51 protein-coding genes (1 of these 51 running past the window's edge) are annotated in these 57671 nt (G+C 42.6%); 39 read left to right on the forward strand and 12 right to left on the reverse strand.

The window, feature by feature from the left end; translation table 11 throughout:
* The 8 genes from HDC92_RS08120 to HDC92_RS08155 all read left to right on the forward strand — a co-directional run.
* Positions 1 to 3471, forward strand: a 3471-nt coding sequence (locus HDC92_RS08120) for a SusC/RagA family TonB-linked outer membrane protein (protein ID WP_221270936.1), incomplete at its 5' end; no start/stop codon positions are given.
* Positions 3472 to 3473: 2 nt separating this feature from the next.
* Positions 3474 to 5003 (forward strand): RagB/SusD family nutrient uptake outer membrane protein, encoded by a 1530-nt coding sequence (locus HDC92_RS08125; protein WP_183873667.1) that lies wholly within the window; start codon positions 3474 to 3476, stop codon positions 5001 to 5003.
* 26 nt (positions 5004 to 5029) lie between these two features.
* Positions 5030 to 6826 (forward strand): thioredoxin family protein, encoded by a 1797-nt coding sequence (locus HDC92_RS08130; RefSeq protein ID WP_183873669.1) that lies wholly within the window; start codon positions 5030 to 5032, stop codon positions 6824 to 6826.
* 28 nt (positions 6827 to 6854) lie between these two features.
* A complete protein-coding gene (locus tag HDC92_RS08135; RefSeq protein ID WP_183873671.1) occupies positions 6855 to 9761 on the forward strand; it encodes an alpha/beta hydrolase family protein in 2907 nt (968 codons plus the stop codon).
* On the forward strand, positions 9754 to 10482 hold the full coding sequence (locus tag HDC92_RS08140) for a DUF4397 domain-containing protein (protein ID WP_183873673.1): 729 nt from the start codon (positions 9754 to 9756) through the stop codon (positions 10480 to 10482). Before HDC92_RS08135 ends, HDC92_RS08140 begins: the two co-directional genes overlap by 8 nt.
* Position 10483: 1 nt before the next feature.
* Positions 10484 to 11323: an alpha/beta hydrolase gene (locus HDC92_RS08145; protein WP_183873675.1), complete on the forward strand. Its 840-nt coding sequence runs from the start codon at positions 10484 to 10486 to the stop codon at positions 11321 to 11323.
* A gap of 8 nt (positions 11324 to 11331) precedes the next feature.
* Positions 11332 to 11739 (forward strand): helix-turn-helix domain-containing protein, encoded by a 408-nt coding sequence (locus tag HDC92_RS08150; RefSeq protein ID WP_183873677.1) that lies wholly within the window; start codon positions 11332 to 11334, stop codon positions 11737 to 11739.
* 187 nt (positions 11740 to 11926) lie between these two features.
* The gene (locus HDC92_RS08155; RefSeq protein ID WP_183873679.1) at positions 11927 to 13696 is read left to right on the forward strand and encodes an ATP-dependent nuclease; all 1770 of its coding nucleotides are present in this window, start codon (positions 11927 to 11929) and stop codon (positions 13694 to 13696) included.
* Here the strand turns inward: HDC92_RS08155 and HDC92_RS08160 are convergent, their stop codons facing one another.
* Entirely contained in the window at positions 13697 to 14170 is a 474-nt protein-coding gene (locus tag HDC92_RS08160) for a type II toxin-antitoxin system HigA family antitoxin (protein WP_183873681.1), read from the reverse strand. It lies immediately after the preceding gene.
* A gap of 272 nt (positions 14171 to 14442) precedes the next feature.
* Here HDC92_RS08160 and HDC92_RS08165 point away from each other — a divergent pair, with 272 nt between their 5' ends.
* The 15 genes from HDC92_RS08165 to HDC92_RS08235 all read left to right on the forward strand — a co-directional run bounded on the left by HDC92_RS08165 (position 14443) and on the right by HDC92_RS08235 (position 24820).
* The gene (locus tag HDC92_RS08165; RefSeq protein ID WP_183873683.1) at positions 14443 to 16845 is read left to right on the forward strand and encodes a glycoside hydrolase family 2 protein; all 2403 of its coding nucleotides are present in this window, start codon (positions 14443 to 14445) and stop codon (positions 16843 to 16845) included.
* Positions 16846 to 16916: 71 nt separating this feature from the next.
* Positions 16917 to 17231, forward strand: coding sequence for a helix-turn-helix domain-containing protein (locus HDC92_RS08170; protein WP_015807641.1), 315 nt, complete (start codon positions 16917 to 16919; stop codon positions 17229 to 17231).
* 143 nt (positions 17232 to 17374) lie between these two features.
* Positions 17375 to 17677 carry a hypothetical protein gene (locus tag HDC92_RS08175; protein WP_183873685.1) on the forward strand — a complete coding sequence of 101 codons (303 nt, stop codon included), beginning with the start codon at positions 17375 to 17377 and terminating at the stop codon, positions 17675 to 17677.
* Positions 17678 to 18100, forward strand: coding sequence for a hypothetical protein (locus HDC92_RS08180; protein ID WP_183873687.1), 423 nt, complete (start codon positions 17678 to 17680; stop codon positions 18098 to 18100).
* A gap of 270 nt (positions 18101 to 18370) precedes the next feature.
* Positions 18371 to 19138, forward strand: a complete 768-nt coding sequence (locus tag HDC92_RS08185; RefSeq protein ID WP_183873689.1) for a TetR/AcrR family transcriptional regulator — start codon at positions 18371 to 18373, stop codon at positions 19136 to 19138.
* Between the two features lie 79 nt (positions 19139 to 19217).
* Positions 19218 to 19853, forward strand: coding sequence for a Crp/Fnr family transcriptional regulator (locus HDC92_RS08190; protein ID WP_183873691.1), 636 nt, complete (start codon positions 19218 to 19220; stop codon positions 19851 to 19853).
* A gap of 73 nt (positions 19854 to 19926) precedes the next feature.
* Positions 19927 to 20271, forward strand: a complete 345-nt coding sequence (locus tag HDC92_RS08195; protein ID WP_183873693.1) for a hypothetical protein — start codon at positions 19927 to 19929, stop codon at positions 20269 to 20271.
* A gap of 2 nt (positions 20272 to 20273) precedes the next feature.
* Entirely contained in the window at positions 20274 to 20708 is a 435-nt protein-coding gene (locus tag HDC92_RS08200) for a MauE/DoxX family redox-associated membrane protein (protein WP_183873695.1), read from the forward strand.
* 83 nt (positions 20709 to 20791) lie between these two features.
* The gene (locus tag HDC92_RS08205) at positions 20792 to 21052 is read left to right on the forward strand and encodes a hypothetical protein (protein WP_015807649.1); all 261 of its coding nucleotides are present in this window, start codon (positions 20792 to 20794) and stop codon (positions 21050 to 21052) included.
* A 69-nt stretch (positions 21053 to 21121) separates the two neighbouring features.
* Positions 21122 to 22168: a hypothetical protein gene (locus tag HDC92_RS08210; RefSeq protein WP_183873697.1), complete on the forward strand. Its 1047-nt coding sequence runs from the start codon at positions 21122 to 21124 to the stop codon at positions 22166 to 22168.
* Positions 22169 to 22249: 81 nt separating this feature from the next.
* Entirely contained in the window at positions 22250 to 22600 is a 351-nt protein-coding gene (locus HDC92_RS08215; RefSeq protein ID WP_143715721.1) for a hypothetical protein, read from the forward strand.
* Positions 22601 to 22681: 81 nt separating this feature from the next.
* Entirely contained in the window at positions 22682 to 23326 is a 645-nt protein-coding gene (locus tag HDC92_RS08220; RefSeq protein WP_183873699.1) for a DUF6266 family protein, read from the forward strand.
* Positions 23327 to 23375: 49 nt separating this feature from the next.
* On the forward strand, positions 23376 to 23741 hold the full coding sequence (locus tag HDC92_RS08225) for a hypothetical protein (RefSeq protein WP_183873701.1): 366 nt from the start codon (positions 23376 to 23378) through the stop codon (positions 23739 to 23741).
* Entirely contained in the window at positions 23660 to 24175 is a 516-nt protein-coding gene (locus tag HDC92_RS08230) for a CHAP domain-containing protein (RefSeq protein ID WP_255484486.1), read from the forward strand. The genes HDC92_RS08225 and HDC92_RS08230 overlap by 82 nt, the downstream gene beginning before the upstream one ends.
* A gap of 6 nt (positions 24176 to 24181) precedes the next feature.
* Positions 24182 to 24820: a DUF6266 family protein gene (locus tag HDC92_RS08235; RefSeq protein WP_183873703.1), complete on the forward strand. Its 639-nt coding sequence runs from the start codon at positions 24182 to 24184 to the stop codon at positions 24818 to 24820.
* A 69-nt stretch (positions 24821 to 24889) separates the two neighbouring features.
* On the opposite strand, the gene HDC92_RS08240 is transcribed toward HDC92_RS08235, so the two are convergent.
* The 3 genes from HDC92_RS08240 to msrA all read right to left on the reverse strand — a co-directional run bounded on the left by HDC92_RS08240 (position 24890) and on the right by msrA (position 28781).
* A complete protein-coding gene (locus tag HDC92_RS08240; RefSeq protein ID WP_183873705.1) occupies positions 24890 to 27469 on the reverse strand; it encodes a TonB-dependent receptor in 2580 nt (859 codons plus the stop codon).
* Positions 27470 to 27812: 343 nt separating this feature from the next.
* Complete coding sequence (locus HDC92_RS08245) at positions 27813 to 28079, reverse strand: 4a-hydroxytetrahydrobiopterin dehydratase (protein WP_012780652.1); 267 nt, start codon at positions 28077 to 28079, stop codon at positions 27813 to 27815.
* 102 nt (positions 28080 to 28181) lie between these two features.
* On the reverse strand, positions 28182 to 28781 hold the full coding sequence (msrA, locus tag HDC92_RS08250) for a peptide-methionine (S)-S-oxide reductase MsrA (protein ID WP_255484487.1): 600 nt from the start codon (positions 28779 to 28781) through the stop codon (positions 28182 to 28184).
* A gap of 249 nt (positions 28782 to 29030) precedes the next feature.
* On the opposite strand from msrA, the gene HDC92_RS08255 reads away from it, so the two are divergent.
* Entirely contained in the window at positions 29031 to 29993 is a 963-nt protein-coding gene (locus HDC92_RS08255) for an isopenicillin N synthase family dioxygenase (RefSeq protein WP_183873709.1), read from the forward strand.
* Positions 29994 to 29996: 3 nt separating this feature from the next.
* Entirely contained in the window at positions 29997 to 31832 is a 1836-nt protein-coding gene (locus tag HDC92_RS08260) for an ABC transporter ATP-binding protein (RefSeq protein WP_183873712.1), read from the forward strand.
* A 9-nt stretch (positions 31833 to 31841) separates the two neighbouring features.
* On the opposite strand, the gene HDC92_RS08265 is transcribed toward HDC92_RS08260, so the two are convergent.
* Together HDC92_RS08265 and HDC92_RS08270 are read right to left on the reverse strand one after the other, a co-directional pair.
* A complete protein-coding gene (locus HDC92_RS08265) occupies positions 31842 to 33653 on the reverse strand; it encodes a serine hydrolase domain-containing protein (protein WP_183873714.1) in 1812 nt (603 codons plus the stop codon).
* Positions 33640 to 35274 carry an amidohydrolase gene (locus tag HDC92_RS08270; protein ID WP_183873716.1) on the reverse strand — a complete coding sequence of 545 codons (1635 nt, stop codon included), beginning with the start codon at positions 35272 to 35274 and terminating at the stop codon, positions 33640 to 33642. The genes HDC92_RS08265 and HDC92_RS08270 overlap by 14 nt, the downstream gene beginning before the upstream one ends.
* Positions 35275 to 35427: 153 nt before the next feature.
* On the opposite strand from HDC92_RS08270, the gene mutL reads away from it, so the two are divergent.
* From mutL to HDC92_RS08305, 7 genes are all read left to right on the forward strand, one after another.
* On the forward strand, positions 35428 to 37299 hold the full coding sequence (mutL, locus tag HDC92_RS08275) for a DNA mismatch repair endonuclease MutL (protein WP_012780658.1): 1872 nt from the start codon (positions 35428 to 35430) through the stop codon (positions 37297 to 37299).
* 6 nt (positions 37300 to 37305) lie between these two features.
* Positions 37306 to 38031, forward strand: a complete 726-nt coding sequence (locus tag HDC92_RS08280; protein WP_012780659.1) for a rhomboid family intramembrane serine protease — start codon at positions 37306 to 37308, stop codon at positions 38029 to 38031.
* On the forward strand, positions 38024 to 38884 hold the full coding sequence (locus HDC92_RS08285; protein WP_183873718.1) for a rhomboid family intramembrane serine protease: 861 nt from the start codon (positions 38024 to 38026) through the stop codon (positions 38882 to 38884). The genes HDC92_RS08280 and HDC92_RS08285 overlap by 8 nt, the downstream gene beginning before the upstream one ends.
* Entirely contained in the window at positions 38884 to 39996 is a 1113-nt protein-coding gene (locus HDC92_RS08290) for an endonuclease/exonuclease/phosphatase family protein (RefSeq protein WP_012780661.1), read from the forward strand. The genes HDC92_RS08285 and HDC92_RS08290 overlap by 1 nt, the downstream gene beginning before the upstream one ends.
* A gap of 18 nt (positions 39997 to 40014) precedes the next feature.
* The gene (gene cysS / locus HDC92_RS08295; protein ID WP_012780662.1) at positions 40015 to 41475 is read left to right on the forward strand and encodes a cysteine--tRNA ligase; all 1461 of its coding nucleotides are present in this window, start codon (positions 40015 to 40017) and stop codon (positions 41473 to 41475) included.
* 76 nt (positions 41476 to 41551) lie between these two features.
* Entirely contained in the window at positions 41552 to 42412 is an 861-nt protein-coding gene (locus HDC92_RS08300; RefSeq protein ID WP_183873720.1) for a YybH family protein, read from the forward strand.
* Between the two features lie 101 nt (positions 42413 to 42513).
* A complete protein-coding gene (locus HDC92_RS08305; protein ID WP_183873722.1) occupies positions 42514 to 43395 on the forward strand; it encodes a glycerophosphodiester phosphodiesterase family protein in 882 nt (293 codons plus the stop codon).
* A gap of 8 nt (positions 43396 to 43403) precedes the next feature.
* Here the strand turns inward: HDC92_RS08305 and HDC92_RS08310 are convergent, their stop codons facing one another.
* The 3 genes from HDC92_RS08310 to HDC92_RS08320 form a co-directional block, all read right to left on the reverse strand.
* Positions 43404 to 44366, reverse strand: a complete 963-nt coding sequence (locus HDC92_RS08310) for an AAA family ATPase (RefSeq protein ID WP_012780665.1) — start codon at positions 44364 to 44366, stop codon at positions 43404 to 43406.
* A gap of 6 nt (positions 44367 to 44372) precedes the next feature.
* Positions 44373 to 45740 (reverse strand): peptidylprolyl isomerase, encoded by a 1368-nt coding sequence (locus tag HDC92_RS08315; protein ID WP_183873724.1) that lies wholly within the window; start codon positions 45738 to 45740, stop codon positions 44373 to 44375.
* 64 nt (positions 45741 to 45804) lie between these two features.
* Complete coding sequence (locus HDC92_RS08320) at positions 45805 to 46398, reverse strand: hypothetical protein (RefSeq protein ID WP_183873726.1); 594 nt, start codon at positions 46396 to 46398, stop codon at positions 45805 to 45807.
* A 105-nt stretch (positions 46399 to 46503) separates the two neighbouring features.
* Here HDC92_RS08320 and HDC92_RS08325 point away from each other — a divergent pair, with 105 nt between their 5' ends.
* Both HDC92_RS08325 and rdgB read left to right on the forward strand, forming a co-directional pair.
* A complete protein-coding gene (locus HDC92_RS08325) occupies positions 46504 to 47010 on the forward strand; it encodes a hypothetical protein (protein ID WP_183873728.1) in 507 nt (168 codons plus the stop codon).
* Positions 47010 to 47588, forward strand: coding sequence for an RdgB/HAM1 family non-canonical purine NTP pyrophosphatase (gene rdgB / locus HDC92_RS08330; protein WP_183873730.1), 579 nt, complete (start codon positions 47010 to 47012; stop codon positions 47586 to 47588). Before HDC92_RS08325 ends, rdgB begins: the two co-directional genes overlap by 1 nt.
* Here the strand turns inward: rdgB and HDC92_RS08335 are convergent.
* On the reverse strand, positions 47563 to 49866 hold the full coding sequence (locus HDC92_RS08335; RefSeq protein ID WP_183873732.1) for an OstA-like protein: 2304 nt from the start codon (positions 49864 to 49866) through the stop codon (positions 47563 to 47565). The two genes, rdgB and HDC92_RS08335, sit on opposite strands and share 26 nt — an antisense overlap.
* Positions 49867 to 49931: 65 nt before the next feature.
* Here HDC92_RS08335 and tilS point away from each other — a divergent pair, with 65 nt between their 5' ends.
* The 3 genes from tilS to bshA all read left to right on the forward strand — a co-directional run bounded on the left by tilS (position 49932) and on the right by bshA (position 53099).
* Entirely contained in the window at positions 49932 to 51329 is a 1398-nt protein-coding gene (gene tilS, locus HDC92_RS08340; protein WP_183873734.1) for a tRNA lysidine(34) synthetase TilS, read from the forward strand.
* A 29-nt stretch (positions 51330 to 51358) separates the two neighbouring features.
* Positions 51359 to 51841 carry a hypothetical protein gene (locus tag HDC92_RS08345; protein ID WP_183873736.1) on the forward strand — a complete coding sequence of 161 codons (483 nt, stop codon included), beginning with the start codon at positions 51359 to 51361 and terminating at the stop codon, positions 51839 to 51841.
* Positions 51842 to 51953: 112 nt separating this feature from the next.
* The gene (gene bshA, locus HDC92_RS08350; protein WP_183874082.1) at positions 51954 to 53099 is read left to right on the forward strand and encodes an N-acetyl-alpha-D-glucosaminyl L-malate synthase BshA; all 1146 of its coding nucleotides are present in this window, start codon (positions 51954 to 51956) and stop codon (positions 53097 to 53099) included.
* A 9-nt stretch (positions 53100 to 53108) separates the two neighbouring features.
* On the opposite strand, the gene HDC92_RS08355 is transcribed toward bshA, so the two are convergent.
* Both HDC92_RS08355 and HDC92_RS08360 read right to left on the reverse strand, forming a co-directional pair.
* Positions 53109 to 54227 (reverse strand): lactonase family protein, encoded by a 1119-nt coding sequence (locus HDC92_RS08355; protein ID WP_183873738.1) that lies wholly within the window; start codon positions 54225 to 54227, stop codon positions 53109 to 53111.
* 6 nt (positions 54228 to 54233) lie between these two features.
* Positions 54234 to 55652 (reverse strand): pseudouridine synthase, encoded by a 1419-nt coding sequence (locus HDC92_RS08360; RefSeq protein ID WP_183873740.1) that lies wholly within the window; start codon positions 55650 to 55652, stop codon positions 54234 to 54236.
* 570 nt (positions 55653 to 56222) lie between these two features.
* On the opposite strand from HDC92_RS08360, the gene HDC92_RS08365 reads away from it, so the two are divergent.
* Both HDC92_RS08365 and HDC92_RS08370 read left to right on the forward strand, forming a co-directional pair.
* Entirely contained in the window at positions 56223 to 57017 is a 795-nt protein-coding gene (locus HDC92_RS08365) for a lytic transglycosylase domain-containing protein (RefSeq protein ID WP_183873742.1), read from the forward strand.
* 155 nt (positions 57018 to 57172) lie between these two features.
* A protein-coding gene (locus HDC92_RS08370) for a sialidase (RefSeq protein WP_012780677.1) crosses the window boundary here: on the forward strand, positions 57173 to 57671 show its 5' portion. Its footprint extends 755 nt past the window's final position; the window shows 499 of its 1254 coding nt (coding positions 1-499); the start codon lies at positions 57173 to 57175; the stop codon falls past the right edge of the window.

A 57671-nucleotide genomic window follows, 5' to 3' on the forward strand; every position in this document is an offset into this window, starting at 1 on the left:
GGCGACCTAACTTGGACGAGCCGTGATAATGCGAGAGTATTACGTCCGGTTCTGGGAGGGACCGAGGGTGCAAATCCCTCGAGTCTACTCGGCAAAATATACGTTTCTAACCTCGGTGTGCCACGCTTGTGGATACCGCCAAAGATATTGATGATTATGAAATTGATTGTCATCATGATGACCACCTGCTTATTGCAGGTAAGCGCAGCAAGTTTTGCGCAAAAAATGACTATGGTACGCAAGAACACCACACTTGCCCAGGTGCTGAAAGAAATTACTTTACAGACTGGATACGAAATACTATATTCTGATCAAAAAATTGATATCGACAAAAAGATTGATGTAAATTTTAGCAATACAGAACTTAAGTATGTATTGGAAACCTGTCTTAAAGATCAGAATCTCAGTTTTGCCATTGAAGATAAGGTAATTGTGATTAAACCTAAAGCCCCTACCTTTCTGGAGCGCCTGGCTGACCGCTGGGCTGCTATTGACATTACTGGTAGGGTTGTGGATGAAAATGGTAACCCGTTACCTGGAGCGACGGTAAAGGTGAAAGATGGAAAAGGGGCCACGATGACTGATGCACAGGGTAGGTTTTTGATAGAGAAGGTGGATGAAGGGGCTACGATTGTGGTTTCTTATACCGGATATCAGAGTAAAGAAGTTATTGCCAAACAAAACATGGGCACTATTACGCTAAAACTCTCGGATAACCCCCTAGACCAGGTACAGATCATTGCTTATGGTACCACTTCGAGGAGGTTAAGTGTTTCCAACACGGTAACGGTAAGTGCAAAGGAAATTGAACAGCAGCCTGTTAACAATCCGCTTTTAGCGCTACAGGGTAGGGTACCAGGGATGACGATAATTCCAGCAAGTGGAGTACCTGGTGCAGGTATTACAGTTCGTATACAAGGCAGGAATAATCTTGACAATACTTTGGTAGGATCAGATCCTCTGATTGTAGTTGACGGGGTTCCATATGCATCACAGAACCTCAAGACTTTTTTAGGTGGTGGTGATGTTCCTATATTAGGCTCTTCTTCAAATGATGGATTGGGTACGGCCGTTAATTTCGGGAATCCGTTGTCTTATATCAACCCGTCGGATATAGAAAGTATAACTGTATTAAAAGACGCTGATGGCACAGCTATTTATGGTTCAAGGGCTGCGAATGGAGCAATATTAATTACGACCAAGAAAGGTAGATCAGGAAATATTAAAACTGATTTCAATTTTCAGCAAGGTTTGGGAACAGTGCCTAAAAAGTTGGATTTATTGAATAGTCAGCAATATATGGAAATGAGAAAGGAAGCGCTGCGAAACAGTGGGGCTGTGATTCGTTCGACTGACTATGACTTAAGAGGTGTATGGGATACTACACGTTATACGGACTGGCAAAAGGAATTAATAGGAGGCACGGCACAATTTACTCGTCTTACAGCCGGAGTGTCGGGCGGAAGCTCAAATCTTCAATATTTAGTTAGCAGTACATACGGTCGTGAAACCAGTGTATTTCCCGGGAATTTTGCCAACACCTCCGGTTCGCTTCATTTTAACCTTTCTATCGCCTCACCTAATCAGCGTTTTAAAATGCAGCTGGGGGGTAATTATATGGTGAATAGTAATAAACTACCCGGGGAAGATTATACTAATTATGCTGTGAATATGCCTCCAGTAGCTCCTAATTTGTATAATGCTGACGGTACCTTAAACTGGGCTCCAGATCCGGTAACCGGTAATTCTACATGGTTCAACCCCTTGTCCTGGCAGTACAAACTGTTCGAGACAAATACCAATAACCTGATCAGTAGTGGTAGTTTGAGCTACATTATTTTACCTGGCTTGGAGGTAAAAAGTACCTTTGGTTTTAATTCAGTTACCTCAGATCAGTTTGTAGCAGCATTAGATGAAAGTGAAAAACCAGAAAACAGGGCTGACAGAATAAGGACGTCTAGATTTAGTTTTAATACGAGTCGGAGTTGGATTGCAGAGCCTCAGTTAAATTATAATAAGGAGTGGAGTGGTCATAGCATAAGTTTACTGCTTGGCATGACTTTACACTATCAGAACAATAATGGAAGAGGTTTTACTTCTTCTGGTCAGAGTAGTGATCTTTTATTACGTGATATCCTAGCCGGTTCATCCCTAAGTAGTGCTAATGATCTGAATGAATATAGATATTACGCTGTTTTTGGACGTTTAAATTATTCCTTTAAAAGTAAATACCTGGTTAACCTGACCGCTAGAAGAGACGGAAGTTCTAGATTTGGGCCAAATAGCCAGTTTAATAATTTCGGAGCTGTAGGATTAGGTTGGATTATCAGTGAAGAAGGCTTCTTTAAACGCAGTGTGCCTTTTATAAGCTTTGCCAAGATTAGGGGAAGTTATGGCACGACGGGGAATGATCAGATTGGTAATTATCGTTTTATGAATTTGTATGCAGCTTTTAATCCAACTATTCCATATCAGGGACTTGGCGGTTTAAACCCGGTTGCACTGCCCAATCCAAATTTGGAATGGGAAGAAACAAGAAAACTGCAGACCGGTATAGACATGGGGGTTTTTAATGATCGCCTGCTGTTAACCATAAATTATGTCCGTAACCGGTCGTCGAATAGTTTAACCTATGTTAGAATGCCGGTAATTTCCGGATTTAATTCACTGCTTCAAAATCTTCCTGCTTTGATTGAAAATAAAAGCTGGGAGTTTACCTTGGGTACCTCAAATATCAAAAGTGAAAATATGAGTTGGAGCAGTAATATTAACCTGACCGTTCCAAAAAATAAACTTCTTGCTTTTCCTGGACTGGAAACCTCGACTTTAAAGCAACTGATGACCGTAGGACAGCCCTTAACCACAGGTAAAGGATATCAGTTTTATGGTGTAGATCCATTGACTGGTACCTATTTAGTGCTCAATAGATATGGTGATCCTACAGGTAATCCCGAAGAATCAGACAGGATGGTTTTCATAAATAAATCTTCACGTTGGTACGGTGGTCTTCAGAATAACATCAGATTTAAGGCGTTTTCGTTGGACTTCCTAGTTCAATTTACCAAGCAGTATGGAGAAGATCTTCTTCAATTTGGACCACGTCCTGGAACTTTTCTGATAAATGGAGCATCGGCAGTAATAGGTAACCAGCCAGTGTCGGTAATGGACCGCTGGAAAAAACCAGGAGATGTAAGTCAATATCAGCGGTTTTCTACCACCAGTGTACCGGGTAATATGGGGAATCTGGCTTTTAAGGACCTTTCCTTTTTGAGGATGAAGAATGTAGCACTCTCTTACCAGGCTCCAATGAAGGCACTTCAAAAAGTAAAGCTGGAGCAATTGCGCTTATACGCCAATGTTCAAAATCTGTTTACAATAACGAAGTTCCACGGATTGGATCCGGAAAGCCTAAATATTAATTCCTTGCCCTCATTAAGAATGATGACCCTAGGAATACAGTGTACATTTTAATTTTGAAGAAAATATTGACTAATAAAAATATCCTTATGTATTCGATCTATATTCATGAAGCCACTGCGCATAAAACACCTCAGCGCTTCAATAAGCATAATTGTTTTTTGTGTTGTATGATGATCCTATTTTTTGTACTGCTGAATAGCTGCAAAAAAATCGTGCAGGTAGACACTCCCCCTGACAGCATTACGGAGAAAAATGTTTATACTAATGATCGGACCGCTGCATCCGTTTTGACATATATTTATGTTGACATGAGGTCCCAGGGAGCTGACATGGCAAAATTTACCGGTTTACTTGGCGACGAATTCACTTTATGGAGCGGGGCTGATTTTAATCTCCAGGCTTACTACAATAATAATCTTAGTTCCAGCATGTCAATGGACACGGGTAAGGAAATCTGGAATCTCTATTACAAATTTGTTTTTACCTGCAATGGGGCGATAGAAGGCTTGATTGCAAGTAACAGTCTTAGCCCGAATGTAAAAAAGCAGCTACTCGGTGAGGCCTACATTTTGCGCGCATGGTATTATTTTTACCTAGTAAACCTTTACGGAGATCTGCCCTTAGTAGTAGGGACTGATCCGGCTATTAACAGCAAATTACATCGCTCATCTAGAAAGGCAGTTTATGAATTGATTATAAGCGACCTATTAAGGGCACAAGAGTTGTTGAATCCAGCCTTTGTGAATGGCCAACTCAATCCTGGTACTCAAGAACGGGTGCGTCCAACAGTATGGGCAGCCAAGGCAATGCTTGCGAGAGTTTATTTGTACACTGGTGAATTTGATAAAGCTGAATTAGCAGCTGGTGAGGTTATTGCAAATAATACATATTTTAACCTGGTTGGTTATGAAGATATATTCTTAAAAAACAGCCGGGAAGCAATCTGGCAAATACAACCTACAGAAGTTGGATGGAATTCCACAGATGCAAGATTATTTAACTTATCAGCAATACCAACTGGTGTAAACGCGGGAAAGCCAGTATATTTTAGTGATTTCCTACTTGCTGCTTTTGAACCTAATGATGAACGACGTAGTCAATGGGTAAGCAGTTTCACTGAAGGGGCGGATACTTATTATTTTCCGGTTAAATATAAAATTGCTGAGGAGAATGGAACTGTTAACAGCCCTGAGACATTAACGGAGTATGCTATGATGCTGCGGTTAGGTGAGCAGTATTTAATAAGGTCAGAGGCCAGAGCCCGACAAAATAAACTTGGATTAGCTATTTCTGATCTGGATATGATTCGGAACCGGGCAAAGCTTCCTTTAATTGCTGTTACAAATCCTAGCATTTCTCAGTCAGACCTATTGAATACTATATTCCATGAACGACAAGTCGAATTATTTACAGAGTGGGGAAATCGCTGGTTCGATCTGAAAAGATTTGGCAAAGTTGATGAAGTAATGAGTGTGGTTACCCCTGTCAAAGGAGGGGGCTGGGAAAATACAGATGAGCTTTTACCCATTCCTTACTCTGATCTGGTTACCGACCCGAATTTAACTCAAAACGGAGGCTACTGAAAGTAGACACACAAAAAATAAAACATATGAAACCATTAATTTATTACGCCATATTTATGGCAATGGCCCTGTCCTTACCTAAATTTGCGAAAGCCCAAACCAATTTACTTGGTGTATGGAGACTAAAAGAATTCAAAAAAATTAAAGGACCCGATTACGCAAACGGGATTCCTTTGATCATTAAAATTGAGCAAAAACAAGACGGCATGGCTATCGAAAAGACCAGCAATCTTGGAGACCGTGATACTGTAATAAAAGCATCGCTAGTTCATGGTCTATGGCGAGATTATACTAAAACAGGTAAAAAAAGAAAAATTTCATTTAAGCAGGATAAGGAAAATAATATCTGGTTGAGACAGACGGAAATTTATACCGAAGACGATACAACCAAGGTTCAAACATTAGATAAGGAAACATTTATCGTCTACGGAGGAATTAATGATAATGTCTTGTTAAAATTTACGAGAGAATATAACACTAAAAATGAATCAATCAACAATGAGGATTTTTTAGCAGAAGGTTTTTATGAAAAAGTTACCCCAGAGCAATTGACTAAAGAAACAGCCAGAGGAAAGGGAATAAACTTTGTTGAGGGTTTGAACTGGGAGCAGATTAAGGCTAAAGCCAGAGCAGAAAATAAACTGATTTTTTTGGATTGTTATGCTACTTGGTGTATTCCCTGCAAAATGATGGATAGAAATGTGTATCCATTGAATATGGTTGGCGAGGCAATGAATGATGCTTTTATTGCGGTTAAAGTTCAAATGGACAGCACAAAGAAAGATGCGGCAGCCACCAAACTGCTTTATCCTTTGGCCAGGCAAATAGAGAAAGAATATAGCATTTCTGTTCTTCCGTCTTATTTATTTTTCTCTGCTGATGGGACACCATTACATAAAGCAGTTGGTCAGCAGAATCCAAAGCAATTTATTGAATTGCTAACTAATGCGGGAAATCCGGAATATCAGTTATATACCTTGTTAAATAAGGCAAGACAGAAAGAACTACCCTGGACTGAATACATTACAATTGCAAAAAAATTAAGGGACGAATTTGGAGAAATGAAGCTGGCCGAAGAGGTTGCAGGTATATATAACCAACAATATTTAAACAAACTAGCTAAAAAAGAATTGTTAGCGAAACCCATTCTTGATTTTATAGGAGAATATTATGGAATGGTGAAGTCTTCAGACAAGATTTTTCAGCTGAGCCTTAAACATCCTCATTTGGTTGATAGTATTAAAGCATATGAAGGAGGCGGCTGGGCTGCTGTTTTGGTTAAAAAAACCATTATAAGAGAAAACATTCAGCCATTTTTGCAGGAAGCTGAAAAGACCGGTAAATCTCCGTCTTGGCAAGAAATGGAAATTCAATTGACAAAAAAATACAGTAAAAAGCTAGCAGTACAATATGTACTTAAAGCGAAACTGGACTGGTATGAGAAGAAGAAAAACTGGAATTCATTTTTTCAATATTTGACACCTTATGTGGCTAACTATGATATAAATACAATGGATCGCCGACAGTTATATCATTTACATTGGTGTGTGTGGTATGTCTTTAAATATTGCAATGATAAAGCACTGATGCAAATGGCGCTGAGATGGATTGATCCGGTAATTGAAAGGTGGGTAAATCAGGGGACAGAAATTAATGCGCCTATGGATACAAAAGCCTGCCTGCTCTATAAAATGGGACGAAAGGAAGAAGCGATAAAGCTTCAGCAAAGCATATTAGAAATGTTTCCGGATATGGCTTCGGGAACCCAAATAAGAATAAATGCAATGCTAAAGGGTGAAGAAATTTGGTTGACATTCAGATAATATCAGGATGATTTTAAATGGGCACATCATGAAAAAAGTAATATTATTAGCCTCTATCTTATTAAGTTTTGTGTATTCGATAGCGCAGAACAAGACAATTATAGATGTAGGTCAATTTGAGAATTGGCCTAGTCTAATACCATCGGAAAGTGGTGTCGCAGTGAGTAAGAACGGTAACTATGCAGCCTACGTAATTCTACACCAGCCTGTTGGGCAAAGTACACTGGTAGTACAGGATTTGAATAGTAAGTGGAAAAAAACAATTATTGCTAAAACCCTCAAAATTCTCTTTTTTACTGACGACAGCCAAAAGTTGTGCTGGCAGCAGAGAGATAGTATATGGACTCAACGGATGGGTAGTGATCAAAAACGTTTACTTGGTATAAGTAGTAGCCTAAGTTATCCCAATGATGCCAAAGGGAAGTGGGTACTCCTGTCTTTAAGTAAAACAGATAGCGAGGTTAGGCTATATAACCTTCTTAGCGACAAGGGAAGGATATTTAGTGGGATAAAAGACCATCATTGGTTAACTGGTGGCAATGGATTATTGCTAAAAACTTCGGACGGAGATTTAAAAGTATTGAATCTGATGACTGGCAAGGAACAAATTTTTAATGAAGTAAAAGAATATGCTTTATCTTCTGATGAAAAAAGTATAGCGCTGGTTATTAAAAAAAGGAATACGAATAAGACTAGTTTACAACTCGTTAAGCTAGGTGGAAATCCTATAACTGTGTGGGAGGGGAAAGGCGGTGAAGAGGCTGGGAATTTTGTGTTTGACAAGACTGGTAAGCAATTGGCTTTTACCGTCCAATCATCAGATGGTAAGATAAATATTTGGCACTATAGTTCCAATAAGAAATCAACGACCGTAAAAATAGATGAAAAAGCAATTGGTTTTTCCGAAAATTTACCCGTATCAGGCATTAGGGGCTTTAGCGGGAATGGCCATTGGTTGTTTTTTATGGTCAAAAAACAATTACCGCTGCTTTCGAAGGAAGCGGCTACCAGCCTTGTGGATATCTGGACTTACCGGGACGAGGTGTTAAACCCTGCCCAAACCCATGAAGGTCAGAATTTTCACGATTATCTAGCTGTAATAAATTTGACCAACGATAAAGTACAGATGTTAGAAAATGAACCTGATGAAGAGATCGGCCCTATTTACGATGGAAATTATATCTTTCTCAAAACAGGTGGAAACAGCGCTGGTTCCTGGTGGCCACATTCCAAGCCAGCTGAAAATTGGTTGGTATCATTGGCTAATGGTGAAAGGAAATTGATGAAAAATCAGCAATCTAGTTTTTCGCCTCAGGAACGATGGATCTATTGGTGGGACCCAAAATTGGGACACTATTTCAGTATGAACCCCATTACCGGGAAAACCTCAAATTTAACGGAGAGTGTGCCGGAATCTGTTGTCGATGATGTTGAACAAGCAATAGGTGCTATACCATTAGGGATAATCGGTTGGTATGCCGACGATAGTGCAGTATTGATTTACGACAATTATGACATTTGGAAATTGGATCCTTCAGGTTTTAAGACCCCGGTTAATATGACAGGGGGATATGGGAAGCAACATGGTGTTAAACTAAGGTTAGTTTATGATCATCATCAGGCATACAATGGTAATGAAGAGTTGTTGCTAAGTGGGCTGGATGTAAATTCGCAGTACAATGGATTTTTTCGGATTAGGTTAGATAAGCCGGGTAAACCAGCATTGCTTACCATGGGGCCATACAACTATTATCAAACTACGGTAACTAAACAGGGGTTTGGCTTTAACCCCCCTATGATACCATTGGTTGCTGGAAAAAAGGGAAAAGAGTGCTGGATTGTAATGCGGGAAAGTGCTGTGGATTATCCAAATCTTTATATCAGTAAAGACCTTAAGCAATTTACCCCTTTGACGAATCTGAAACCGCAAAAAACTTATAATTGGTTAAGCTCAGAAGCAGTAAGTTGGAGGATGTATAATGGGCAGCTGAATCATGGCGTGCTGTATAAACCCGAGAATTTCGATCCGAATAGAAAGTACCCTATTATTTTCAATTACTACGAAAAATATGCGCAGCGTTGTTACCAGTTCCCTAAACCTAGTTTAACTACTGATAATATCAATATTCCCTGGTTTGTAAGTCACGGGTATTTGGTGTTTACTCCTGATATACAGTATACTATAGCGAATAAGCCTGGGGGCATGACCACTGGCGAAGCAGCATATAATGCTGTCGCTTCTGCAGCTGAATACCTGTCCAAACGATCTTATATAGATAAGACTAGAATGGCAATACAAGGCCATAGTTTTGGAGGTGGTGAAACAAATAATATTATTACACATACCAGTTTGTTTGCAGCAGCGGCAGAAATGGCGGGTTATAGCGATAATATTAGTGCGTATCTAACCCTTGTTGGTGGGTTCTTGAATCGGGAGTATAAAGATGGAGTTCTTGTAGAAAAGTTACATAAGATGGATCATCCACAAGGCCGAATGGGAGCAAATCCATGGGAGCGACCTGATCTCTATCAGAGAAATTCTCCGGTACGCAATGCGGATAAAATAACGACACCACTGTTTATTGTACACAATCAAAAAGATGCAACAATAAATTTTAGACAGGGAGTCGAAATGTATATGGCCTTGCGGAGATTAGGTAAAACTTGTTGGTTATTGCAATATGACAATAGTGGACATTATTTGGAAAATAAAAAAGATGCTTTAGATTATACCACCAGGCTTACCCAATTTTTTGATCATTATCTAAAAGGTGAGCCTGCACCTCAATGGATGACAATGAATACGCTGGCATCATACAAAGGTAAAAACAACCTGTATGAATTAGATCCTAGAGGCAATTGCGGTAAAGACTGCAAAGTTTGTAGAGAATGGAATAGCAAAACATCAACAACTAACTTAAAAACTCATGAGTAATCTTATTAAACTAAGTCTGGCGGTATTAGTACTGCTCGCAGGACTAGGTTCCTGCAAAAAAAGTGAGGTCAAGGCAGAACCACTTGCGTCATTAAATGTGATAGCTGCTGTAATTGGTGGCGGTAATGTAAAACTGAACACCAACGTAAGAGACAGTGCAAAAGCTTACAATGCCAAAGTATTTGGAATTGTGCCCGGAAAAGAGATCAAGCTCTACAGGGTTAGCAATCCGACTGTAAACTACTACAAAGAAACGCCGGTAACGGAAAACGGCGGACTATACTCTGTTTTTCTTGCTGGTCAGGGCTCAGCTTTTGAACCTATATTCAAAAAAGAAAGTATACCCGCATTTTATAAAGACAGCATTATCGGAGTAAGGATTGTGAATTTATCACCAAATAGTACAGCTTTAAATGTGACACGGGCCTCCGCCACTAGCACCAATGCATTTGCCGGAGTAACCTATAAACAGATCACTGATTTTGTAACCTTTCCCTTAAAGACGGTGATACCAACAGGATCGGTAAGTTTTCAAATCCGCAATGCAGCAGGAACTTTATTAGCAACTTATACTTTGCCAACTTCGGCCAATAGTAATTACCCGGGTATATCTATTGCTTTACAACGGTTTAAGAATATTAGTATTGTAATCAAGGGTTTAATGGGGACTACAACCGGTCCAGATGCTTTTGGTGTATTTCCGGTTGTGACAACTTATTGATATGAAAAGGACTTTCAAGTTAACCCTCTCTGTACCATTAACGTTCTGTTTATGGTTGCTGTGCGGTGTGGTTTCCGCACAGCAGTTAATCCCTTTGCAAGGGGAAGGTGGGCCAGGCATTACCGCCTACCTTCCCGCTAAGGGAATTGCTACCGGAACAGCGGTATTGGTGATTCCTGGTGGGGCCTATGCTTTTTTAGCAACTTCTACGGAAGGTACACCCATTGCTAAGGCATTTGCAGAACGTGGTATAGCCGCCTTTGTACTGAAGTACCGTTTGCCTGCCGAGGTTGGTGTGGGGGATAAAAGTATTGGCCCTCTACAGGATGGTCAGCAGGCCCTAAGGTTGATTAGACAGCGTGCTGCAGAGTTTGGTATTAATGCAGGTAAAGTAGGGGTGATTGGCTTTAGTGCAGGTGGGCATTTGGCGGCTACATTGGCCACTAAGTTCGGGAAGCCTGTAATTGATGCCAGTGGAGTGAATTTGAGGCCTGATTTTGCAGTGCTGGTATACCCGGTGATCAGTATGACCAAGGATTTGACGCATATGGGATCGCGTGTGAGTTTGCTGGGCGCTGCGCCTTCGGATACTTTGGTGAATGCTTTTTCTGCAGAGCAACTGGTAACTATTAATACACCTCCGGTGTATTTGACCCATACTGCCGATGATGGTTTGGTAAAAGTGGAGAACAGTATTGCGATGTATGAGGCTTTGATTGCTAAAAGCGTAGATGCGGAACTGCATTTGTACCCCAGGGGTGATCATGGTTTTATACAGAGGTTACCGGTTAGTGAGTGGCTGAATCCGGTGTTGTTGTTTATGAAGAAGGAAGGGTTTTAAATCGTTAGATGAAAGGCAGCTTAGAACATACAGATCAATTGAACGGTTATCAGGAGTTTGAAACCCCTGATAACCGTTTGCTGAACCAGCTTTTTAAGCTGATGGATGGGCATTTGACGGAGCATAGGCCAGTGCCTTATTATGCGAAAGCTTTGCATACCACGCCTGCATGTTTAAATAAACTGACCAGGGCTTATTTGAACAAGAGCGTGCACGATTTGCTGCAGGATAAGCTTGTAAATGCTGCCAGGTATTATCTGGCGCGTTCTATGATGTCGGTAAAAGACATTACCTATACACTGGGCTTTGAAGATACGGCCTACTTTTGCCGCTGGTTTAAACGGATAACCCGGCAAACGCCCATGCAGTACCGCCGGGATAATGTGATGCTGAAGGTTTGGGTTAGGGAAGGTTGAAGTGCGTAAGAATTATTCTTCTCAGTTAACTTATGTCAAATTTTAAATTATATTTGTGTCAACTAACCAAAATTTTTATCCAAAATTATAACGCTCGATTTAAATTACTTCTATAGCAACTTCCTTATCAAGTTTATTGTATTTGGAATTTCTTTGTGTTTTTGAATCTTGATACACGAAATCAAAAATGGCAAAAACCTCTAAACCAGCCGAAGCAAGTGATGAAATGCAATTTATGGCTTTGATGCCGAATCCACGGCTTGTAAAATTAATTGTAAAGAATTTCAGGTGCATAGGTAAACATCCAGTTCATATTGATCTGGATGATATTGTTGTACTTGTTGGCTCTAACAATGCAGGAAAGAGCTCCTTGCTGCGGGCTTATGAGCTAGTAATGTCGGAAGGCTCAAAAGCTGCTGAAATCAAAACTGATGATTTTCCAAATAATGTTGTTGATCCAGATAATTTGCCTGAGATTGAGTTACATACCATTGTTTACGCTACAGGTGTAGGTGATATGTGGATAGATCGGACTTCTAATGATGAACTACTCGTTAGGGAACGTTGGATTTGGAAAGGGGTTGGTAAACCTGATCGTCGCGGATGGGATGTGAAGAAAGGAGAATGGCATCCAACCAAAGCACCTTTTGGCCCTGCAAATATTGCAAATTCCAGAAGGCCAGAACCCCACAAAGTTGATGCATTCAGCAAACCTGAAGAACAAGCAGAGGCAATTAAAAGGCTTTTGTTAGCGGCTATTCAGGAAAAGGTAAACCAGATGAGAAGCGCAGAAGAACGAAACCAATATCACGCGATGCTGGATGCGATGCATAAAGTACAGCTTGACATAATTGGTGAAACTAGAGGGCAGATTGATACAGCAAATAACGAATTAACTAATTTGATCGGAAAGGTTTTTCCTAATTATCAGGTGAATTTTGATGCACAACCAGAAAATAATGCGAATGCTGAGCTGTTCAAATGGAATTCTGAATTATTGATGGGGCCAATTGACGGGTTCATGAGCACAATTGACAAACAGGGAAGTGGTGCCAGAAGGACCTTGCTTTGGACGGCTTTAAAGTATATTTCTGAAAGCATAAGACCACCAAAGGATGATGAGGCCCCGACTAGACCTCATATTTTATTAATTGATGAGCCAGAAATATGTTTACATCCTAATGCAATCAGGGAAGCCTGCAAAGTTTTGTATGATTTACCCACACTAGGTAATTGGCAAGTGATGGTGACTACTCATTCGCCAATATTCATTGATTTTTCAAGAAACAATACTACAATTATACGGGTGGAGCGAAATGTGGAAGGCGAGGTTGAAGGAACAACTATCTTCAGGCCTGAAAAAGCAAACTTGGATGATGATGATAAAATAAACCTAAAATTGTTAAATATATGTGATCCGTATGTTGCCGAATTCCTTTTTGGCGGCAAAGTTATAGTGGTTGAAGGGGATACAGAATATACTGCTTTCAATTATATCAGATCAGTTTATCCCGAAGAATACAAAAATCTGCACATTATTAGGGCAAGAGGTAAGGCTACAATAGTTTCACTGGTTAAGATCTTAAATCATTTTGGCACAAGCTACTCTGTTTTACACGATAGTGATACTCCTTACACAAAAGCAGAAAATAAAAACCCAGCCTGGGGGAACAATCCTAATATTTTGGAAGCAGTCGCTGCAAGACCAGAAGGTACAAAAGTGAGACTTTTAGCATCGCTCCCAAATTTTGAACAAGCTTACTTTAACATGGAGGTTTCGAAAGAAAAACCCTACAATGCGATTAATACACTAAAAAATGATGAGGAAAAGTTTAAGGTCGTTAAAATGCTATTGGATGGATTAGTTGATCATGCAGAACCGGTACCGAATAATTGTTTAGAATGGAGTACTTTGGATGAATTGCAAAAGAAGGTTGAAGAGCTACTAGTAAATTAATTATTGTTTTTTCGGCTTCCTGTCTACCCGATCAGTATGAACCCTCGGTTTTATTTCGGTATTCGGAATGTGCATATCAGCGAAATACCTGGTTTCCGGAGCGTAGTGCTCCATACCATATCTGTCATTGATGAATACCCTTGCCGGAAGCTTAAGAAATGCAGCAAGCGAGCGGGCCATGTCCAGTGTAAGCTTTCTCCTGCCACTCAATACGGATGAAACATGGCTTTCTGAACCGATAATAGGAATAAGGTCTTTATTTTTAAGACCCATTTCATCCATTTTTAATTTCATAACTGCTATTGGATCTGGTTCGGGCATAGGGTAATACCTGTCTTCATAATCCTTAACCAATAAGCTTAATAATTCAAGTTCATCAAAAGCTGCAGAACCTGGTTTAGCATCAAAAACCTCCTCAATCCTATGAACTGCGGCATTGTATGCTTCTTCTGTTTTTAAAATCTTATATTTCATAACTGCTACTCCCTATCTTTAAATTTCACGGTTTCAACATTAATTTTATCGTACTCGGTGTGGCTGCCAAACCAAATAACATAACATAACATACGGTGTTCAATTGTAAACTTATACAGTTTTGGGTTTATACTGGTCAGAAATTCTGAAATAAATTTTCGATTGAACCCTGCATGGAAAAAAGTGCCATGATCGAAATAAAAAGTGCAACAGCCGGGTGTCTTGATGGTGTATTTTTGAGTTTACTTGAACTAACCATTTATTAAACTGAAATGAAGATCCTGGGATGCGGCATTGTGACCGCACTGTTATTTACGACTTTTTCTGATATGGCTTATAGCCAATACAAAATGCAACCTGTTGCCATCCAAAGCAGATGGGCTGTTCAGGTTAGCCCTGTTAACGCGCTAAAAGAATATCCACGCCCGCAAATGGTACGGAGTGGCTGGACCAACCTGAATGGCTTATGGGATTATGCCATTACGGCTAAGGATGCTGCGCAGCCTGCTGTTTTTGATGGTAAGATCCTGGTGCCTTATCCTTTGGAATCGGCCCTTTCGGGTGTGAAGAAAGCATTATTGCCCTCGCAAAACTTATGGTACAAACGCTCATTTGCTCGTCCCGATATTAAATCCGGAGAAAAAGTAAAGCTGAACTTTGGTGCGGTTGATTACCAGTGCTGGGTGTATGTAAACGGAACTTTGCTGGGCGAACATGAAGGCGGTTATACCGAGTTTAGTTTTGATATTACAGCTGCCCTGAAAGCGGGCAATAATGAGATTGTAGTAAAGGTTTTTGACCCAACGGGTGAGGGTATTGGCCCGCATGGCAAGCAGGTGCTGAAACCGGAGAATATCTATTATACCCCAAGTAGCGGGATATGGCAAACGGTATGGATGGAGGTGGTACCAGAGGTTTCGATAGCAGCACTGGTGATGACACCGGATGTGGATAAGGGCGTGTTGAATTTGGAGGTGAAGGGAAAGGGTAAGCCCGAAATTGTTGTTTATGATCCAGTGTCTAAACAAGAGATCTCTCGTCGCTTTGCTTCCCTCGAGATGACGAACGATGGGGCTAAGGGTACAATAAAAATACCTAATGCAAAGTTATGGAGCCCAGGTAACCCGCATTTGTATGACATTACGGTTAAGCTAGGTGATGACGAAGTTAAAAGCTATTTCGGCATGCGGAAGATCAGTGTGGCCAGGGACGCTGCAGGTGTGGACAGGATATTTTTGAACAACAGGCCCTATTTTAACCTGGGTACTTTGGACCAGGGCTTTTGGCCCGATGGCCTGTACACTGCCCCTACGGATGAGGCCTTGGCCTTTGACATCAGGGCCATAAAAGCAATGGGTTTCAATACCATCCGCAAGCACATTAAGGTAGAGCCTGCACGCTGGTATTACCATGCGGATAAAATAGGCATGCTGGTATGGCAGGATATGGTAAACCCCAACCAGGGATTGCCCGAGGGTGCAAAGGCTGCTTTTGAAAAAGGGGCCAAGGAGACCATGGCGCAACTGCACAATTACCCATCCATAACCACATGGGTATTGTTTAACGAGGCCTGGGGGCAATATGACCAGGAACGCCTGACCAAATGGATGAAAGGGAACGACCCATCGAGGATAGTGAACGGTCACTCGGGTGAGCTGTTGTATGTAAACGAAAAGCTGCGTGCAGCCAGGGAAAACCCTTATGTAGCGGCAGATATGACCGATGTGCATGCTTATCCTGATCCGATGAATGCAATTGCTATGCCGGGTAAAGCCCGGGTATTGGGTGAGTTTGGTGGCATTGGGGTGTTTATCCCTGATCACCAATGGTTAAGTGGCTCGGCATGGGGATACATCCAGGAAAAGCCTGCTGCACTGGCGGCCAAGTATAGGATCATGAACCAGCATCTGCAACTGCTGGAAAAAGAAGGTCTGTCTGCCTCCATCTACACCCAGCCATTTGATGTGGAGGGAGAGCAGAACGGGCTGATGACCTATGACCGGGAGGTGATAAAGGTCCCTTTTGCGGAACTGAGGGAGATCCATAAGGGCCTGAACCCGGAGGTTGCCGCGCCATCCTGGCTGGCCATGACAAAGTTGGTTTCGGCTAAAGATGCGGATCTGACGGAGCCGGGTGTGGTTTATGCCAAAGCGATTGAGGAGTATTTAAAAGGCAAAAAGGATCCTGCCTTTCTGAAAAAGCTGGTGATGATGGCTGGGCAAACGGGCGATAAGGCCGGTACGGCCAGGTTTGGAACGGAATATATGAATACTTTGAAAGCACCTTATTCGGCAGAGGACAACGCCTTTATGGAAGGTATGACCAAAAAGGTGACAGATAAGGGCTTTGCTGTTTTGCTGAAACAGGCCGGTACAGACCGTACTGCATATGTAAAGGCGATGAATGTGATTTATGCGGATGTGATTGCTGGTTTTGTGCCCAAAGCGGACAGCAAACCGGATTGGAATGCAGTAGAAGCTGCGATAAAGCCTTATGGTTTGCCGGGAGAGGAAATGTTTTTGAGGGCCAGGACCATCCATTTGTACAACCAGAAGGATTGGGCTGCTTATGTTCCGGTGGCTTCGGCTTACCTGGAAAAGTTTGGCAGCGGCATCAGTGAAAGTGACAGACAGGCCTTTCAGGCGGCGATTGATCAAAACCGGGCTAAAGAATAATTGCTATGAGCATCAGGAACATGGACTTTAGCTATGCCACACCCGATATGCAAATAGTTTTGAATTAGGTTATGTTCGACATCAACGTTAGCCAAAAGCTGAGGGCTTTGCGGAAAAAGCGGGGCTGGACACAGAGCGATATGGCAGCGCAGCTGGATATTTCCGTGCCGGCTTATAGTAAGGTTGAATGCGGAATGACGGAATTGACACTAGGCAGGTTAAGGCAACTGGCTGTTATACTGGGCGTAAAGGTTTGCTGGTTGCTGGATGAGGATGAAATGGTGTTACACCAGGAGAACGAGGAGCTGAAAGAGAAACTGAGGTTGACCAATATAGAAGTGATGGGTTTGCAGAAAAGATTGCTGGCTTGTTTTGAGCGGCGGTGAAATTAACGGCTCTCCTTTCATAAACATAGTTTAGTAATGGAACCGGGGGTATAGGCAGCTCCCGGTTTTTTTAATCGCATCACATCAAAATATTGGAAATACAGGCAGAAAAATTATGATAAAGTGTATAACAAATTGAACTTATGATTGATAAAAATATTTTACTGGCCCGTTTCTGGGCAAATGCAAACCAGTTTACAACTGCCGACGGAGTTGAGGTTGACCTGCATGGTGATAACATCGTAGTGGTATCTACCACATTGAAAAATACAGCCGGATCCCTTCGCGAAATACAGATGATGGCAGAGTTTGGCCTGGATGCTTTTTTAGCCGAAATGGAAGTTCAACTGCTGGATGATGTGATGGAAATTGACCTGAACATGTTGTTTGCCTGGCTGACTGGCGGCACAGCAGGATACCATATCATGAAGGGAAACACTGAATAAATGAACATACTGCCATACATTGCTGCTTTGGAAAAAGTACTTGCAGAATTGCCGGAAAAAGGTCATTTGCTTACCCTGCATGAATATGCCATGGACGACCGGATCTTGCTGCACAAAATGATATTCCGTTTTTTAGACTTTAGTTACGCAGAAACAGTTTGCCTGCTGAAAGGGCTGATCATTTATCAGCAGCGCTGGGGTGAGTTAAATGAAATAGCAAAAGAAGGGATAAGAGAAGTAAGCACAGTGTTGATGCGGCGGGCCAGGGAATACCAGCAAAGCGGAGCGCTGGTAAAGGCTATGGAAATGGCCTTTGCGATACTGGTTACCGTTGAACCGGAAAAGGACCCTGAAGACCTGGTTTACTACGCCGTAGTAATGGATGTGGTTGGCTTTATCACCGAACTGGAAAAATTATTTTAAAAAAACCAAATATGAAATAACGCTACACTCATCGCTGCACCTGAATCCGGATGCAATTTTATTTCCCCTAAACCCGCTTACAGGCGGAACAAAAAACAGCCTGAAGCTGAGGGGATTGTTACGCCTTTATTTTTGGTATAACCATCTGATTATCAGTAAAAATGAACAGAAATAATGCCCCTTAACGCAAAGGTTATGCTGAAAATACCTTTTACCTTCGCTTTCCAAATTATTTAACATTTATTTAACATGGAACAAAAGCAATAAGGTATGGTAACAAAAAAGAAAAAGAACAAAATTAGGGATCCGGAACGAACGGAAAGGGAGGCCCTGGAGGCGACCGGGCAGATTGTGCGTGAAGATGGCTTTGCAGCCATTACCGCTACACGGGTAGCCAGAATGATAGGTATGGACCCGGGGATGATAAACAAACGCTTTGGCAGTTTGAATGGCCTGAAGGCCAGGTATATTGAATTAAGGGATTACCGGAAACGGAACTTTGAAAAATTTATGCTGCCCGAAATGGCCAGTGCCGGAGAGGTAAAGCTGATGTTTATTGAAATGATGCAAAGCAATTTTGACCAGTTTGCTGCCGACCTGGAGGTGCAGGGGATTGTTTTTGAGCAGGTAAGGGTATGGGATCCGCTGATGCACAGCCTGTCGGTACAGCTGGAAAAGGATATGGAACCCTTGCTGGCCCTGAGCGATCCTTATTTTGAGGGTACAGGTGTGGATTTCAGGTCGGGGATCTGTTCTATGCTGGGTGGGATCTATTATCCGGTATGGCATGCCCGGCGCAACAGGAGCAGCATTGCCGGCAGGGACCTTAACAACCCGCGCGACTACCAGGTATTCAGGGATACGATTGCCCGGCAAATAGAGTTTTTTTGGGAGGAAGCAGCGCTGAAAAGGAAGAACCAGATTTGGGCAAGATTAACCAACATGCTCTTTGTTGCAGGTATCTTTTTGACAGAAAAGGTACGGGATGGCTTGAATTGGGTTGTGGACTTGTGTTATGATAAAAAGAGAGAAATATAGGGTGCCTTGCGCACTGTGCCAGGTATAGCTGTTAAAAAGGAAAGCTATAGCGGCAAACAAACAGTTAACGTTATCTTAAATGTTAAACAACAAAATCGCTTTTGCAAGGCTGATGGCCTTGCTGAAAAGCATAGACCCGGATATACCGCTGCCTGCGGGGCTGGAAGACTATCTGTGGAAAAACATGATAGTAGAGGCACTTTGTAACAAAGCCTGCCGGATTGAAGAAGAAAACAAAATACCCAAAAAAGCTTATTATGTAGTGCGTGGCTTTGTGTTGGTATATGGCTACAACCATGAACAGGACAGGTACCTGTTTCGCATTTACCGCGAAAACAGCATTGTGGCAATGGACTGCTTTATGCGGCAGCAAGTATCGCCTTATTGCATCTGGCTTTGTAAGGATACCCTGCTGTGGAGCATCAGCAGTGCCTGCATGGATGCTGTTTATAAGCATTGGGATGGTATGAAAGCATTTGCCTTTAAAACCTCATCTAAACACAATGCGGCCAAGGAGCAGTCGCGTGCTTCATTATTAGGGATAGAAGATATAGAAACGCGGATCCTTGAATTTTACAAAAGGTACAAAGGCTTGCTGCCACCAAAGAAAAGCCCGATAAGGGATGCCTGTATTGCCTGTTTTTTGGATATCAGCAAGGATACGCTAAAAAGAAACCGGCGTAATTTAAAAAATAAAGGTTTGTTAAAATACTAGGCTTTTGGGTGCACCTGCACCCGGGCCTTTTTTTGATCTGCCTTACTTTTACATCGTTAACCAGATATAATTTATGAGTAATCCTTTGGAGGTAAAGATTTATTTAGACAGCATGGTGACGGGAAGTATGATACTGAAAACAAAAATGAAACACTACAAAATTAACGGATTGCTGGATGCTATTCCTTTGGCAGCAGAGGTAGTACAGTTCATCAGGTCGGTGGATGCGGGAGCCAAGCCACACAGCCTTTTTACGCTGGCTGATGTGCAGGGCAGGAAGTATAGGTTTGAATTGAGGTTTGCTGATAACCGGGTGTATTTGGGGTTGAAGTTGAAAACAGAGCAGACTACCGGGACGATGCTGTTTGACTGGGAGGGCGGGTTTGAAGCGTTTAAAACTGGGTTTAAAATAATTTGAACATGATAAAATTGAATAAAAGATTTTGGTGTATGGTATTGCTGGATGCGATCAGGTATCTGTTTATCCTGCTGTTTTTATACGCAGCGTTTAGCAAGCTGCATGACTTTCAAAAGTTTAAGGTGCAGCTGGCCCAATCGCCTATACTTTCGGATTTTACTTTGCTGATTGCACTGCTTGTGCCTGCGGTTGAGATTTTGATTGCTATAGGTTTGGCGTTTAAACGGACTTTACTGCCAGCCCTTTGGGCCAGCTATGGCTTGATGATCATGTTTAGCTTGTACATCATGGTGATAGCTAGGTTTGTTGACAGGCCGGTATGCCATTGCGGTGGTGTTTTTGAGGACATGAGCTGGGATGTGCACCTGCTGTTTAACATGGGCTTTGTGGTGTTAAGCTGGATAGGGCTGGGCTGTGTTGAGGATGAAGCGGTTTAAAAATATTCAATGCGCGTTGAACAGGTGGAAGCCGAAAAGCCTGATTTAAAAAGAGTAGGCATTAATCTTATAATTTAAACAAAATGAAAAAACCATTTTTAATGCTCGTTGCAGTGGCCTGTGTTGCTGTGAGCACTGTGTTTGCGACTGCAAAACCAACAACAAGTGTTTTACTGGGATCGCCTTACAATGACCAGGGTGAGTGTACTACCCCAGGCAATGTAATTGGCACCTGTGATGTAAACTACACGGGCAATGCCTGCCAGCTGCTGGCCGGAGGTGATGCTTACCTGCAGGATACAGAGACTGGCCTTTGTACCATTCCACTGTACAGACAAAACTAGTTTTTGATAACTGTACATGCCCGCTGAACCAAATGGTTTGGCGGGTTGGTTACCCTCAAAATGAAATCTATGAAAAAATTTATCTACTTGCTGATCATTGTTGCTGTACTTTCATCTTTACCTATTCTGTATTTAACCATCCGCTATGCGGTTAAACAGCGTGCTGCTACCTATAATTTTAAAAGGAAGTTGCTTGGGGTGGTTAAAGGCCATAAGGCCATCGATATAAAATACAATTCGTATTACCTGGCCGGTGAGGCTGGAAGTTCGGTTTACCTGGCCAGTGGAACGGCCATTGGCCATTTGCTGAAGGTTGGACCTTTATTAAAGGATACGGTAAGCATTAACCTTGAGCTGAACAGGCAGGAGGTAAAGTTAAAGGGCAGCTATAAGGCTTATGTAGATTCTGGTTCTTTTTACCTGTACAATGGATTGGAACGCAGCATCCTGAAAGGCATGACGGGTGTTTGGAAGGCAGCGGTGTATGGGATAAAGGCGCCATACTTTGCACAGCTGCAACCTTTGGGTACACAAACGATGTTTTTCCGTTTTATAGACACCGATACCCGGGCCAATAGTTTGCGTAAGGTAACAGGGAACGGAGAAAGCATGAGCAATACCGGGATATTTGAAAAGCAGGTAGATGGTCTGTTTTGTACGGACGGTATGCTGAGGTATAACCGGCAGCTGCACATGCTGACCTATGTGTACCATTACCGCAACGAGATTTTGCTGATAGACACGAACCTGAACCTGGTAAAGAAAATAAAGACGATAGACCCGATTGATTCGGCCCGGTTTAAGGTAGATCAGGTACGTTCTGAAAAATCATTCACTTTTGCTTCGCCCACTTTAATGGTAAATGCAAACTGTTCAAACCAGGGCAAATATTTATTTGTGCAATCGAAACTGATGGGCAGGGATGAGGATCTGACCTTGTTCAGGAAAAGTGCGGCAATAGATGTGTATGATCTGGAGAAACAGGTATACTGTTATTCGTTTTACCTGCCCAAATATAAGGATGTACCCATAAGCAGTTTTAAGGCATTGGGGAACAGCTTGTATGCAGTGGCAGGGCAATACCTGACCAGGTATGAGTTGGATTTGCCGGAGTAAGAGGAGGCGTGTTAATAAGATAATTAAAAAAGAAAGGAGAAGATGATGAGTAAACATTTACTATTGTTAAACCTGTATTTAATGAAGGACAACCTGGGGAGCCTGGTTTTAAAGTATGGGGATGTTTCGGCCCGGATAGACAGAATGTGTGCTGCGCTTCAGTTTGCGGGCAGGATGAAACAGCTGATTATGGCCATTGATACCGGGGCCAGCCAGGATTGTGCTTATCGGCTGACCAACCTGAAAGGCCTGGAATGGATATTGAATTGCCGTGTTGTAAAAGGGATGGTTGCCCTTGAGCTTTGGCTGGAAAAGCTGGGTTGCAACGAGCGGCTTGTAGTGCCGTTTGACTGGCGTGGAAGTGTGGAAGAGTTTAGGAATGCCATAAACAGGATGATAGACCGGATGCCAGCTTACCAGTTTTACAGGTAATAAAGAAATGCTGATGCTATCGTTGCTAACCACAGCTTAAAAAGGTTGCAAACGTCAATGAACCCATAAAATTTAAAAGACATGGGAAAATACAAAAAGGGCATCCTCGGCCCATTTCGAGGAAAGGTGGGAACGGTAATTGGCGCAATTTGGCGCGGGATTCACTATTTACGCAGTTTACCTGATGTTGGTGAAGATAACCCAACAGAAGCACAGTTAAATGTACGGGCCAAAATGGTGCTGGTATCGTTGTTCTTAAAGCGGATTAAAGCTTTGATCAATGTAGGCTACCAGAAATTCAACAATGGGATCACCCCGATGAACGCCGCTACTTCTTATCACCTGAAGTATGCCATTACTGGTACGAGCAGCTTGAATTACGCGCTTGATTTTGAGAAGGTAGTGTTTAGTGCAGGTGATTTGCTGGCGCCAAAAGGGGCTGAAGTAAACATTACCCTTGCCGCTAAGCTTGACTTTGCCTGGGTGAATGATGCTGAGCCTGACAGTACTAATGGTACGGATAAGGCAACTTTGCTGGTTTATAACCCAACCAAGGACAAACTGGTTACACTGGTTGCTGCTGCGCCAAGATCGGCAGAGGCTTATGTATTGTCGGTACCGGGCGACTTTTCTGGTGATGGGGTACATGCATGGATCTCTTTTGTAAGTGCGGATGGAAAAGTGGTTTCTAACAGTGTTTATGTAGGGGAGTTTATAGTGCTTTAGTTTTTATGGGGCTGGGAATGGCCAGCCCCATTTATTAAAAAGAAAGTTTATGAAAACATTGAATTTTAGAATGCCGGTGAGGGTACCGGATATTGAACCTTATTTAATAATGGTAATTATGCTGCTGGCCTGGTTTACCCTGCCAAAATTAATGGTGTATGGTGATGGTACAATGGGGTATATTGACCAAAGCATCTGGTTGCTGGTACTGCTAAGCGCAATGAGCTTTTTACTGATGCTGGCTTTGTGCTGGTGGTTGTTGCAAAGGTTTTGGGTAAATGCTGGTTTACCGGATTTGAATAGTATGGTTTTAGGATATAAGGAGTTAAAGTTATGGCAACAGTTAGGATTTTATTTTGCCTGTTTTGCTTTGTTGCTGCTGGCAGCAATTGGGGCTTTAGTGGCGGTGATGTAAGACAAGACGTGCTAAAGGTTGCACGGGGAGAGGTAGGAATAAGAGAGCTGAGGGGTAATAATGATGGCAAGCGGGTAAGGGAATATCTGTCTTATACTGGGATTAAAGTGCCAGCTCCATGGTGTGCCAGTTATGTTTCTTTTGTTTTTGGGAAAGCTGGTTATGCCCAGCCCAGGACGGCCTGGTCGCCTGCAATGTTTCCGGCTTCGAGGATTGTAAAGGAACCCAAGCCTGCAGATGTGTTTGGGATATGGTTTCCGAGCCTGAAAAGGATTGCGCATGTAGGCCTGGTTGAAAAGGTTAAGGATAACTGGATTTACAGCATTGAGGGAAATTCATCACCAGATGGAAGCAGGGAAGGTACGGGGGTGTATCAAAGATTAAGGCATAAGCGAACGATTAAAGTTTATGCAGATTGGATAATTAACAATTAAAGCATTATGGCAAGATATAAAAATGGAATAAACGGAGCAGTATCCGGGAAAATTGGCAATGTGGTTGGTGCAAGTTATAAAGGTATAGATTACCTACGAAGCCTGCCGGAAACTACAAAACCACCTACGGTAAAACAGCTGCACCAGCGCCTGAAGTTTAGCGTAATTACAGGTTGGTTAAGGCCTATACTAAGCTTGATCAATATCGGCTTTCAGATACTGACAGGCTATAAAACGGCGATGAACAGGGCAGTAAGCTACCACATGAAGGAAGCCTTGACTGACAATGGGCAGGAAGTGGCGATTGACTTTAAAAAGGCCATATTTAGCCGGGGCGAGTTATTGGTGTCCTGGATACTGGAAGTTTTATGTCTGGTAAATGCGGTATTGCGCATTAAATGGGACAACGGTCCGGAATCGGTATTTAGCAATGCCAATGACAAGGCCAGCTTTATCATATACAATCCGCAAAAAGAGAAATTTGTGACCTTTCAAAATGTGGCAAACAGGCAGGATAAGGAAATGGTATTGCAGCTGCCGGAAAATTTTGCAGGTGATAGGGTACACGCCTGGATGCAGTATGCCAATGTGGAAGGGGATATGGTAAGTACGAGTGTGTATCTGGGTGAGCTGGAGCTTAGCTGAGTACCTTTAGGCTTAAATAAAAAATTCCCGACACAAGGCCGGGAATTTTTTTATACAAGGGCCTGTTTTTTAAAAAGCATAACGCAATGTAGCCCCATAAGTTCTTGGGTCGCCAAGTACACCTGCATACAAACCGGAGTTACCTGCTGCTGCCTGCAATTGTTCGAAGTACTTGGTATTTCCAATATTTCTGCTCCAGCCAAAAATGGAGATTTTATCTGATTTGAATCCAATCCTTGCGTTCACCAGGGTATAACCATCAACATTTAATACTTTTGAAGGTGTTGGGTTTGAAGAGTATTCTGAACGGTAGCTGATATCACCTGCAATAAAAAACCTGCCGTCTCTTGTACCTACTTTGCCAGGAGTACTAAATTCGGCACCACCGGAAGCATTCCATTTAGAGATCCCCGGCAATCGTCCTCCGGAAGCATCTTTAAAGGCCACCTGGGTAGCTACGCCATTAACAAGTTCTGTATGGCCGGTTTCTTCCAAAGGTAGCGGTGCATTGGTAAATTTTTTATATTTACCATCCAGGTAAGCTACAGCTGCATTTAAAGTTAAAAACCTTTCCAGCTGGTAACTTCCATCAACTTCCAGACCTTTTACGTTCACTTTTTCTGCATTTGCAAGATACCCCCTGTTTACACCCAGCTGAGGAGATTGTACATTGGTTTGGTAATCTTTAATATCTGTATTAAAGGCGGTTAAATTTACAATCGCACCTTTCACAGGTTTTGTTTTTAAACCGAACTCATAGTGCTGAACATATTCCGGTTTTACGACAGCAAGAGATAGATCTGCTTCTCCGGTGCTGGTAGTTGGCAAGCCCCCAACATTCACCCCAACTGGTTTATAGGCGGTAGAGAAAGTTCCATAAACGTTTAACTTGGTAGTAGGACGGTAGGACAAGGTAATGTTTCCAGACAAATTATTGTTATCTGTACTGGTATTGAACTGCTGATTGGCATACACAGCAGCTTTAAGGGCAAGCAGAGCAGGGTCAGTAGTTTGAAGACCGCCATAAGTTACCCTGTCATAATCCACATCTTTTTTATCGTAAGTGAACCTTAAACCAGGTAAAACATGCAGGTGTTCTATAAATTCCCAATCGGCCTGTGCAAAGATAGCCGCACTTAACGATTTGATGGTTGAATTGGTTTTGATGCCAAAGCCATCCAGCAGACCAGGTGTAGTGTACCCTGCCTGAGCACCGGTTGCAGCTGTTTGTACAAATCTCCATTGATCTTTACCCACTTCTTCAGTCTGGGACAGACCCTTCAAATTCTGGGCAAGCGCAAATACACCGATCACCCCGCTTAATTTTTCTGTGAGATTACCAGCATATCTCACTTCTTGAGAATACTGGTCATGACGCGAGTTACCTTGTGATTTGGTTAGGGCCGACAATTCAGAGAAATCCCTGTCATTTGTAGGATCCCAGTTCCAGAATCTCCAGGCGGTAGTTGAAGTAAGTGTTCCGTTTCCGATCTTATAATCCAAATTTAAAGATATCCCGCCAATTGACTGATCCTGTTTCCATGGCGTATTGGTGTTGATCTCTCTTGAAAAAGGGTCTATTTTAGGTTGCTGATATCCTAAATCAGAAACAATTTTGGCATACTGACGGTAAGCGCTTCTTTCTGTAGCAGTTACACCGGCAATTACCAGTGGATAGCCTGCCGGGTGCTGAATGCTTACATCACTGCTTAACAACACCTGTAATTTATCTGAGGGCGTAAAATACAAAGCGCCTTTAAAACCAAGGTTGTTTTGGCCGCTGTATCTGCGTTCTTCTCTGGTATTGTAAATTGTACCATCTCTTTGAGTACCCGATATGGCTAACTTTGCTGCAAGATTTTTTGCTACCGCACCTGAAACCGAAGTTTTTGCTTGTATAAAATTGTAGTTTCCAACATTCAGTTCAACTTTTGCTGTTGGAACCAGGGTCGGTTTTGTGGTGGTGATGTTGAAGGCACCCGCGGTTGTATTTTTACCAAATAAGGTGCCCTGTGGGCCACGCAGGATTTCTATCTGTTCTATGTCAAGAAAATCTGTAGAAGTAGCTGCAGGACGGGCCTGGTAAACTCCATCAACATAAAAACCTACTCCCGGGTCAATACCGTCATTGGTTAATCCAAATGTTGAGCCCAATCCCCGGATGTTAAGTGTAGTGTTTCTTGCGTTTGAAGCATAGAGCTGTACTGAAGGTACCAGTTCTTTTAAACGGTTAACGTTAAATGCCCCTGCGTTTTCTGCAGCCTGACCACCAATAACTGTGATTGCGATGGGCACATCCTGTAAAACCTCCGACCGTCTTCTTGAAGTTACAACAATTTCGTCCAGCTCTGCATTTTCAACCAGGGTTAATTCCAAAGGCGTATCCTGAAATTTCAGGATCTGAAAATCCTGGGCTTTATAGCCAACGGAGCTGACTTGAAGATAGAATGGGGGCTCCTGTTTTGTACTGATGCTGAATTCACCTTTATCATTAGCCAGTGTAGTGATTTTTGTGCCTCTGATGAGCACAGTGGCATTGGGTACAGGAGCACCATTCGCCCCCTTTATAATACCCGTTATCTGGCTTTGAGCAAAAGTAAAGCTTGCCGAAAGCAAAAATGGGAGGATGAAAAGTAATACTTTTTTCATAATTTGATATTTGATTGTTTGTTTAGTGATGCGGAAGTCCATAAAAAATCCATTAGGATATTTAATATCCTTTACAGGTTGTCTAAAAATTTGTGAATTGGGTTGGTATGCGTATCCGGTTATAGCTGATAACGGATTGCTATATGCTGCCTCAACAACAACAGTACAGGAGGAAGTTATTTAAAACTGCTTTCATTATCATTCTTTTTTTGAGCATTAAAACTAACATAGTGAGGCAAATGTATTAACATTTTTTGTTATTACAAATAAAATCTATAGAAATTGTAGTTTTTATTTAAAGCAGCTCTTGTTTAATGATATATTTTCCTTTATAAATGGACAGTTACCTGATTTCTACTTCTAATAGCTTATCGATCTCTTTTGCAAGGTTTCTGTCTTTTTCTGTAACCACATCACCCGCGTCATGTGTATAAAGCCAGATTTCCACTTTATTCCATTCATTGGTCCATTTGGGGTGATGGTTGTTTTTCTCGGCCAGAAAAGCTACACGGATCATAAACAGAAAAGCTTCCTGAAAATCTTTAAATATGACAGCTTTATATAGCTTTTTATCTTTTTCTTCCCACTGTTTTTGCAAAATCCTTTCCATGGCTCAGCTGCTAAAGAATTGCCTGATTGCAATCCACAGCATAAAACAATGTTCAACTTCATAAGTTTTATGAAAGTTGCAAACAGATGGGGACAGGGCTTTTCAGTGTTTTAGTTTTGCTTTAAAAACCTTTTCCAGCTTTTCCAGTTTTGGCAAAATCACCATCCTGCAATAAGGCTGGTTGCCATTCTTATTGAAATAATCCTGGTGATAGTTCTCGGCTTTATAAAATGGAGCTGCTTTTTCTATCGCGGTAACAACGGGTTTGCCATAAGCATTGGAGGCATTGAGTTCTTTTTTATACTTTTCGGCAGTTTGTTTCTGCTCATCGTTGTGATAAAATACTACAGACCGATATTGTGTACCGATATCGGCACCCTGGCGGTTTAAAGTGGTCGGGTCATGACTTTTCCAGAAAACCTCAAGCAGTTCATCATATTTGATTTTAAGCGGATCGTAAGTAAGCTCTATCACCTCGGCATGGCCGGTTGTTCCGCTGCATACATCCTCGTAAGACGGATTGGGTACCTGGCCGCCTTCGTATCCGGAGCGTACGCTAACCACACCGTTAAGCCTTTGAAATAAGGCCTCTGAACACCAGAAGCAGCCCATACCAAATGTTGCCTTTTGTAATTTCCCGGATTGTGCTTCGGCACGGTTTAAGGATAAGAGAACTATAATCATAATTGATAAATACTTCATGATCGTATCATTATAAAGGAGAACCATCTCTCTCCTGTAAAGTTACGTAACCTGGAGGCTTATAGTTTTAGCCATTAACCAGGTGGTAACTAACTTTACAATCAACTGATAATTTAAGCCATTTAAGTTTGCTTGTGGATAACTTAAAGCATTTGATTGCAGTTATTTATGCAAGATACGTTTTTGAAGGTAATGTTTATTAACAATAGTTTTCTTAAATTTAAATGTTGTTACCTATAAAAAAATACTATGTCAACACCTTATATTCCCTGTTTGGATCTGGGTTCCTACATTGATGGAAACGAAGCCCAGCGTAAAAAATTTTCTGATGAACTGGGCAGGGCCTTTAATGATTCGGGTTTTGTGACCATCACCAATCATGGATTGGACCAGGAGCTGATCGATAAGCTCTATCAAAATATACAGGCCGCATTCAGGCTATCGCCTGAACAAAAAAAGAAATACGAAAAAGCAGAGCTTGCAGGCCAGCGTGGCTATACCAGCCCGGGCAAGGAAACTGCAAAAGGTGCAAAAACTGCCGATCTGAAAGAGTTCTGGCAAATTGGTCAGGAAGTGGAGGATGGCGACCCTATAAAGGAACAATACCCAGATAACGAATACCTGGAAGAAATTCCAGGGTTTAACGAGGTAACCAGAGAGATTTACCAGCGGCTGGAAAGCAATGGCAAGCACCTGTTGCGGGCGATTGCAACTTACCTGAATCTGCCTGTTGATTATTTCGATAAGCATGTGCACAATGGCAATTCCATTTTAAGGGGGATCCATTATTTCCCCATTGAAAATCCGGATCTGTTGCCGGATGATGCGGTAAGGGCGGGTGCACATGAAGATATTAATCTAATTACTTTACTGATCGGAGCCAGCGCCGATGGACTGGAAGTGCTGACCAGGAGTAACGAGTGGTTGCCCATTAAGGCACACCATACCGATATTGTGGTTAATGTGGGTGATATGCTGCAGCGTCTGACCAATAACAAATTAAAATCGACCACACACCGCGTCGTAAACCCGCCACGCGAACTGATGAAGACTTCACGTTTTTCTGTCCCTTTCTTCCTGCATCCAAGAAGTGATATGGATCTGACAAGTCTGGAGTCCTGTATAGATGCCGCACATCCAAAAGTGTATGAAGACATGACTGCCGGTGAATACCTGGATGAACGCCTGAGGGAGATCGGTCTCAAAAAGTAAACTTTGGCAAAGCAGCTGAATGAAATAGATGCAGAATCGCTGACTTTTAAAGCCAGGGTAGCTGCACTGGGCAACCTGCCTGAATTTTTTAAGCTGGTATGGCAAACCAGCAGATGGATGACCATTTGCAATTTTTTGCTGCGCATTGCCCGTTCAATGATGCCACTGGCCATTTTATGGGTGGGTAAGCATATTATTGATGAAGTGGTGCTGCTGGGCACCGGCAGGGCTGGGGTTTCCCAGGAATTTCTCTGGAAACTGGTAGGGTTGGAGTTTGGTCTGGCCATTTTAACAGATATTTTAAACAGGTCTATTAACCTGATGGATGGCCTGCTGGGCGACCAGTTTGCCAATTACACCTCAGTCAGGATCATGAAACACGCAGCAACGCTAGACCTGGACCAGTTTGAAGATTCCGTTTTTTACGATAAGATGGAACGTGCCAGGCAGCAGACAGTAGGACGTACCGTGCTCCTGTCGCAGGTGATGGGACAAATCCAGGACCTGATCACGATGGGTTTTCTGGCAGTAGGCCTGGTGGCCTTTAATCCCTGGCTGATCCTGTTGCTACTGGCTACCATTTTGCCCGCATTTATTGGGGAATCTTATTTTAACGACAGAAGTTACGCCCTCTCGCGCAGACGTACACCTGAACGCAGGGAGCTGGATTATGTGCGTTACCTGGGCGCAAGCGATGACACGGCAAAAGAAATTAAGGTATTTAACCTTTCAGGATTTATCATAGACCGTTTTAAAACACTGTCAGAGAAATTTTATACAGAGAACAGACAATTGTCGCAACGCCGGGCAACCTGGGGAACATTTTTTTCTTTTCTGGGTAGCACTGGCTATTACCTGGCCTATGTTTATATCATTTATAAAACCATTAACGGGGCAGTTACCATTGGTGAACTTACGTTTTTAGCTGGTTCTTTCCGGCAAATGCGGGGTTTAATGGAAGGGGTGCTGCTGCGTTTCACGGCCGTTTCACAGGGTGCCATTTACCTGAGCGATTTCTTTGAATTTTTCGAGATTGAGCCCAAGATCAGGAAATTGTTAAATGCAAAGCCATTTCCAAATCCGATCAGGCAGGGTTTTGTTTTTGAAAACGTAGGCTTTCAGTATGCCCATTCATCCCGCTGGGCAAACCGGCATTTGAGTTTTACCCTTCATCCCGGAGAAAAGCTGGCCCTGGTAGGTGAAAACGGTTCGGGCAAAACAACACTCGTTAAATTGCTGGCCCGGCTTTACGATCCCACCGAAGGTCGGATATTGCTGGACGGGGTAGACCTGAAAGCATACGACCTGGATGAACTGCGCTTAAATGTGGGCATCATTTTTCAGGATTACCTGCGTTATCAGATGACCCTTGCACAGAACATTGCTGCCGGGAACATTATAGAGCAAGATAACAGGGCATTGATTGAATCGGCAGCGAAACAAAGCCTTGCGGATACCTTGATTGAAAAGCTACCTGCAGGTTATGATCAGATGCTGGGCAAGCGTTTTGCAAATGGGGTAGACTTATCGGGGGGCGAATGGCAAAAGGTGGCGCTGGCCAGGGCTTATATGAAAGACGCACAGCTGCTGATCCTTGATGAACCTACCGCCGCCCTTGATGCCAGGGCAGAGTATGAAGTTTTTGAACGTTTTGCCGAATTGACAAAAGGGAAATCAGCAGTGCTGATCTCCCATCGTTTTTCTACAGTAAGGATGGCCGACCGGATCCTGGTACTTGATAAAGGGCAGCTGATCGAGATCGGTAGCCATGAAGAGCTGATCCTTAAAAAAGGCCGCTATGCAGAGCTGTTTGAACTGCAGGCCAAAGGCTACAGGTAAACAGCCGGCTTAAATTCCCGTATCAATGGCCTTATTGATGGCATCCTGAATCCTTCCCCTGATTTTGAGTGTACCTAACTTTTCGCTTACGACAGGGTTTACACGGTTAGAAAGGAATATGTAAACCAGACCCCGTACAGGATCTACCCATACGCAGGTCCCGGTGTAACCGGTATGACCATACGTTTGTGGCGATGCCAGCGCTGAAGGATATGTTTTGGTCAGGTCCGGATCCCAGCGATCGAAACCAAGCCCCCGGCGGCTGATGGTAGATTGTTTGGAGGTAAACAACTCCACTGTTGGGCGTTTTATGTATTCTTTACCCCCATAACTGCCTTTATTCAGCATCATCTGGTAGATAATGGCGATGTCATTTGCATTGCCAAATAAACCGGCATGTCCAGCTACACCACCCATCAGGGCCGCAGTAGGGTCATGTACATAACCGTCAAGCAGTGCATTGCGGTCTTTGTCGTTTTCTGTTGGGATGATCTGGTCCGGGCTAAAACGCTTAAGCGGTAAAAAACCGGTTGTCTGCATACCAAGGGGTTTATAGAAATGTTCATCAACATACAGGTTTTCCGGCTCCGAAGTAATTGTTTCTACAATTTGCTGCAGCAGGCACATGCCAACGTCGCTATATACATATTTTCCTCTGGTCCTTAAAGGAGAGTTCAGCATATCAGGCTGCATCACCTCTTTAAAATAATTTTTTCTGAGGTAATAATTTTCATTGACCTTGGTAGGAAAGGACGCTGAAGAATCTCTGCTGTGATCTGAAGGTTTCACTTTGCCAAAAGTTTGAATATCCGGGATCAGCCCTGCCTGATGGAGCAGTAATTCACGTACTGTAAGGCTGTTTTTATCTGTTGGCCGTGCAAGTGCCACATAGCTGCCAAGTGTAGAATCCATACTTAATTTTCCTTCGTCGCTGAGTTTCATACACTCCATGGTAGTCGCAGTGATCTTGGTCATGGAAGCAAGATCAAAGATGTCCGTCAGGCGGTTAGGCTGCAGCTTATCATAAGTATGGTGTCCGTAAGCTTTATTAAAGATCACCTTACCATCTTTAGCTACCAGTACTACCATGCCGGGAGTGGCACGTTCTCTTATTGCCTCCTCAGCAATCTTATCTATCTCTTTCAGGTTGTTTGAATTCACGCCGGCGTCTTCCGGTACCGTATATTTGAGGCGGGTGGCTACCGTAGTGAAGCCGGATCCCCCGATATATTTGGGAGAATAACTGGCAACCAGTTTTTTGCTGACACCAATTCCACCAAAGATTACCTGGGGCAACACCATTGCTGCCAGAGGTGTGTTTTGATCGGTCCAGATCAGTGGTGCTTTCAAGTCGTCAAAAGCAGTTAAGCTGCGCCCCTCTCCGAGTAAACATACAATTACCTGCTTGTTTTTAGTCAGGCTCCTGATGAACCCCAGATTTCTGGCATCGCCGGTTGCTGTGGAAGGAATGGTAACGACAACTGTATTAAAATATTTCAAATCATCTTCAAGACTGTTTAGAGTGGTCTGGGTTTGATAGTCTGCCGATGAATAAGAGGCAACCTTTGCATATTTGTTGAGCAGGCTGTCAAATACCTGCTGACTGCCAAAGCCGAGATTAACGGATGCAATGGTTTTCTTTTCCAGGTCTAATAGCGGAATAATGTTGTTGTGGTTGTTTAACAGGATGGTATTGTTGCTGATCTTGTTTAAAGCAGCAAGTTGCTGCTCATTTTGCCGGTGGTCCTGTGCGCAAGCGCTAAGCCTGAACAGGACCATAAAACTGATGGTCATTAAGCCGAACAGATTATTTTTTTTCATATACTTTTTCTCCGTTAATATAGGTTTTTAGAACTTGTGTGTTAAGGATTTGTGCAGGGCTGGCCTTAAGAAGGTCCTGGTCAAGGATCACAAAATCTGCAAACTTGCCCGTTTCGATACTACCTTTCTCCTGCTCTTCAAAATTGGCTTTGGCGGCCCAGATGGTCATACCCCGCAGGGTCTCTTCTTTGCTTAGCCCATTTTCTTTTTGGAAACCACCTTCGGGATAATTGCTGGCGTCTTTGCGGATGGTGGCGGCATAAAAAGTAAGCATAGGGTTAATCTGTTCTACCGGAAAATCTGTGCCTAAAGGAATCCAGCCATTTTGTTTCAACAACTGTTTAAAGGCATAGGCCCCCTTAATGCGCTCGGGCCCCAGGCGGTCTGCAGCCCAATACATATCTGAAGTAGCATGTGTAGGCTGTACAGAAGGAATGATATTGGCCTTGCCAAAAAGATCGAAATCTTCGGGGGCAATTACCTGGGCATGTTCTATGCGCCAGCGCTTGTCATTTTTGCCCCCCAGCACCTTGTTGTATATTTTAAGAATGGTACGGTTGGCCGAATCACCTATGGCATGTGTGCACATCTGGAAATTCTTTTCAGCAAGTTTTTTTGCAATGGCTTCAAAATGTTCAGGATTACTGAGCAGAAAGCCACTTTTATCAGGCATGTCGTGGTAAGGATGCAGCAGGCAGGCACCCCTGGAACCCAAAGCCCCATCGCCCATTACTTTAAAAGCCCGCACGTTTAGCCGCTCTGTTTTAATGGCACCCCGTTTAAACAGGTAATCATAATTGGGCTGATGATCAGACAGCATCACATACATTCTCATTTTGAGCTTATGGCCGGCCTGCATTTTCTCTATTAAATTTACCAGTTCATAATTGCTGCCGCAATCATCAATGGTTGTCAGTCCTGCTGCAAAGCAATTCTGCTGGGCATCCATCAGTATCTTTTCCATTTGCTGCGGTGATGGTGCCTGTATTTTATTTTCAACAAGCGAAGTGGCATTGTCTATCAATAAGCCTGTAAGTTTGCCGTTTTTACTTACAATTTCTCCGCCGGTCAATACATAACTCTTGGTAAGTCCGGCTGCATCAAGTGCTTTCTGATTGGCAATTGCCGCATGGCCGTCTATGCGGGTAAGGAATACCGGCCGCTCAGGAAACAACTGGTCAAGTTTCGTTTTATCCGGGAACTGTTTGCCCGGCCAGTCGTTCTGGTCCCAGCCATTCCCGGTCAGCCAGCCGTCAGGATGTGTTTTGGCAAATTCGGTCAGTCGCCCGCATACCTCTTCCCAGCTTTTGGCTTCTCTGAGGTCTGCATCCTGCAGGCTTTGTCCGTAGCCAAAAAAATGTGCATGGGCATCAATAAAACCCGGGTAAACTGGCTTTCCCAAGGCATCAATTTCCTCCGGAGCAGTATAAGATTTCCTGATTTCTTCTGTATTGCCCGTGGCAAGGATCTTCCCGTCTTTTACCGCAAAAGCCTGAACAGTGTCAAAAGCACCGTTAACGGTATAAACCTGTCCGTTGTATAAAATAAGATCGGCCTTTTGTTTGCTGCATGAAACAAAAAGCAATGCTGCGGCAGATAAAACTGTAAGAAAACCTTTCATAATTTAAAGATAGTAAAACCTTGCAAAAACACGCAAAGTACGGCAAATAAGTGCAGACTGATTTTTTAACTGTACGCCGACAAAATATTATGGAATGAAATAAAGGATGCGTCTTATTTTGCCTAAATTAGCAGCTTTACCGAAGATAGATAAATGTCAGATATTATACAGCTTTTACCCGATAGTGTGGCCAACCAGATCGCAGCAGGCGAGGTGGTACAGCGGCCTGCGTCGGCTGTAAAAGAGTTATTAGAGAACGCGATTGATGCGGGGGCAAATAAAATACAGCTCCTAGTTAAGGATGCCGGAAAAGCCCTGATCCAGGTGATAGACAATGGTTGCGGAATGAGTGTAACCGATGCCCGGATGTGTTTTGAGCGCCATGCAACCTCTAAAGTACGTAAGGCTGAAGATCTGTTTGCGATCCGCACGATGGGTTTCAGGGGCGAGGCCATGGCTTCTATTGCAGCCATTGCCCAGGTAGAGATGAAGACCCGCAAGCATGATGAAGAGCTGGGGACCGTAATAGAGATTGAAGGCTCTGTTTTCGTAAAACAGGAGCCTGTTGCCTGTTCTGAAGGTACCAGCATCAGCATCAAAAACCTTTTTTACAATACACCCGCCAGGCGCAATTTTCTGAAAAGCAATCCGGCCGAGATGCGCCATATTATTGATGAATTTCAGCGGATATCACTGGCACATCCTTCAATCGCCTTTAGTTTGCACCATGATGGCGTAGAGATCTATCGCTTGCCTGCTTCGGTATTGAAACAGCGGATTGTGCATTTGTTTGGTAATAATTACAACGAACGGCTGATCCCTGTTGAAGAAGAAACCAGCATCATTAACCTAAAAGGATATATTGGCAAGCCAGAATTTGCCAAAAAGACCAGGGGTGAACAGTTCTTTTTTGTAAACAACCGCTTCATTAAAGACGCTTATTTAAACCATGCGGTTAACAAGGCTTATGAAGAGCTGCTTGCAGATGATCATTTTCCGCTGTATGTGCTCTTTATAGATATAGATCCGGCAAATATTGATGTAAACGTACACCCAACAAAAACAGAGATCAAATATTTAGATGAAAAATCTATCTATGCCATTCTGCATTCGGCCATAAAAAGATCTTTGGGCAGGTTTAACATTAGTCCGACTATAGATTTCGATCAGGAAACCGGCTTCAGCAATATGATCACGCATAAAGCCCCTGAAGAAATTGTGCCGCCAAGCATTAGTTTCAATCCTGATTTTAACCCCTTTGCTGAAGATAAACCTAGCCCATCCAGGGATGCAGCTTATGCAAGTTTCCCTAAAAGTTATGGTGGGGGCGGGGGTAATATCAAGCCCAGCACAAAAAACTGGGGCTCATTGTATGAGATTGCAAACCATAATCCTGAAACCCAATCGGCACTTGACCTCCCTGCCGATCCTGCCGGTCATCAGTTTAGTCCTGTGCAAAAGCAGCTGATGCAACTGCACAACCGTTATATCATTTCACAGATCAAGTCTGGATTGATGCTGATCGACCAGCAGGCTGCGCATGAAAGGATACTTTATGAGCGTTTTACCCTGCACCTGGAAGACAGAAAGGGTGCTTCACAGCAAAGCCTGTTCCCACAAACGGTAACTTTAAGCCCCAACGATTACGAACTGGCCAAAAGTTTGTTGGAAGACATTAAAAGCTTAGGTTTTGAAGTAAGAGAGTTTGGGAAAAATACCCTGGTGATTGAAGGGATACCAGTTGATCTGGGCGGAGGAAATATCAACGAAACGCAATTGTTTGAACACCTGATAGAAGGATTTAAAAACTCGCAGCAGGAACTAAAACTGGACAAAAGAGATGCTCTTGCCAGAAGTATGGCCCGGAACAGCGCCATAAAAAATGGCACCGTACTGGGACAGGAAGAGATGAATACGCTGATAGAGCAACTTTTTGCCTGTAAAACACCTAACTTTAGCATCAGTGGCAAGCCGGTTATCCAAACCATCGGCCTTGCAGAACTGGATAAAAAATTTGATAAATAGAGCTGAATGAACAACATCCATATACCTCCTGTAGTAAAGAACCTGCTGATTATAAATGTAATTTTTTATGCGGCTATGTTCATGTTCAGAGATGGACAGGGTAATTATTTACTTGTAGAAAAACTCTCTGTATTTTACTTTGATTCGCCCCATTTTAAAATCTGGCAGCCCATTACCTATATGTTTATGCATAGCCCCGGAACTTTTATGCATATCTTTTTTAACATGTTTGCCGTTTTTATGTTTGGAGGGGTACTGGAAGCCAGGTGGGGGGCAAAGCGGTTTTTGAACTTTTACCTGATCACTGGTCTTGGTGCATTGGGCCTGCAATGGGCAGTACAGGCTTTTGAAGTGCACCAGATTGTTGGTACTGCCATTCCCGGAGAGGCGCTTTTCCAGATGAAAAATTTTACACAGGCACAGGCAGAAACATTAATGGGCATTTACAACGGCCCAATGTTGGGTGCATCCGGAGCCGTATTTGGTTTGCTGGTGGCATTTGGGATGTTATATCCAAATACCGAGCTCTATATTATGTTTATTCCCATTCCGATAAAAGCCAAATACATTATCCCGGTATACATCATTTTTGAGCTTACCATGGGTGTAGCACAGGTACAGGGCGACTCGGTAGCACACTATGCCCATTTGGGGGGTGCATTAATTGGCTTTATTTTGGTTAAGCTTTGGGGAGATAAAAATAACGATAGATTTTATACCTACTATGAATAATAACCTGTTTAAAGATTTAAAGTATAAGGTATTCCAGTCCGGCAATCCTGTATACTTTTATATAGGCATCAATGTCATTATTTTTGTGGCATTTGCGCTGATCAATATCCCTTTCTTTCTTTCTGGAAATGGTGGTGGCATTTACAGCGGATGGATCAGGGAATATGCAGGCTTTCCGGCCGATTTGGCCAAACTGCCAGTTCGGTTTTACACCATTTTAACCTACCAGTTTTTTCATGATGGCCTGCTGCACATTTTATTTAATATGTTGTGGCTGTTCTGGATGGGAAGAATTTTTCTCGACTTTTTAAAGCCACGTCAGTTTCATTTTGTATACCTGGCAGGTGGTTTTGCCGGGGCATTGCTGTATTTGCTGGCCTACAATACTTTTCCTGTATTTGCAACTGCTTTGCCGCAGGCCACAATTATAGGATCCTCAGCTTCAGTAATGGCCGTTATAGTGGCAGCCGCTACCTTAGTGCCCGATTACAGCATCAGGCTGCTTTTTTTAGGTGATGTAAAATTGAAGTATCTTGCATTGGCATATATCGTATTGGACCTGATTGGGATGGCAACTACAGATGCGGGCGGAAGCTTTGCCCATCTTGGCGGTGCTGTATTGGGTTTTACGTATATTAAACTGTTGAGAAAGGGGACAGACTGGAGCAGCCTGTTTAAACGTAAACCAAAATTAAAAGTGGTTAGAAATGAGTTTGCAAAACAGGGGGCTAAAAAGGCAGATGCCGTAAACCAGGAAGAGATAGACAGAATATTGGATAAGATCTCAAAATCTGGTTACGATAAACTAAATAAGGAAGAAAAGGAAACTTTATTCAAGGCGAGTAAACATTAATGAAGCGTTCAAAACCAACATTTATAGATAAGTTAGTCCGATTAGGGGCTATAGGGTTGGCCACTGCACTTGCGCTGGGGATTTTGGCAGGTAATATAGATCCGCGCAGTTTTCAACTGATCGCTTTTTTTGGACTGGCCTATCCTTATGTCCTTTTGCTCAATATAATAATGATTGCATGGTGGTGCATTCGGAGAAGGTGGCTGTTCGCCGCCACTACACTTGTCCTCATTTTACTGGGCTGGCATTCATTGACCACTACTTTTGGATTTATCGGTGAAAAAGGGCTCGGTCCCAAGGCAGATCCGGGACTGATCCGTATGATGACCTATAATGTGCATAGTTTTAAGCCTTATGGAGAGGGAAACATAGAATCTGTAAAGCAGCAGATGTTAGATCTGATAGAAAACGAGAATCCGGATATCATCTGTTTTCAGGAGTATTTTACCCGTAAGAAAGGCCCGTATGACATTACAGACAGTCTGAAAAGGATATTAAACAAACCCTATCATTATTTTGAACCCATTTCTCAAAATGATTATGAAGCTACCGGGCTGGCCATTTTTTCCAAATATCCTATTAAAAATAAAGGTACCATAGCTTTTAATAAAGTTTACCGGGGCAATAGCAGTATTTATGTTGATGTTACAGTTAAAAATAAAATGTTCAGGATTTATAATGTCCACATGCAGTCTATATCCTTTCAGGAACAGGACTATATGTACCTGGACCAGGTAAAGTACCAGATGGATCCTAAACTTTATGCCTCAAAAAGAATCCTGGTAATGTTAAGAAACGCCTTTTTGAAGCGCAGTGAACAGGTGGACATCATGAAGGCTCATATAAAAACCTGTGAACTGCCTTTCATTATTGCCGGTGATTTTAATGATACCCCTGCATCTTACGCTGTAAAGCAAATGACAAAATCATTAAAAAATACTTTTAAAGAACAGGGAACCGGCTTTGGGAAAACTTATAATGGTAAATTTCCAAACTTCCAGATCGATTATATTGCCACTACACAAAATTTTGATGTGATGAACTACCGCATCATTGAAGCTAAATTATCAGATCACTTCCCTGTTCGCAGCGACCTTAGATTAAACCCCTAAAATATTTACCTTTGCAATATGGATAAAGGCTTACACCTGTACAATACACTTACACGAACAAAAGAACTTTTTGAACCGCTGCACGCGCCTAATGTAGGCATGTATGTTTGTGGGCCAACCGTATACAGCGACGTTCATTTGGGCAATTGCCGTACCTTTATCTCCTTCGATTTGATATTCAGATATTTAAAATACAGCGGATATAAAGTACGCTATGTGCGCAACATTACAGATGCCGGACATTTGGAAGGTGACCGTGATGAAGGGGATGATAAATTTGCAAAAAGGGCCAAGCTGGAGCAGCTGGAACCTATGGAAATTGTACAAAAGTATACCCTTGGTTTTCACGATGTGCTGCGGATGTTTAATACCCTGCCGCCAAGTATAGAACCCACTGCAACCGGACATATCATTGAACAGATAGAAATGATCAAGGTGATAATGGACAATGGTTATGCCTATGAAGCCAATGGAACGGTTTATTTTGACGTAGAAAAGTACAGTGCCAGTTACAACTATACCATATTGACCAACCGTAACCTGGAAGATATGCTGGCCAATACCCGGGAACTGGGCGGACAGGACGAGAAACGCGGTCGCCTTGATTTTGCACTGTGGATAAAAGCCAAGCCTGAAACCATTATGCGCTGGCCATCTCCATGGGGTATAGGTTTCCCGGGCTGGCATATAGAATGCTCGGCCATGAGTGCTAAATACCTTGGTGAAGAGTTTGATATCCATGGTGGTGGTATGGATCTGGCCGCTACGCATCATACCAACGAAATAGCCCAGTCGGAAGCCTGCAACCACAAACAACCGGCAAAATACTGGATGCATACCAATATGCTTACCGTTAATGGTGCCCGCATGTCTAAGTCGGCAGGCAATGGCTTTTTGCCAGGCGAACTTTTTACTGGCGACCATCCGCTGCTCGATAGGGGATACAGTCCTATGACCGTTAAGTTCTTTATGCTTCAGGCACATTACCGCAGTACACTCGATTTTTCCAATGAAGCATTGGATGCCTCTGAAAAAGGCTTCAGGCGATTAATGAACGCCGTAACCCTACTCGATAAACTGGTTCCTGCTGCAGAAAGTGATTTTGAAATAGATCCGATAGCCAGCAATTGCATCAGAGCTATGAACGATGATTTCAATAGCCCTGTGGTCATTGCCGAACTGTTTGAAGCTACCCGCATCATCAATATTGTATACGACGGTAAAGGAAAGATCTCTGTTGCAGAACTCGGTAAGCTGAAAAAGCTGGTAAAGGATTTTGTATTCGATATTTTTGGCCTGAAAGATGAAGAAGCATCCAATACCGAGTTAAATGATGTACTGGAAATGATGATCGACATCAGGAAGGCGGCAAAAGAAAATAAAGATTACGCCACCTCTGATAAAATCCGCGTTGGCCTGCAAAGTATGGGCATTCAGCTTAAAGACAGTAAAGAAGGCACCACCTGGAACAAAGTGTAGCATTGTGTAATTGTTAATTACTTTTTAAACCAACACAAACATCCAAACCCTATATTCGTATCCTAACTATTTAAACATGATGATGAACAAGTTTTTTTATACCCTTATTGCGGCAGCTTTTACAGTAAGTGCATACGCACAGAAATCTGATGGGAGCACCAAATCATTAATAAAAGCTGAAAAAGAATTTGCAGATAGCTTTGCAAAGCATGGCTCTAAAACGGCATATACCAGTTTTGCCGCTGCCGATGGTTTGGTATTCAGGCCAAATCCTGTAAATGCAAAAACCTTTTATAGCGCACAGCCGGAAAGTAAAGATGTAAGCTGGACACCAGTTTATGCCCGGGTATCAAGAAGTGGCGACTGGGGCTTTACCACCGGTCCTTATACCATTGGGGGTGATAAACCTGCTTACGGGCAATATTTAACTGTATGGAAAGCAAAAGATGGAAAATGGGAGTTGGCTCTGGACCTCGGCACCTCTACCAATAAACCCTTAAATAAGGTAAGCCCTGAGTACATTGAGCCTAAGGATTTTTATAAGCCTAAATTTTTAAATGATAAACAAAGGGCAGCAGCAGCAGATATCATTGCCACTACCGAGAAAACCTTAAATGCTTCTCTGAAATCTTATGGCATTGCTGCTTTTGGTGGCTTTTTAAACCCTGATGCAAGATTACTGTTTCCTGGCTATGAGCCCATCGTGGGTAAAGACAAGATCCTGCCTTTCTTTAACAGCATGATCAGCAAAGTATCTTTTAAAACCACCAAGGTGGATAAAGCAGATGGGGGCGACCTGGCTTATACTTATGGTGTGGCTACTGTAGATTACAAGGCTGAACTAAGAGAAAGCTTCAATTATGTGTTCATTTATGAACGTCAGGCAGACCACAACTGGAATATCATTTTACAGGTATTTGCTCCGGCAGAACGTTAACCTGATTACCTGAAATATACAAAAGGTCTCTTAAGTATTTAAGGGGCCTTTTTTGTGTTGCTCCCAATAAATCCTTATTTTATGCCGTTATTACCTGATAAATGAAGAAGATACTACTGACGATTATACTGGGGATGGCCCTTCAGGCACAGGCCCAGAAATTTATGCTGATAGGGCACCAGGGTGCCAGGGGAATTATGCCGGAAAATACCATTCCGGGAATGATCAAAGCGCTTGATCTGGATGTCAATGTGCTCAATATGGGAGTGGTGATCTCTAAGGACGGAGAGGTTGTGCTTTCTCATGAACCTTACTTTAACAATGAGATCAGCACCAGACCCGATGGTAAACCCATTACCTTTAAGGATGAAAAGAAGTACAATATGTTTGAAATGGATTATGAAGAGATCAGGAAGTTTGATGTCGGCACCAAGGTCCATAACCGTTTTCCGGGACAGATGAAAATGAAAGTCTATAAGCCTCTGCTGGCTGAAACGATAGATTCTGTGGAAGCCTATGTAAAGGAAAAAAATCTGGAAAAACCTGTTTATTGTATCGAAACTTCGTTGATCAGGAAGGGTGACGGCATATTTCAGCCCGATGCAACAGTGTTCATTGAAAAGATCATGGAAATTGTAAAAGAGAAAAAACTCAGCAAAAGGGTCATCATCCAGTCGCTCGACATGCGTACCCTGCAATACCTGCATGAATATTTCCCCTCTGTAAAAACAGCATTGATGATCGACGAGAAACAGGATTTTGAAGAAAGCATCCAGACACTGGGCTTTACGCCAACCTATTACAGCCCTTATTATGTGCTGGTAGGAAAGGGGCTGGTAGACCGTTGCCATGCTGCAGGCGTAAAAATTATCCCCTGGACGGTAAATACGGCCAAGGACATGAAATATTTAATTAACCTTGGTGTAGATGGCATTATTACCGATTATCCCAATCAGTATACCCGCGTTATGCAGGAACAATAAAAGACTGCTTAGTAAAGATTTTTAATGATGTGCTCTACCGACAGGCCTTCGGCCTCTGCACGGTAGTTGCGCACTATCCTATGGCGTAAAATGGCTTCGGCCACCGCCTGTACATCTTCTATATCTGGTGCATATTTACCCGAGATTGCGGCATGGCATTTTGCGCCAATCACCAAAAACTGCGAAGCCCTTGGACCGGCACCCCAGTTGATGTATTTATTTACCTCTTCGGTTGATAAGCTGGTACCCGGACGGGTTTTGCTTACCAGTTTTACTGCATACTCCACTACATTGTCTGTTACCGGAATATTCCTGATCAGCTTCTGAAAGAACTGGATCTGACTGGCATTAATGATCTTGTTTAGGCTAACTTCATTATTGCTAGTGGTATTTTTTACAATGGTCAGCTCATCGGCAAAACTGGGGTAGCTTAAATGTACATTAAACATAAACCTGTCCAGCTGTGCTTCAGGCAGGGGGTAAGTGCCTTCCTGCTCAATCGGGTTCTGGGTAGCCAGTACAAAGAAAGGGTTGGGCAATACATGTCTCAGGCCCGCAGCGGTTACCGCTTTTTCCTGCATGGCCTCCAGTAAGGCAGCCTGGGTTTTTGGGGGTGTCCTGTTGATCTCATCCGCAAGGATGATGTTCGAAAATACCGGTCCGTTGATGAATTTAAAATTCCGGTCCTCACCCAGTATTTCAGCCCCGATAATATCACTGGGCATCAGATCGGGTGTAAACTGGATCCTGTTGAAGTTCAGGTCCAGCACATTTGCTACGGTTTGAACCAATAACGTTTTAGCCAGCCCGGGAACACCAACCAGTAAACAATGGCCATTGCTAAATATGGATATCAGTACTGATTTAATGATGTCATCCTGGCCAATAACAACCTTTCCTATTTCGGCTTTAATGTTGTTGTACGACTGATGCAGGGCATCAACGGCTTTAATGTCATTGTCAAACTGCATAAGCGTTTATTTTTTTGCAGACTTGGATGCGGCTGTCCAGATTTTCAGTTCATCACAGTCATCATAATCCTCGTCAATCCGGATGTAAGTATTTTCCCTTCTCTTCTCAAACCATTCACTTAAAACCTTATCGGTTTTTTCCTGCTGTGCCTTTTCTTTAAACTTGGCATAATCCTGGTCCAGGTTTCCTTTATGGGGTGGGATCTTTGATTTCAGGTAAAGGATTTTGTAACCGTCCTTGCCACTCTGGTCTGTAAAAAGTGTTGGTACAGAAATCTCTCCAACTTTCATCGTATCCACAATCAGGAATACTTTAGGGTCAAGTTTATCTGCAGGGATAAAAGTTGTTCTGGCGGTCACATTGTCGGCATAGAGCAACATTCCTCCATTATATTGTGATTCCTTATTGTCTGAATATAAAGATGCAGCTGTAGAAAAAGGGATTTTTTTGCCTACCAGGTTTTTATATATGGTATCGGCCTGCAGCTTTACGCGGTCTAAACTAGACGGTGTATTTTGCGGCCTGATCAAGATATGACGGGCCTGTACCTGCTCTCCGCGACGTTCAACTACCTGTAAAATATGGAAGCCATGCTCAGTTTCAAATACGGGCGACATCTCACCCGGTTTTAATTTAAAAGCCCATGCCGTAAATTCTTTTACCATTCTGGTACGGTCAAAAAAGCCAAGGTCACCACCATCAGCAGCCGATCCGGGATCTTCTGAGTACGACTTGGCAAGGAAAGCAAAATCTTCACCGCTCTTTACCCTTAAACGCAAAGCATCAATTTTATCATAATACTTCTGTTTCTCTGCTTTGGTAAGTTTTGGGTACATCACAATCTCACCAATCTCAAACTCAGTAGGGATATCAGGCAGGCTATCCTTTTGGTAGCCGTCAAAATATTTTTTAACCTCCAAAGGAGTGATGCTGACATCCTGGGTAATCTTAGCCTGCATCTTGTTAGAGATCAGCTGTTCCTTGATGTCCGGTCTGATCTCATCCTTATATTGCAATACCGACCTGTTCAGGAACTGCTCCAAACGCTCCTGTCCGCCTGCACGCTGTATCTGGTAGCGCATACGTTTTTCCACCTCTTCGTCTACCTGCCCGTCATCTACCATTACCGAATCAATCTCTGCCTGTTGCTTCAGGAGTTTCTGGGCCAGCATCTGCTGTAGGATATAACATTTTACCTTTGGATCATCCGTATTGCCCGAATTCAGGAATTGTGCATATTGCTGATTTAAATCAGACAGCAGGATAATGTTGCTTCCAAGCACAGCTACCACTTTGTCTATATTTTTCTTTTGTGCCTGCGCATTTAAAAACAAACAGATAAATCCGCTTGCAATCAAAAAAATTTTCTTCATTATATATTTCTTACAGTTGTATTCCTTTTGCAAATTTAATATTCTCAGTCGGAGAATGGCAGGTTTAATCTAATTTTGCCAGTTTCTTTACTTCCGCCTGGTTAATTTTTACCGTATATTTTTTTCTCAATGTATTGATCCATTCCTTTTCAAGACGATCCTGATAGTCTGCAATTACTTTTCCTTTAACTTCTTCAAAGCTTCCGGGTAAATAGTTGCTTTTGTTTTTATCATAAAAAACGCGGAGTTGTGCATCGTCATTCTGTGCCTTGTCCCATATTTTTATTTCAGATACGTTAAACATCAAAGCCGCATCCCGGTATTCATTCCTGATCAGCTCATACTCCGGATTGGTTTTCGCTGGCCTTTTCTGAGCAGCAAGGGCTGTTTCATAATGCTGTACCTCTGCCAGATAAGCGGTATCTTTGTCCAAGCCCATTTCTTTAGCATCCAACACTTTAAGTTTAAAGTTGATATATTGATTTAAATAAGCATCCAAATCTTTATATGCAACACCTGTATTGCCCAAATGATTTTTTTTGTAGAACCAGATGAACTCTTTATTACTTATAGGCTTTCCATTAATACTGGCTACATTTTGTGCAAATGCAGCGCCAATAAAAAGGCATAAAATAATAGCGCAATAAACTTTTCTCACAAAAGCGTGTATATTTTTAAGGCATAAAAGTAATAAATAAAGGCACTATAATAAGATATTTAACTAATTTTAACAGAAAAAAGATTCCCAGTAAAATTAGCACGAATGGATAGCCCACTAACCGCCGATAGCAGCGCCCTGCATATGTTTTTTACCGATGACGTTTATTTAGTGAATGAGCCCGGCAAACAATCGGATAAAGTTATGGAACCAATGCCGGAGCAGGTCACATTTAAATTCCTTGGAAAAAATAAGCGCAATATACTGATCCTGGTAAATGATGCACAGCATGATGTAAGTGATGAAGCCGGGCGCGAACTGCTCAGAAAGATAGTGAAATCTGTAAACCTGAGCGCAAACGATTTTGCCTTACTGAACTATGCCGGCTATAAGGGTGCTGATTTTAAACAGTTAATGGATTTTTTCTCCTGCAGGCTGATCTTTGCTTTTGGGGTAACACCATCCCAGTTGTCAGTAACAGACCATCCTCAAAATACAATTGTAACCCAGGGGGATGTAAAAATGATCTTTTCCGCGGAACTCAGAGCACTTGATCAGGATCCGGCCGGTAAAAAAGCTTTATGGGGCAGTCTGCAAAACCTTGGATTATAATGAAAGAACTAGTATTTGCTACCCATAACGAACACAAAACCCTTGAGGTACGCGAGCTGCTGTCCGGCCGGTATAAAGTGCTTAACCTGCGTGATATTGGTTGTACCACTGATATACCTGAAACCGGAAATAGCTTTGCCGAAAATGCAGCGCTCAAAAGTCAGTATGTGATAGATCATTATAAAATAGACTGCTTTGCCGATGACAGTGGTCTTGAAATTGAAGCCTTAAACCAAGAGCCGGGAATTTTCTCGGCCAGGTATTCCGGAAAGAAAGACGACCGGGAAAATTTAAAGCTGGTGCTCCAAAAAATGGAGGGCCAGGAAAACAGAAAAGCCCGTTTCAGAACGGTGATCTCTTTGGTCAGGAACAACGAACATTTTCTATTTGAAGGGATTATTTACGGAAACATACGTGAAACCCCTTCGGGAGATCAGGGTTTTGGTTACGATCCCATTTTTGAACCTTTAGGTTATACCCAAACTTTTGCTGAAATGAGCATGGTCCAAAAAAATGAGATCAGCCACAGGGCATTGGCCATGGCCAAACTGATTACTTTTTTAAAGGAACAGGCCTAGCCGTATTGGCTTTTAACGTGTCTTTTTGTTTTGCAGGCAATGTTTTCATCAGGCTATCTGCTTTCAGTAAAACAGGCTTAACCGCAATGCTATCTTTTTTAGATACAGGAATGTTTTTAATTAAAGGTTTGTCCTTTGCGTTCAGTCCTTTGGCAATTGTTTTTGGGGGCGTTTGTACCCCAGCGGCTTTCTTAGCCACAGGTTTGGATTTGGGCTTGCCATTGATCACTTCTTTTTTAGAAAGCGGCCTTTGCTCAGGCCTCCAGATAAATCCGGTAAGAAAAACATCTTCTTTTAACTCCGGCATCGGGGTCCTCACCCCTTCAGGGTCTCTTATGGTTACAATTTTTTCAATCTGCTTTTCTTTAAACAGTATTTTTATCCGGCTGCTTACCGTCTGGTTCATGTCGGTATAAGCATTTTTGTCGTCCTGGTTGTAATAAATACTCTCCGCATTCCCGTCTACAAACATGGTTTTTAATTTCCCATCTTTAAAGAAGGCAGTGATGAGCTTTCCTTTGATCTGGTTATGCCTGGCCGAATCGGCATTGACGTTGACCAGAAAAGCTTGCTGCAACACCTGCAGTGTATTTAATTTTTTGTTTTTCAGTTGTAAATAAATGGTGTCACCGGTTTGCTGCGAGCCTTCCGACCACAGGATAGGGTTTTTGTACCACCGCAGGGTAGAGTCGGCACTGGTATAAAACAATGAATCGGCTTTGGCCTGCATGTTCGCTTTGTATACCCGAACATTATGGTAAGCTTTAATGACCCTTGTCCTGACCGTGTCTTCAGGGTTAAAGGGGATCGAATCTTTGAGCAGGGGCTTTTTAGCCTGCGCCTGGTTAGCCAGTTGCTTTGCTGCCGGAACTGCATTTTTCAACTTTTCGGTTTTTCCCTTCGCCAAAGTATCAGCCTTGGCCTTAATTGTTGGTGGTATAGCCTTAATTGCTTTTGCCAGGCTATCCTTTCCGGTCTTAACCAAAGCATCAGCCTTTGAAATCAGCAGGGAATCTTTTACCTGCCGAGGGATTTTATGAAGAAGGGTGCTGTCTTTCGAGACACTATCTTTCAATATGCTCTCTTTTGCCAGGGTATCCCTGGCTTTTTCAGGCAGGTTTTTATTCTTCTCTTTATCCGTTTTACTGTTGTTCTTTTTATTGGGTTTATCCGGTCGCTTCTTTGCGCCGGTCTCTTCAGTTAACGCTGCTTTTTTAGTTGCGCCCACCTTGGCTTCTTTTTTTCCCTCTTCTTCTTCAGCCTCGCCCAGTTCATTATCCTTTTTGATGACCGGCGAGGAAATCAGTACCAGCGATTTCTTCAGCACCATTTGTGTTTCCAGCGTATCAGCACCCATCCATAAGCTGTCTGGTTGCAATTTGTTGTTAACTTTTATAGAATCAGCGGTACCCATACCTACGTAAGGATTTTTGGTAACCAGAGTCCTTTCATCTTTTTTGTAATAAAAGCCCAGCTGTCCGTACATCACTGTCTTGTCTGCCGTATCCTTAAATACAATGTTCCTTACCGCTTTTCCATAGCCGGCAATGCCGTCATAGTATAAGCTGTCCCCTTTTAACGATTTGGTATTCATCGTGTAGAGGTTTTTTTTTCCGAAATAGGCATATTGGGTACGGGTGTTGTAAGCTCCGTTTTCTGTATATAAATTATCGTCCTTGCCTTTAATATTGGTAGGCCCGTAAAAATAAGTCCAATTGGTTAAGGTATTGTACCTCAGTGTATCAGAAGTGATCCGCGATTCAGGGGTTACCACCACCACATTGTACCTGAAATAGGCATCGCGGCTATTTGAAAAATAATAGCCATTCTTGCTTGTGAGTGTTACGTCCTTATTTACAATTTTGCCACCACTAACGTACGTCCCAACTTTCGAGGCCATGTTGTAATCCAGGATATTGGTGGTCAGTACATTTTGATTGTCAACCATCCGCACATTACTGGTTAAATGCGCCATCTTGGTATTTCCGTTATAATTTAAGCGGTCGGAATAAATGTTGATGGTATCAGCCTGGTTGATGTGTACATTTCCGAAGGCATCGAAAATATTTTTAGTAGCATAAAAAACGGCACTGTCGCAGGCAAGCGTAGCATTGTCCTGCCTGAATACAGGTTTTCGTAAGTAAGAAATGTTGTTGTTTTTATCTGCGGTGTTGGTTGTGGTGGCTTCAAAGCGCTCAACAATGATCTTGGTCTTCTGCTGCGCCAGCACAGAGAAGGGGAATAACAATGCGATCAGGAAATAACGTAATGTATGCACGCTGCAAATTTAGTTTTTTAATGTGTATAAAGTCGCCATGAATTTTTATTCCTTATTTTTGAAACATGATCCTCCTTCAAAACCTTGAATCATATATCCGCAAGCATGCACTTTTCCAGGCAGGCGATAAAATTCTGCTGGCTGTTAGTGGTGGCAAAGATTCCGTTTTGATGGCGCATTTATTTAAACTCTCCGGATTTAATTTTGGTATAGCACATTGCAATTTTAATTTGAGGGGAGCTGAGTCGCAAAGGGACGAAGCCTTTGTGAAAATGCTGGCTGCCAGTATGGATGTCCCTTTTCACCTGGTCCATTTTCAGACTAAAGCTTATGCAGCCCGCCATAAAGTTTCTACGCAAATGGCGGCCAGGACCCTGCGTTACCAATGGTTTGAAGAGGTCAGGTTAGCACAGGGTTATAAGGCAATTGCCCTGGCACAGCACCAGAACGATGCGATTGAAACCGTATTGCTCAATCTGGTACGGGGTACGGGAATTGCCGGTATGCATGGCATACTCCCTAAAAGAGGCTGGCTGATCCGGCCATTGCTTTTTCTTTCCGGCGAGGATATCGCTGCACTGGTTAAATCATTTGAACTCGACTATGTAGAAGACAGTTCCAATAAAAGTACGGATTACGTCAGGAACAAACTCCGGTTAAAGGTCATCCCTTATCTTAAAGAGATGAACCCCAACCTGGAACTTACTTTTGAAAACAACATGCAGCGCTTTGCAGAAACAGAATTGGTTTTACAAACTACGGTAGCTGCACTAAAGAAAAAGCTGTTTGCAGAAAAGGAGGGGAAATATTATCTGGCACTGACCAAGGTAAAGGAACTGAAGCCCCAGCGTTTATTGCTCTTTGAGCTGCTCAGGCCGTTTAACTTTACAGAATCGGTTGTTGATGAGCTTATAGCTTCGCTAAACAAACAAAGCGGCACTTCATTTTACAGTAATTCGCACCGCATTGTTGTAGACCGGGCCAGTCTCATCCTCAGCTCAAGGTCAGGCGGGCAGCCGGGGCTATCCCATCAGTTAATTCATCCCCAGGATGAGCTAGTGGACCTGCAGGCCGGTCGGCTGCTGATTTCCAGATCAACCCATACTGGCTTTGAACCAAACCCTGACAAAGCTTATGTTGACGGGGATAAGCTCCTTTATCCACTGGTGCTGCGAAGCAGGGAGCCGGGCGACAGGTTTAAACCAATGGGTATGAAAAGCTTTAAAAAACTGAGCGATTTTTTTATAGACGAGAAAGTGCCACTTAGCCACAAAGATGAAGTCCCTATACTGGTTAATGGCAATGGAGAGGTGATCTGGGTGGCAGGCCTAAGGCAGGACAACAGATACCGGCTTACAGAAGGCACAAAAAATGTAACAATCTTTGAGCTGAAACATCTACTTATTACAATTCCTAAACAAAATAAAACTGTTGCAGACAAGGATGGAACTAAAAAACCTTAACTTTATTGCAGTACAATAAACACATATAAATGAGTAACCGATACGCTTTTTTTGAAAAACAGTACATAGGCCGCGATTACATCAGGATCTGTATCAGATTGGTAATGGCTGCATTCTGTTTTGCTGCCTATGTTTATGAACGTGACCGCGACAATACACAAGATCTTTTTCTGATTGTGGGCTTCGGTATCATTGGTGTTTCTATCCTGTTGCTTTTCCTTATCCAGTATAAAACCACTATAGACCAGAAAAAGATCATTATAGACGGGCTGTGGTCTGCAAAAAAAGTAGAGATTGACCTGAATACCATTGTTAAAGTCAGAAAAGACATCTATAGCAATTACCTGTTCAACAATCCGGTATACAACCTGCACCGCAAGGGAAGCGTCAGGTTTTATTCATCAGGAAAAGATGCCGTGGTGTTAACAGACCGCGATGGTTTCGAATATTACATCGGTACCCAAAGACCCAACGAGATGTACCTGGTGATACAGGAAGAGATGAAAAACTAGTTCGGCAGCAGGATTGCAGTTCAGTTAAATAATTGCAATTGTTTAACATAAAGCTCAGTTTAAGTACAGTACTTTGCAACATTTCATCACCATTAAAAAGAAATATGTATTCATGAAAATAGGTATTGTTTGTTACCCAACTTTTGGAGGGAGTGGCGTAGTGGCTACTGAACTTGGAAAGGCGCTTGCCGATGAAGGTCATCAGGTGCATTTTATCACATATAGCCAGCCTGCACGACTCGACTTTTTCTCTGCCAACCTTTTTTATCATGAAGTTTCCGTAAGGGATTATCCTTTGTTCGATTATGCACCTTACGAATCGGCACTGGCCAGCAAGCTGGTAGATGTGGTGCGTTTTGAAAAGCTCGATATCCTGCATGTACATTATGCCATCCCGCATGCTTCGGCGGCCTTTATGGCCCAGCAGATTCTGGAAACGTATGGTATTTTTATCCCTTTTGTAACCACATTACACGGAACCGATATTACCCTGGTAGGTAAAGATCCAACCTATAAGCCGGTAGTTACCTTCTCTATCAATAAATCTAATGGAGTAACCACCGTATCCGAAAGTTTAAAAAAAGATACAGAAGAGCATTTTGAAATTACCAATGAGATTAAGGTAATCGCCAATTTTATAGATTTCAGCCGCTTTAGCTTAAAACCTAAAGATCATTTTAAAAAGGCCATTGCGCCAAACAACGAGCGCATACTGATCCATACTTCCAATTTCAGAAAGGTTAAACGTACTGCCGACGTAATCAGGATTTTCCAGAAGATCCAGGAAAAGATCCCTTCCAAATTGTTAATGGTAGGGGATGGACCTGAACGTGCCTATGATGAACAGCTTTGCAGAAGTCTGGGCATTTGCGAGCATGTCCGTTTTCTGGGCAAACAGGATGCAGTAGAAGAAATTCTTTCTGTGTCTGACCTGTTTTTAATGCCTTCAGAGTCTGAGAGCTTCGGTTTGGCGGCATTGGAGGCCATGGCCTGTAAAGTTCCGGCTATTACCTCTAATTCGGGTGGTTTGCCGGAACTCAATATAGATGGTTTCTCGGGCTTTATGAGCAATGTCGGGGATGTGGAAGATATGGCCAATAAAGCCATATATATTCTGGAAAGCGATGAGGTGCTGCAGCAGTTTAAAGAAAATGCATTTGCAAGGGCACAGGATTTTGATTTGAAAAAGATCCTTCCGGATTATGTAAATTATTACAATAAAGTTATTGAGGAATCGCACAAACTACACAAAGTGTAGAAAGCTGTCTTATTTAACCGGTGTAAAAAGCAGACAGACCGGTGCACCTATTTCCATTCTTTTACCGGTATCCTTTAAGGTGCCGGTTTTTTTATTGCGCTCAAAAATTACGATGTCGTTGGTATATTGATGTCCAATCAGCAAATATTTTCCGGAAGGGTCAATAACAAAATTTCTTGGGCCTTTGCCCATCGTGCTAATGGTTTCTATAAAAGACAGCTTTCCATCGGCCTGAACAGCAAAAGCAGAAATGGTATTGGCATCCCCACGGTTGGTCTCGTATAAGAACCTGCTATCTGGCGATACGTGGATATCTGCCCCATCAATTCTTCCCGAAAAATCTTTGGGTGCAGTACCGATCTCCTGGATTTTGTTAAGGTTGCCGCTGGCATAGCTAAATGCTGTAATGCTGCCATTAAATTCATGCGCCAGGTAAGCAAATTTACCATTGGGGCTAAAGGCAAGGTGTCTTGGTCCGCTACCTGGGGTTGTTTTTACCGTGTTTTTTACCCTTAGCAACTGGTCTTTCCCTTCAGGATGATAATTGTAGATGTATACCTGATCCTCACCCAGGTCTGTACATACCAGATATTTGCCATCTGGTGTAAACTGTACCTGGTGTGCGTGTGCGCTTTCCTGACGTTTTTTAGGGTCGATACTTTTACCGGTATGCTGTACAAGCTGTTTCAGGGGGCTTAGCGAACCATCTTTTTCTATGCCAAAGACAGACATACTGCCACCACCGTAATTGGCAGAAAAAACATTTTTACCGTTGGTGGTTACAAAGCAGGGGCCCTGACTGTTGGTTGCCTGCTTATTTAAAAACCTAAATTGGCCTTTAACGCCATCAAAGCCGAATGCAGCTACTGCACTGTTGCCGGGGGCCTCTGCTACCGAGTAAACAAATTTGTTATCCTTGCTTAGGGCAAGATAGCTGGGGTTGGTTACATCTTTAGCTACACTCCTGAACTTGAAATCAGCAGTGTTCACATCAAAGTTATAGAGGTAGATCCCCTCACTTTTACCCGGACTGGTGTAGGTGCCGATAATTAAATTATAGTTATTTTTCTGTGCAAAGCTTTGCAGTGTAAAAAAGGTAACCAGTAAAAGTGAGCAGATCTTATTCATATTTAATTACTTTATCAGGTGTTTGATCTGGATCAGCTCATGCTCTTCCAGGTAGCGCCATCTTCCGCGGGGAAGGTCTTTTTTGGTCAGGTTTCCATAAACCACACGGTCAAGTTTCACCACGTCATATCCAAGATGTTCGAATATACGACGTACAATCCTGTTTTTTCCGCTATGGATCTGGATACCTACTTCGCGCTTAGAACCCCCGGTTACGTAAGATACAGAATCAGGTTTAATGATCCCATCTTCCAGCTCCAGTCCGAACTGAATTTTGTTCAGGTCGCCCTGGCTTAAACTCCTGCTCAGTTCTACATGATATATTTTGGTGATTCCGTTTTTAGGATGGGAAAGCTTATCGGCCAGGTCGCCATCATTGGTCATCAGCAATAAGCCTGTAGTATTCCTGTCTAACCTGCCTACAGGATAAATGCGTTCGCGGCTGGCTTTTTCTACCAGTTGCATTACTGTACGGCGTTCCTGTGGATCGTCGGTTGTGGTGATGTAATCTTTAGGCTTATTGAGCAGTACGTAAATCTTTTTTTCACGTTTCAGCAGTTCGCCATTATAGCGTACCTGATCTTTTACCGGGTCTATTTTGTGGCCCAGTTCCGAAACCACTTCACCATTTACAGAAACTACGCCAGCTTCAATCAGCTCATCGGCTTTACGGCGGGAGCAGATGCCTGAATTTGAAATGTAACGGTTTAAACGGATCAGGCCGTCATCTTTCTGGACAGGGGCATTTTTTCTGCCCCGCATGGTAGGTGCCTTTTCCGGGCCGTTCCAGGTATTGTTGCGTTCCTGGCGGCTGCCACGTTCTCCGCGCTCTCCACGCTCTCCGCGTTCTTCCCGCTCGGGACGGCCTTCCCATGGCTTAAAGCCTTGTTTGGCTTGCTCATCTTCCCTTTTTCTAAACGGCCTGCTGTCAGTACTTCTTGGGCTCTGACCTTTTTTATCATCGAATTTCCGGAAAGGTTTATCCCCTCCGGTACTAAAATTATCTTTCTTTATATAGCTGCGTTTACTTTCTCCGGCAGGATTTTCTCTTGAACCGCCATCTTTAGAAGAGCGGGGTTTAAAATCCCTGTTGTCGCTGTCTCTGTTGCCAGGTTTAAAGTCCCTCGAGCCTGTGCCTCTTGAACCGAAGCTTTTTGAATCGCCGTCTTTTCCTGCTCTTGGTTTGAAATCCTTTCTGTCACTTTCTTTTGGGCCTCTCGAAGCACCAAATGCCCCTGGGGTTCTCGACGTTCTCGGTTTAAAATCCTTTGAGTCACCAAATTTATTGTCTTTCCCCTCTTTATCGTCAAACTTGCTTTTTCCCTTGTAAGTAGCGCCTGCTCCATCTGGTTTTTTGCCTGTTGTGCTTCGGTTTCCCGGTTTGGACTTGTCATCCCGACTGTTCCTGTTGTTGTTTTTGATCATGATACGCTTTTAACCGCATAATTTATGCGGCCACAAAATTACATAAAATTGCGCTGATTCGCAATTTTAGTATGTTACCCGGTGAGAGGGTCCTACTTAGGTAACTGATAATTCTATTGCCCTAGAGGTATGGTGGAGCGTTATGTGTTTTTTGAATTTTATTAGGTCCTTACTAGGACATTGCTAGGTCCTTGCTAGGTCGATTTGACCTAAGTAAGATTTAAAAATGATCTAAAAAAAATCTAATAAGGACCAAATATTTAGCAGCACAGCTAAAACACTATTTTAACTGTTAGATTTCTGGTTCAAAAGCGCGGAGTCTGCCTTGGCAAGTCTATATTTTTTATGGGTTTCAGGGAGTAGACCTGGCATTTTGGGAGGGCTGTTTTGGCCTTAAAAAGTAGAACGCATAAGCAGGCCAATATCGCTTGCTGAAGATAAATATAAATCATCGTTTAAAGGTATATAAACCGTGATTTTAGCGCTTTAATTTGTAATTACTTGATAATTAGCCAAATATGTTGTATGTTTGCAGGCGTTTTAAAATTGTTAACCAAAAGAAGGAGGAAAATGATAAAGAAACACATCATACCATGTACGGTAATTATTGCATTACTGGTTATGGCAAAAGTGTTTGCTTACAACATGCCCCAAGCAGCGGAGAGTATTTCAAAAGAAGAAAAAAGTACAACAAAAAAAGACACAGTAACAACAAAGATCAGGAAGCCATTATCTCTTATGGCTCAGTTAAATTTTGCAGAAGAGTCGCTACCTATTGGTGATGCCAGGGTAGAGAAAAAAATGAAAAAGACACTCGCTGCACATTATTTCAGCAATTTACAAACCAATATGCTGCACAGAAAGGCAGCGGAATGGTTTCCGATTATCGAACCTATCCTGGCCGCTTACGGCATTCCGGAAGATTTTAAATATATGCCTTTGGTAGAGTCGGGATTAAATAGTGGGGTTTCGCCTAAAGGTGCTGCAGGTTTCTGGCAATTTATGCCCGGAACTGCCCGAATGTATGGCTTAAAAGTGAATTCAAAGGTAGATGAGCGCAACAACTTACGTAAATCTACTATCGCGGCAGCCAAATACATTAAAGAGCTTTATGGCATTTTTGACAGCTGGACACTGGTTGCTGCTGCTTATAATGTAGGCGACAGCCACATGAAGCGCCAGATTAACAGGCAAAACCAGGATAATTATTTTAAGATGAAGCTGAACAATGAAACGGGGGGCTATGTTTATAAACTGATATCCATGAAAGAGATCATGAAAGATCCGGTTCGTTATGGCTATAGGGCCCCAAGGGCCTTGCTGGCTTATAATGCAGAAAAAGCTGAAGAAAAACGTTCAGAATAAGAAATAGAAATACACGCAAATGGGGAAAGAGGTTGTATCATCGATAGAAGATGATCAACCTCTTTTTGTTTTTTAGATCGTTTCCATCAGCAGATTTGTTTTACCGCGAAAGGTGATTGTTGGATTTTATTAAGTAACTTTAAGCAATAAGCATAATGAAAGGTAGTATTTTTCTTAAATTTTCTTTTGTACATCTATCTGGGGTAATTCTTTTTGTCTTTTCCTATTCAATGGGTTATGGTCAGGATGCTGGTCGGGAGCCACGTCCATTATTGGATTATAAAATACAGCTGGATGTGGTCAGTTCCGGTTATAATGGTATCGACAATTGGTTTCATCCTCATGCTGGAATTGTTCCTAAAAAGGGGCTGAATGAGGTCGTCTTAACCATGCAAAAATGGCTGATTGGCAGGAGTGACGTTTTTTTTGCCCTGTCACATTTAAAAAGTAAAGACCTCGGTAAAACCTGGTCGGATCCTAAGGAAGATACGCAGACGCTAGGTCGCGTGCCCATGGGAACTGAGCTTGAAATGGGATTGTCAGACTTCAGTCCAAAATGGCATAAAAAAACAAAGAAATTACTTGGAACCGGCCATACGATCCCATACAGAGACAATCATCATGCTCAAAATGAGAAGCGTTACACCGCCTGGT

Source organism: Pedobacter sp. AK017 (assembly GCF_014200825.1).
GTDB lineage: Bacteria > Bacteroidota > Bacteroidia > Sphingobacteriales > Sphingobacteriaceae > Pedobacter > Pedobacter heparinus.

What these genes read in the sequence shown, in the direction of transcription:
- HDC92_RS08130 (WP_183873669.1), top strand. Translation starts at nt 5,030, where the DNA reads ATGAAACCATTAATTTATTACGCCATATTTATGGCAATGGCCCTGTCC.
- HDC92_RS08135 (WP_183873671.1), top strand. Translation starts at nt 6,855, where the DNA reads ATGAAAAAAGTAATATTATTAGCCTCTATCTTATTAAGTTTTGTGTAT.
- HDC92_RS08140 (WP_183873673.1), top strand. Translation starts at nt 9,754, where the DNA reads ATGAGTAATCTTATTAAACTAAGTCTGGCGGTATTAGTACTGCTCGCA.
- HDC92_RS08145 (WP_183873675.1), top strand. Translation starts at nt 10,484, where the DNA reads ATGAAAAGGACTTTCAAGTTAACCCTCTCTGTACCATTAACGTTCTGT.
- HDC92_RS08150 (WP_183873677.1), top strand. Translation starts at nt 11,332, where the DNA reads ATGAAAGGCAGCTTAGAACATACAGATCAATTGAACGGTTATCAGGAG.
- HDC92_RS08155 (WP_183873679.1), top strand. Translation starts at nt 11,927, where the DNA reads ATGGCAAAAACCTCTAAACCAGCCGAAGCAAGTGATGAAATGCAATTT.
- HDC92_RS08160 (WP_183873681.1), bottom strand. Translation starts at nt 14,170, where the DNA reads ATGAAATATAAGATTTTAAAAACAGAAGAAGCATACAATGCCGCAGTT.
- HDC92_RS08165 (WP_183873683.1), top strand. Translation starts at nt 14,443, where the DNA reads ATGAAGATCCTGGGATGCGGCATTGTGACCGCACTGTTATTTACGACT.
- HDC92_RS08170 (WP_015807641.1), top strand. Translation starts at nt 16,917, where the DNA reads ATGTTCGACATCAACGTTAGCCAAAAGCTGAGGGCTTTGCGGAAAAAG.
- HDC92_RS08175 (WP_183873685.1), top strand. Translation starts at nt 17,375, where the DNA reads ATGATTGATAAAAATATTTTACTGGCCCGTTTCTGGGCAAATGCAAAC.
- HDC92_RS08180 (WP_183873687.1), top strand. Translation starts at nt 17,678, where the DNA reads ATGAACATACTGCCATACATTGCTGCTTTGGAAAAAGTACTTGCAGAA.
- HDC92_RS08185 (WP_183873689.1), top strand. Translation starts at nt 18,371, where the DNA reads ATGGTAACAAAAAAGAAAAAGAACAAAATTAGGGATCCGGAACGAACG.
- HDC92_RS08190 (WP_183873691.1), top strand. Translation starts at nt 19,218, where the DNA reads ATGTTAAACAACAAAATCGCTTTTGCAAGGCTGATGGCCTTGCTGAAA.
- HDC92_RS08195 (WP_183873693.1), top strand. Translation starts at nt 19,927, where the DNA reads ATGAGTAATCCTTTGGAGGTAAAGATTTATTTAGACAGCATGGTGACG.
- HDC92_RS08200 (WP_183873695.1), top strand. Translation starts at nt 20,274, where the DNA reads ATGATAAAATTGAATAAAAGATTTTGGTGTATGGTATTGCTGGATGCG.
- HDC92_RS08205 (WP_015807649.1), top strand. Translation starts at nt 20,792, where the DNA reads ATGAAAAAACCATTTTTAATGCTCGTTGCAGTGGCCTGTGTTGCTGTG.
- HDC92_RS08210 (WP_183873697.1), top strand. Translation starts at nt 21,122, where the DNA reads ATGAAAAAATTTATCTACTTGCTGATCATTGTTGCTGTACTTTCATCT.
- HDC92_RS08215 (WP_143715721.1), top strand. Translation starts at nt 22,250, where the DNA reads ATGAAGGACAACCTGGGGAGCCTGGTTTTAAAGTATGGGGATGTTTCG.
- HDC92_RS08220 (WP_183873699.1), top strand. Translation starts at nt 22,682, where the DNA reads ATGGGAAAATACAAAAAGGGCATCCTCGGCCCATTTCGAGGAAAGGTG.
- HDC92_RS08225 (WP_183873701.1), top strand. Translation starts at nt 23,376, where the DNA reads ATGAAAACATTGAATTTTAGAATGCCGGTGAGGGTACCGGATATTGAA.
- HDC92_RS08230 (WP_255484486.1), top strand. Translation starts at nt 23,660, where the DNA reads ATGGCAACAGTTAGGATTTTATTTTGCCTGTTTTGCTTTGTTGCTGCT.
- HDC92_RS08235 (WP_183873703.1), top strand. Translation starts at nt 24,182, where the DNA reads ATGGCAAGATATAAAAATGGAATAAACGGAGCAGTATCCGGGAAAATT.
- HDC92_RS08240 (WP_183873705.1), bottom strand. Translation starts at nt 27,469, where the DNA reads ATGAAAAAAGTATTACTTTTCATCCTCCCATTTTTGCTTTCGGCAAGC.
- HDC92_RS08245 (WP_012780652.1), bottom strand. Translation starts at nt 28,079, where the DNA reads ATGGAAAGGATTTTGCAAAAACAGTGGGAAGAAAAAGATAAAAAGCTA.
- msrA (WP_255484487.1), bottom strand. Translation starts at nt 28,781, where the DNA reads ATGAAGTATTTATCAATTATGATTATAGTTCTCTTATCCTTAAACCGT.
- HDC92_RS08255 (WP_183873709.1), top strand. Translation starts at nt 29,031, where the DNA reads ATGTCAACACCTTATATTCCCTGTTTGGATCTGGGTTCCTACATTGAT.
- HDC92_RS08265 (WP_183873714.1), bottom strand. Translation starts at nt 33,653, where the DNA reads ATGAAAAAAAATAATCTGTTCGGCTTAATGACCATCAGTTTTATGGTC.
- HDC92_RS08270 (WP_183873716.1), bottom strand. Translation starts at nt 35,274, where the DNA reads ATGAAAGGTTTTCTTACAGTTTTATCTGCCGCAGCATTGCTTTTTGTT.
- mutL (WP_012780658.1), top strand. Translation starts at nt 35,428, where the DNA reads ATGTCAGATATTATACAGCTTTTACCCGATAGTGTGGCCAACCAGATC.
- HDC92_RS08280 (WP_012780659.1), top strand. Translation starts at nt 37,306, where the DNA reads ATGAACAACATCCATATACCTCCTGTAGTAAAGAACCTGCTGATTATA.
- HDC92_RS08285 (WP_183873718.1), top strand. Translation starts at nt 38,024, where the DNA reads ATGAATAATAACCTGTTTAAAGATTTAAAGTATAAGGTATTCCAGTCC.
- HDC92_RS08290 (WP_012780661.1), top strand. Translation starts at nt 38,884, where the DNA reads ATGAAGCGTTCAAAACCAACATTTATAGATAAGTTAGTCCGATTAGGG.
- cysS (WP_012780662.1), top strand. Translation starts at nt 40,015, where the DNA reads ATGGATAAAGGCTTACACCTGTACAATACACTTACACGAACAAAAGAA.
- HDC92_RS08300 (WP_183873720.1), top strand. Translation starts at nt 41,552, where the DNA reads ATGATGATGAACAAGTTTTTTTATACCCTTATTGCGGCAGCTTTTACA.
- HDC92_RS08305 (WP_183873722.1), top strand. Translation starts at nt 42,514, where the DNA reads ATGAAGAAGATACTACTGACGATTATACTGGGGATGGCCCTTCAGGCA.
- HDC92_RS08310 (WP_012780665.1), bottom strand. Translation starts at nt 44,366, where the DNA reads ATGCAGTTTGACAATGACATTAAAGCCGTTGATGCCCTGCATCAGTCG.
- HDC92_RS08315 (WP_183873724.1), bottom strand. Translation starts at nt 45,740, where the DNA reads ATGAAGAAAATTTTTTTGATTGCAAGCGGATTTATCTGTTTGTTTTTA.
- HDC92_RS08325 (WP_183873728.1), top strand. Translation starts at nt 46,504, where the DNA reads ATGGATAGCCCACTAACCGCCGATAGCAGCGCCCTGCATATGTTTTTT.
- rdgB (WP_183873730.1), top strand. Translation starts at nt 47,010, where the DNA reads ATGAAAGAACTAGTATTTGCTACCCATAACGAACACAAAACCCTTGAG.
- tilS (WP_183873734.1), top strand. Translation starts at nt 49,932, where the DNA reads ATGATCCTCCTTCAAAACCTTGAATCATATATCCGCAAGCATGCACTT.
- HDC92_RS08345 (WP_183873736.1), top strand. Translation starts at nt 51,359, where the DNA reads ATGAGTAACCGATACGCTTTTTTTGAAAAACAGTACATAGGCCGCGAT.
- bshA (WP_183874082.1), top strand. Translation starts at nt 51,954, where the DNA reads ATGAAAATAGGTATTGTTTGTTACCCAACTTTTGGAGGGAGTGGCGTA.
- HDC92_RS08355 (WP_183873738.1), bottom strand. Translation starts at nt 54,227, where the DNA reads ATGAATAAGATCTGCTCACTTTTACTGGTTACCTTTTTTACACTGCAA.
- HDC92_RS08360 (WP_183873740.1), bottom strand. Translation starts at nt 55,652, where the DNA reads ATGATCAAAAACAACAACAGGAACAGTCGGGATGACAAGTCCAAACCG.
- HDC92_RS08365 (WP_183873742.1), top strand. Translation starts at nt 56,223, where the DNA reads ATGATAAAGAAACACATCATACCATGTACGGTAATTATTGCATTACTG.